This window comes from Nonomuraea sp. GTA35 (genome assembly GCF_041950525.1).
GTDB lineage: Bacteria > Actinomycetota > Actinomycetes > Streptosporangiales > Streptosporangiaceae > Nonomuraea.
The window spans coordinates 230687-288357 of record NZ_JBGNUV010000007.1 but is presented as its reverse complement, the minus strand read 5'-3'; the positions used below and the strand labels follow the sequence as shown (position 1 = coordinate 288357).

49 protein-coding genes (2 of these 49 running past the window's edge) are annotated in these 57671 nt (G+C 73.1%); 21 read left to right on the top strand and 28 right to left on the bottom strand.

Going from position 1 to position 57671, the window contains the following annotated elements:
- The 5 genes from ACBJ32_RS30690 to ACBJ32_RS30670 form a co-directional block, all read right to left on the bottom strand.
- On the bottom strand, nt 1–957 hold the beginning of the coding sequence (locus ACBJ32_RS30690) for a tubulin-like doman-containing protein (RefSeq protein WP_375129655.1). Its footprint begins 2157 nt before the window's first position; 957 of the gene's 3114 nt are visible here — the first part of the coding sequence; its start codon is at nt 955–957; the stop codon falls past the left edge of the window.
- A 7-nt stretch (nt 958–964) separates the two neighbouring features.
- Complete coding sequence (locus ACBJ32_RS30685; RefSeq protein ID WP_375129654.1) at nt 965–3142, bottom strand: vWA domain-containing protein; 2178 nt, start codon at nt 3140–3142, stop codon at nt 965–967.
- A 309-nt stretch (nt 3143–3451) separates the two neighbouring features.
- Nucleotides 3452–6091, bottom strand: coding sequence for a hypothetical protein (locus ACBJ32_RS30680; RefSeq protein WP_375129653.1), 2640 nt, complete (start codon nt 6089–6091; stop codon nt 3452–3454).
- 147 nt (nt 6092–6238) lie between these two features.
- Entirely contained in the window at nt 6239–7054 is an 816-nt protein-coding gene (locus tag ACBJ32_RS30675) for a TetR/AcrR family transcriptional regulator (protein ID WP_375129652.1), read from the bottom strand.
- A gap of 109 nt (nt 7055–7163) precedes the next feature.
- Nucleotides 7164–8111 (bottom strand): polysaccharide lyase family 1 protein, encoded by a 948-nt coding sequence (locus tag ACBJ32_RS30670; RefSeq protein ID WP_375129651.1) that lies wholly within the window; start codon nt 8109–8111, stop codon nt 7164–7166.
- An 83-nt stretch (nt 8112–8194) separates the two neighbouring features.
- On the opposite strand from ACBJ32_RS30670, the gene ACBJ32_RS30665 reads away from it, so the two are divergent.
- A complete protein-coding gene (locus ACBJ32_RS30665) occupies nt 8195–8344 on the top strand; it encodes a hypothetical protein (RefSeq protein WP_375129650.1) in 150 nt (49 codons plus the stop codon).
- A 110-nt stretch (nt 8345–8454) separates the two neighbouring features.
- On the opposite strand, the gene ACBJ32_RS30660 is transcribed toward ACBJ32_RS30665, so the two are convergent.
- The 4 genes from ACBJ32_RS30660 to hutH all read right to left on the bottom strand — a co-directional run bounded on the left by ACBJ32_RS30660 (nt 8455) and on the right by hutH (nt 12985).
- Nucleotides 8455–9606: a ribonuclease inhibitor gene (locus tag ACBJ32_RS30660; RefSeq protein WP_375129649.1), complete on the bottom strand. Its 1152-nt coding sequence runs from the start codon at nt 9604–9606 to the stop codon at nt 8455–8457.
- Nucleotides 9603–10043 carry an SDR family oxidoreductase gene (locus ACBJ32_RS30655; protein ID WP_375129648.1) on the bottom strand — a complete coding sequence of 147 codons (441 nt, stop codon included), beginning with the start codon at nt 10041–10043 and terminating at the stop codon, nt 9603–9605. Before ACBJ32_RS30655 ends, ACBJ32_RS30660 begins: the two co-directional genes overlap by 4 nt.
- Complete coding sequence (locus ACBJ32_RS30650; RefSeq protein WP_375129647.1) at nt 9971–11143, bottom strand: SDR family NAD(P)-dependent oxidoreductase; 1173 nt, start codon at nt 11141–11143, stop codon at nt 9971–9973. The genes ACBJ32_RS30655 and ACBJ32_RS30650 overlap by 73 nt, the downstream gene beginning before the upstream one ends.
- Before the next feature lie 180 nt (nt 11144–11323).
- Complete coding sequence (gene hutH, locus ACBJ32_RS30645; protein ID WP_375129646.1) at nt 11324–12985, bottom strand: histidine ammonia-lyase; 1662 nt, start codon at nt 12983–12985, stop codon at nt 11324–11326.
- 182 nt (nt 12986–13167) lie between these two features.
- On the opposite strand from hutH, the gene ACBJ32_RS30640 reads away from it, so the two are divergent.
- Nucleotides 13168–13521: an arsenate reductase family protein gene (locus ACBJ32_RS30640; RefSeq protein ID WP_357880169.1), complete on the top strand. Its 354-nt coding sequence runs from the start codon at nt 13168–13170 to the stop codon at nt 13519–13521.
- Between the two features lie 78 nt (nt 13522–13599).
- Here ACBJ32_RS30640 and ACBJ32_RS30635 read toward each other — a convergent pair whose 3' ends face one another.
- Nucleotides 13600–15141: an MDR family MFS transporter gene (locus ACBJ32_RS30635; RefSeq protein WP_375129645.1), complete on the bottom strand. Its 1542-nt coding sequence runs from the start codon at nt 15139–15141 to the stop codon at nt 13600–13602.
- Between the two features lie 148 nt (nt 15142–15289).
- Between ACBJ32_RS30635 and ACBJ32_RS30630 the strand changes: the two genes are divergently transcribed.
- Nucleotides 15290–15874 (top strand): TetR/AcrR family transcriptional regulator, encoded by a 585-nt coding sequence (locus ACBJ32_RS30630; protein WP_375129644.1) that lies wholly within the window; start codon nt 15290–15292, stop codon nt 15872–15874.
- Between the two features lie 39 nt (nt 15875–15913).
- Here the strand turns inward: ACBJ32_RS30630 and ACBJ32_RS30625 are convergent, their stop codons facing one another.
- From ACBJ32_RS30625 to ACBJ32_RS30610, 4 genes are all read right to left on the bottom strand, one after another.
- A complete protein-coding gene (locus tag ACBJ32_RS30625) occupies nt 15914–17995 on the bottom strand; it encodes an iron ABC transporter permease (protein WP_375129643.1) in 2082 nt (693 codons plus the stop codon).
- On the bottom strand, nt 17992–18987 hold the full coding sequence (locus ACBJ32_RS30620; RefSeq protein ID WP_375129642.1) for an ABC transporter substrate-binding protein: 996 nt from the start codon (nt 18985–18987) through the stop codon (nt 17992–17994). The genes ACBJ32_RS30625 and ACBJ32_RS30620 overlap by 4 nt, the downstream gene beginning before the upstream one ends.
- Before the next feature lie 11 nt (nt 18988–18998).
- Complete coding sequence (locus ACBJ32_RS30615; RefSeq protein ID WP_375129641.1) at nt 18999–19817, bottom strand: ABC transporter ATP-binding protein; 819 nt, start codon at nt 19815–19817, stop codon at nt 18999–19001.
- Nucleotides 19818–19878: 61 nt separating this feature from the next.
- A complete protein-coding gene (locus ACBJ32_RS30610) occupies nt 19879–20580 on the bottom strand; it encodes a helix-turn-helix domain-containing protein (RefSeq protein ID WP_375129640.1) in 702 nt (233 codons plus the stop codon).
- A gap of 121 nt (nt 20581–20701) precedes the next feature.
- Here ACBJ32_RS30610 and ACBJ32_RS30605 point away from each other — a divergent pair, with 121 nt between their 5' ends.
- From ACBJ32_RS30605 to ACBJ32_RS30575, 7 genes are all read left to right on the top strand, one after another.
- On the top strand, nt 20702–21847 hold the full coding sequence (locus ACBJ32_RS30605) for an MFS transporter (RefSeq protein ID WP_375129639.1): 1146 nt from the start codon (nt 20702–20704) through the stop codon (nt 21845–21847).
- An 83-nt stretch (nt 21848–21930) separates the two neighbouring features.
- Nucleotides 21931–23460, top strand: coding sequence for an alpha-N-arabinofuranosidase (locus ACBJ32_RS30600; RefSeq protein ID WP_375129638.1), 1530 nt, complete (start codon nt 21931–21933; stop codon nt 23458–23460).
- 68 nt (nt 23461–23528) lie between these two features.
- Nucleotides 23529–24524 carry a LacI family DNA-binding transcriptional regulator gene (locus ACBJ32_RS30595; protein WP_375129637.1) on the top strand — a complete coding sequence of 332 codons (996 nt, stop codon included), beginning with the start codon at nt 23529–23531 and terminating at the stop codon, nt 24522–24524.
- Nucleotides 24525–24541: 17 nt separating this feature from the next.
- The gene (locus ACBJ32_RS30590; protein WP_375129636.1) at nt 24542–25411 is read left to right on the top strand and encodes a helix-turn-helix transcriptional regulator; all 870 of its coding nucleotides are present in this window, start codon (nt 24542–24544) and stop codon (nt 25409–25411) included.
- Nucleotides 25412–25494: 83 nt separating this feature from the next.
- Nucleotides 25495–26502: an alcohol dehydrogenase catalytic domain-containing protein gene (locus tag ACBJ32_RS30585; protein WP_375129635.1), complete on the top strand. Its 1008-nt coding sequence runs from the start codon at nt 25495–25497 to the stop codon at nt 26500–26502.
- Between the two features lie 14 nt (nt 26503–26516).
- On the top strand, nt 26517–27413 hold the full coding sequence (locus tag ACBJ32_RS30580; protein WP_375129634.1) for an SDR family NAD(P)-dependent oxidoreductase: 897 nt from the start codon (nt 26517–26519) through the stop codon (nt 27411–27413).
- A gap of 11 nt (nt 27414–27424) precedes the next feature.
- Complete coding sequence (locus ACBJ32_RS30575) at nt 27425–27940, top strand: XdhC family protein (protein ID WP_375129633.1); 516 nt, start codon at nt 27425–27427, stop codon at nt 27938–27940.
- A gap of 70 nt (nt 27941–28010) precedes the next feature.
- On the opposite strand, the gene ACBJ32_RS30570 is transcribed toward ACBJ32_RS30575, so the two are convergent.
- The 4 genes from ACBJ32_RS30570 to ACBJ32_RS30555 form a co-directional block, all read right to left on the bottom strand.
- Nucleotides 28011–29216: a cytochrome P450 gene (locus tag ACBJ32_RS30570; protein WP_375129632.1), complete on the bottom strand. Its 1206-nt coding sequence runs from the start codon at nt 29214–29216 to the stop codon at nt 28011–28013.
- A 39-nt stretch (nt 29217–29255) separates the two neighbouring features.
- A complete protein-coding gene (locus tag ACBJ32_RS30565; protein WP_357880208.1) occupies nt 29256–29744 on the bottom strand; it encodes a hypothetical protein in 489 nt (162 codons plus the stop codon).
- A 64-nt stretch (nt 29745–29808) separates the two neighbouring features.
- Nucleotides 29809–30279 carry a hypothetical protein gene (locus ACBJ32_RS30560; RefSeq protein WP_375129631.1) on the bottom strand — a complete coding sequence of 157 codons (471 nt, stop codon included), beginning with the start codon at nt 30277–30279 and terminating at the stop codon, nt 29809–29811.
- A gap of 91 nt (nt 30280–30370) precedes the next feature.
- Entirely contained in the window at nt 30371–31414 is a 1044-nt protein-coding gene (locus tag ACBJ32_RS30555) for a methyltransferase (protein ID WP_375129630.1), read from the bottom strand.
- A 143-nt stretch (nt 31415–31557) separates the two neighbouring features.
- On the opposite strand from ACBJ32_RS30555, the gene ACBJ32_RS30550 reads away from it, so the two are divergent.
- Nucleotides 31558–32334 (top strand): NPP1 family protein, encoded by a 777-nt coding sequence (locus ACBJ32_RS30550; RefSeq protein ID WP_375129629.1) that lies wholly within the window; start codon nt 31558–31560, stop codon nt 32332–32334.
- A gap of 100 nt (nt 32335–32434) precedes the next feature.
- The gene (locus tag ACBJ32_RS30545; RefSeq protein ID WP_375129628.1) at nt 32435–35989 is read left to right on the top strand and encodes a BTAD domain-containing putative transcriptional regulator; all 3555 of its coding nucleotides are present in this window, start codon (nt 32435–32437) and stop codon (nt 35987–35989) included.
- A 119-nt stretch (nt 35990–36108) separates the two neighbouring features.
- Here the strand turns inward: ACBJ32_RS30545 and ACBJ32_RS30540 are convergent, their stop codons facing one another.
- On the bottom strand, nt 36109–37080 hold the full coding sequence (locus ACBJ32_RS30540; RefSeq protein ID WP_375129627.1) for a hypothetical protein: 972 nt from the start codon (nt 37078–37080) through the stop codon (nt 36109–36111).
- Nucleotides 37080–38480, bottom strand: coding sequence for a phenylacetate--CoA ligase family protein (locus tag ACBJ32_RS30535; protein ID WP_375129626.1), 1401 nt, complete (start codon nt 38478–38480; stop codon nt 37080–37082). Before ACBJ32_RS30535 ends, ACBJ32_RS30540 begins: the two co-directional genes overlap by 1 nt.
- Before the next feature lie 403 nt (nt 38481–38883).
- Between ACBJ32_RS30535 and ACBJ32_RS30530 the strand changes: the two genes are divergently transcribed.
- Nucleotides 38884–39945, top strand: a complete 1062-nt coding sequence (locus ACBJ32_RS30530) for a Glu/Leu/Phe/Val dehydrogenase dimerization domain-containing protein (RefSeq protein ID WP_375129625.1) — start codon at nt 38884–38886, stop codon at nt 39943–39945.
- 28 nt (nt 39946–39973) lie between these two features.
- Here the strand turns inward: ACBJ32_RS30530 and ACBJ32_RS30525 are convergent, their stop codons facing one another.
- Entirely contained in the window at nt 39974–41146 is a 1173-nt protein-coding gene (locus tag ACBJ32_RS30525; RefSeq protein WP_375129624.1) for an MFS transporter, read from the bottom strand.
- 294 nt (nt 41147–41440) lie between these two features.
- Here ACBJ32_RS30525 and ACBJ32_RS30520 point away from each other — a divergent pair, with 294 nt between their 5' ends.
- The 3 genes from ACBJ32_RS30520 (at nt 41441) to ACBJ32_RS30510 (ending at nt 46728) form a co-directional block, all read left to right on the top strand.
- Nucleotides 41441–43252 (top strand): hypothetical protein, encoded by a 1812-nt coding sequence (locus ACBJ32_RS30520; RefSeq protein WP_375129623.1) that lies wholly within the window; start codon nt 41441–41443, stop codon nt 43250–43252.
- An 83-nt stretch (nt 43253–43335) separates the two neighbouring features.
- A complete protein-coding gene (locus ACBJ32_RS30515) occupies nt 43336–46047 on the top strand; it encodes a Tat pathway signal sequence domain protein (protein WP_375129622.1) in 2712 nt (903 codons plus the stop codon).
- A 138-nt stretch (nt 46048–46185) separates the two neighbouring features.
- Complete coding sequence (locus ACBJ32_RS30510) at nt 46186–46728, top strand: dihydrofolate reductase family protein (RefSeq protein ID WP_375129621.1); 543 nt, start codon at nt 46186–46188, stop codon at nt 46726–46728.
- Between the two features lie 5 nt (nt 46729–46733).
- On the opposite strand, the gene ACBJ32_RS30505 is transcribed toward ACBJ32_RS30510, so the two are convergent.
- The 3 genes from ACBJ32_RS30505 to ACBJ32_RS30495 form a co-directional block, all read right to left on the bottom strand.
- The gene (locus tag ACBJ32_RS30505) at nt 46734–47741 is read right to left on the bottom strand and encodes a hydroxyacid dehydrogenase (RefSeq protein WP_375129620.1); all 1008 of its coding nucleotides are present in this window, start codon (nt 47739–47741) and stop codon (nt 46734–46736) included.
- A 254-nt stretch (nt 47742–47995) separates the two neighbouring features.
- Nucleotides 47996–48859 (bottom strand): hypothetical protein, encoded by an 864-nt coding sequence (locus ACBJ32_RS30500; protein WP_375129619.1) that lies wholly within the window; start codon nt 48857–48859, stop codon nt 47996–47998.
- 130 nt (nt 48860–48989) lie between these two features.
- A complete protein-coding gene (locus tag ACBJ32_RS30495) occupies nt 48990–49625 on the bottom strand; it encodes a TetR/AcrR family transcriptional regulator (protein ID WP_375129618.1) in 636 nt (211 codons plus the stop codon).
- A gap of 155 nt (nt 49626–49780) precedes the next feature.
- Here ACBJ32_RS30495 and ACBJ32_RS30490 point away from each other — a divergent pair, with 155 nt between their 5' ends.
- Nucleotides 49781–50569, top strand: a complete 789-nt coding sequence (locus tag ACBJ32_RS30490; RefSeq protein WP_375129617.1) for an SDR family NAD(P)-dependent oxidoreductase — start codon at nt 49781–49783, stop codon at nt 50567–50569.
- Nucleotides 50570–50612: 43 nt separating this feature from the next.
- Here ACBJ32_RS30490 and ACBJ32_RS30485 read toward each other — a convergent pair whose 3' ends face one another.
- Nucleotides 50613–50909, bottom strand: coding sequence for a DUF3817 domain-containing protein (locus ACBJ32_RS30485; RefSeq protein WP_357880250.1), 297 nt, complete (start codon nt 50907–50909; stop codon nt 50613–50615).
- 134 nt (nt 50910–51043) lie between these two features.
- On the opposite strand from ACBJ32_RS30485, the gene ACBJ32_RS30480 reads away from it, so the two are divergent.
- Both ACBJ32_RS30480 and ACBJ32_RS30475 read left to right on the top strand, forming a co-directional pair.
- A complete protein-coding gene (locus ACBJ32_RS30480; protein WP_375129616.1) occupies nt 51044–52117 on the top strand; it encodes a Gfo/Idh/MocA family protein in 1074 nt (357 codons plus the stop codon).
- An 82-nt stretch (nt 52118–52199) separates the two neighbouring features.
- Complete coding sequence (locus ACBJ32_RS30475; RefSeq protein ID WP_375129615.1) at nt 52200–52745, top strand: NUDIX hydrolase; 546 nt, start codon at nt 52200–52202, stop codon at nt 52743–52745.
- Here ACBJ32_RS30475 and ACBJ32_RS30470 read toward each other — a convergent pair.
- Nucleotides 52644–53357, bottom strand: coding sequence for a histidine phosphatase family protein (locus tag ACBJ32_RS30470; RefSeq protein ID WP_375129614.1), 714 nt, complete (start codon nt 53355–53357; stop codon nt 52644–52646). The genes ACBJ32_RS30475 and ACBJ32_RS30470 overlap by 102 nt on opposite strands.
- 48 nt (nt 53358–53405) lie before the next feature.
- Nucleotides 53406–54314 carry an SDR family NAD(P)-dependent oxidoreductase gene (locus ACBJ32_RS30465; RefSeq protein ID WP_375129613.1) on the bottom strand — a complete coding sequence of 303 codons (909 nt, stop codon included), beginning with the start codon at nt 54312–54314 and terminating at the stop codon, nt 53406–53408.
- Nucleotides 54315–54374: 60 nt separating this feature from the next.
- Between ACBJ32_RS30465 and ACBJ32_RS30460 the strand changes: the two genes are divergently transcribed.
- Complete coding sequence (locus tag ACBJ32_RS30460) at nt 54375–55331, top strand: AraC family transcriptional regulator (RefSeq protein ID WP_375129612.1); 957 nt, start codon at nt 54375–54377, stop codon at nt 55329–55331.
- 63 nt (nt 55332–55394) lie between these two features.
- On the top strand, nt 55395–56351 hold the full coding sequence (locus ACBJ32_RS30455; RefSeq protein WP_375129611.1) for a hypothetical protein: 957 nt from the start codon (nt 55395–55397) through the stop codon (nt 56349–56351).
- A gap of 7 nt (nt 56352–56358) precedes the next feature.
- Here ACBJ32_RS30455 and ACBJ32_RS30450 read toward each other — a convergent pair whose 3' ends face one another.
- Nucleotides 56359–57671: the 3' portion of an MDR family MFS transporter gene (locus tag ACBJ32_RS30450; protein ID WP_375129610.1), read on the bottom strand. Its footprint extends 136 nt past the window's final position; 1313 of the gene's 1449 nt are visible here — the last part of the coding sequence; its start codon lies beyond the right edge, outside the window; the stop codon is at nt 56359–56361.

Genomic DNA, 57671 nt, shown 5'->3' with positions numbered 1-57671 from the left:
CGAGCGGTGCAGGTCGTCGCGCGCGACGCCGGGCGGCATGGTGAACAGGAACGCCGTCTGCACCGTGCCGGTGGCCAGGCGCACCTCGCCCTTGGCCGGGTAGCGCACGCCGAGCTCGCCGACGATGCCCTGCTCGTCCACCTGCGTGCCCGCGTGCGGCGCGTTCTGGTCGTCGACCAGCCGGAACAGGTCGAGCAGGCTCGCCCCTGCGTTCAGCCGCGCCCTGCGCCCGCCGCCCTTGCCCTCGACGAACGCCGACGGCATGACGACCAGCGGGTGGATCCGCGCCCTGATGTGGTTGCGGGCGAAGGCGTCGCCGATCAGGTGCAGGTAGTCGTAGAAGATGCCGCTGCCGGTGCCGCCCGCCACCGAGAAGGCCACGAACACGTCGCAGGTGCGCCGCAGCCGGCCGCCCAGCGCGGCCAGCTCGCTGCCGGAGTTGCTGATCGCGCCGATGGCGTCCTCGATGCCCTGCACGACCGGCCCGGTGCCGTGGCGCATGCGCTCGAACAGGGCCGCCCTGGCCACGGTCGGGAGCTGCCCGGCGCCCCGCATCAGCGGCGCGACGAGCGGCTCCTGCTCGCGTGGCGGCAGCCAGTCCTTGACGTGGTCGCCCAGCGTGGCCCGCAGGCTGCGGGCCACCTCCGGGTAGGAGTCGAACTTGGGCACCACGTCGTGGACGAGGTGCGCGGTACGGCCCGCCGCGGGCAGCTCCCGCTCGGTCGGCACCACCCGGCGGCGGGTGCGGTTCAGCTCGTCCTCGTTGAGGTCCACGTAGACGAACTGCAGGCAGGAGGGCAGCTCGTAGGGCTGGTAGTTCTGCCAGCTGAAGTTCCTGATCAAATCCATGCCGTCAGGACCGCACAGCTCGTCACGCAGCCAGCGCTCCAGCTCCACCCCGACCCGGCAGCCGGTGCCGCCGAGCCCCACGAACATCATCGGATCGAAGATCCTCATGCATCCCTCACAACAGGTCGTCGCCTGGCATCGGTCGGTGGGTCCTGCTCTGGTACGGCTCGGCGGAGCCGTAGGCGGGCTGCTCGGCGCCGCCGCCCCTGGCCCGGCCGTCGTCCACGCCGAGGAACATGCCGTTCGGCAGGGCGATCGGCGGGCCGGGGAGAAGCGGGTCCAGCTCCCGCCCCGACGGGTCGCGGACCAGCACGGTACGGCCCTGGCCCCGGCGGACGGAGTAGCCGGTCCCGTACGTGCGGACCAGCCGCCCGTCGCTGACCTCGAACGTGAACTCGGGGCCCTCGCCCAGCGGCGCCTGGAGCCGGCTGATGTACGGCTCGCCCGGCCGGTCGAACAGGTGCAGCGTCAGCTCGCTCGGATCGGCCGCCCGCCGCCGCGCCCGCCGCCGGGCCAGCAGGAACGGCAGCGCCACCGCGAGGATCGCGAGGAGGATCAGCAGCGCCTGCAGCGCCCGCTGCCACAGCGGCGTCGGCGGTTGCACGTTCACGTCCACGAACTCCTCGGCCACGACCTGCCCGGCCGGGTCCAGCACCTGGAGCACGCCGCTCACCGCGCCCTCGCCGGCGTCGGCGCTGACGCGCAGCTCGAAGCCCTGCTCGGAGCTGCCCGTGGGCGCCTGGAGCCGCTGGGCGGGCAGGCTCACGGTGCCGGGGACGTCCACGAGCCGCAGGCCGAGCTGGACGGGCTCGGCCTCGTTGGTCACGCGGACGGTGCCGGCGAGCGTGCCGCCCGGCTCGACGGTGGCCGAGCCGAGCTCCACCTGGGCGCGCAGCCGGTCGGCCGGCCCGGCGATGCGCGTGGCGTACGGCCGCTCGTCGCCGGCCACGCCGGGCCCGCTGACCTTGCCGACGAACGACAGCGCGCCGGTGGCCGTGGCCGGGATGACGATCTGGCCGGAGTACTCGCCGTCGCCCTGGGCCCGGTCGGCCCCCTCGCCCGTGTCGCCCAGCTCGACCGGGGCCTCCTGGAAGCCCTCGCCGGACATCCGCGCGCTGAAGCGCAGGCCCTCCAGCGCCGCCGCGTCGGTGATCGTGCCCGTCCTGGTCTGCAGGCGCAGCCGCACGTTCACCTGCTCGCCGGGGCGCGGCCGGGGGTTGCTCAGCGAGATCGAGGCCCGCAGCGCGCCCTGCCAGACGACGGTGGCGCTGACCTCCTGGCGGCTGACGCCGGGCGGCGACTTGAGCTGGATGCGCCACTGGCCGGGCAGCGGGTTGCGGATGCGCAGCGACTCCACCGGGCCGGCCTCGCCGGCGGCCTGGAAGGTGGACTCCTTCAGCTCGCCCTGCTTGGGCACCTGCGTGCCCTCGGGGTCGAAGTAGGTGACCTGGATGCGCTTGTCGCGCTTGACCACCACGATCGAGCCGTCGGTGGCGATGATCGGGATGTTGACGTTCAGATCGATGGTGGCGCCCGCGTCGAGCGAGTCGGTCACGGACTTCTCGATGCCGGCGCACCTGGCGTAGGCGAACGCCTCCAGCAGCGAGCGCTCCACGTCGGCCGAGGTGGCGACGACGCGGGCCCTCGGGGTGGCGGTCTGCTGCTCGCCGCAGGGCTGGACCCAGCCGCCGGCCGCGAAGGCGTCGAGCGCGGACTTGTCGGCGGCGCCGAAGCCGAGCGGCCAGATCTGCACCTGCCCCTGCTTGGCGTCGTCGAGGCTGCGGGTGATCTGCGCCTGGGCGTTGGCGTTGCGGGCCTGGGCGTCGGCGCCGTACTGGGGGCTGTTGCGCACGTCGAGCACGCCGTCGGTCAGCAGGAACACGATCTTCGCGCGCTGCTGGTCGTCGGGCCGGCCCATGATGTCCAGCGCCTGTTCGAGGGCGGCGGCGTGGTCGGTGTCGTTGCCCTCCTCCGCGGTGCGCAGGCGCAGCTTCTCCACGCACCGGCTCAGCGACTCGCGGTCCTGCGCGGTCTGCACTCCCGTGAGCGGGCAGACGATGTCGACCGCGGACTGCCCGGGACCGTTGGAGCTGCCGAAGCCCACCACGGCCACCTGTGACTGCTCCGACAGCTCGCTGAGCGCGATGAGCTGGGCGGCGGCCCGCTCGCGCGTCACGTCCTGGTCCTTGAGGCTGCCTGACTCGTCGACCAGGATGACGACGCGGACGGGCTTGACGTCGGAAGGTGGGGCGGCCTGCGCGGCCGCCGGGAAGAGCGCCACGGCAGCGGTCACGGTCAGCGCGAAAAGAAACCTGAGGGATGAAGTGACGGGCACATTTCCTCACAGTTGCCGTTTTTCTTATCCGCAGAACGGAGAGAGGCTCCGATAAGTTTCAGCCCTGTTTCTGGTCACGACGTCTGTTGGATTGTGCATGTCCGTAATCGCCGGTGTCTACCCCGCATACAGGGATTCTATGGGGAAGGTCACGAGCGTGGGGCTGGTGAGTCAAGAGTTCAGTAAATACGGTTTTATGCGCATTTATCAGTTTTAAATGGCCTCCGCCCCAGTTTGGGAGGTGGGGCGGAGGGAATCCGAATCGCGCTAGAAGTCGGTGGCCGACAGGCGGCCATAGACGATCATGAGCACCGCCACCAGCGACGTCCACCCCGTCTGGTGCGCCGCGCCCAGCCCCGCGCCGTTGTCGCCGTGGAAGTACTCGTGGAACTGGATCAGGTCCCGCCAGTGCGGGTCCTCCTGGAAGACGCGCTGCCCGCCGTACACCGGCCGCCGCCCGTCCTGGCCGCGCAGGAACGTGCGGACGAGCCGGTCCGAGATCTCCTTGCTCACCTCGAACAGCGTCATCCGGTGGCCCGAGCCCGTCGGGCACTCCACGGTGAAGTCGTCGCCGTAGAAGGCGTACAGGTGCAGCAGCGCCCGGATGAGCAGCACGTTGATCGGGAACCACACCGGCCCCCGCCAGTTGGAGTTGCCGCCGAACACGCGGCTGTCGGACTCGGCCGGCAGGTACGCCACCTTGTACTCGCGGCCCTGCACGTGGAACGTGTACGGGTGCTCGGCGTGGTGCCGCGACAACGACCGGATCCCGTACGGGCCGAGGAACTCGTCCTCGTCGAGCATGCGCGCCAGCAGCCGCCGCAGCTTGCGCTCGTCCAGCAGCGACAACATCCGGCGGCCCGCCACGCCGGGCCGGTCGGCCGCCGACATGCCCTCGGCCAGGTCGGGATGGCGGCTCGCGAACTCCCTGACCCGGTTGAACAGCCGCGCCTCCGATTCGCCGGCGCGCGGGGTGAAGACGGTGGTGGCGCACAGCGGCAGCAGGCCGACCAGGGAGCGCACCCGCAGCCGGGTGGCCTCGCCGTCCGGCAGCCGCAGCACGTCGTAGAAGAACCCGTCAGCCTCGTCCCACATCTCCTCCTTCAGGTCGCCGACCCGGTCGGTCGAGGCGGAGATGCGCAGGAAGGCCTGGGCGAAGCGCACGGCCAGATCCTCGTACGCGGGCGCCCGGTCCGACAGCTCCGCGGCCATCTGCACCATCGTCTGCGTGTAGAACGCCATCCACGCCGTGCCGTCGGCCTGGTCGAGCGTGCCGCCGGTCGGCAGCGTGGCGCTGCGGTCGAAGACGCCGATGTTGTCCAGGCCGAGGAAGCCGCCCTGGAACACGTTGCGCCCGTCGGGGTCCTTGCGGTTGACCCACCAGGTGAAGTTCACCAGCAGCTTCTGGAAGACCCGTTCGAGGAAGTCCAGGTCGCTGTGGCCGTCGAGCCGCCTGTCCAGGCTGTTGACGAAGCGCGCCGCCCACGCCTGCACCGGCGGGTTGACGTCGCCGAACGCCCACTCGTACGCCGGCACCTGGCCGTTGGCGTGCAGGTACCGCTCGCCCAGCAGCACCTCGATCTGGTGCTTGGCCAGGTCGAGGTCCACCACGGACAGCGCGACCGCGTGGAAGGCCAGGTCCCAGGCGGCGAACCAGGGGTACTCCCACTTGTCCGGCATGAGCAGCACGTCGTCGGCGGTCATGTCGAACCAGCCGTGGTTGCGCTGCCCGGTGCGGGTCCACGGGTCGGCGCCGTGCTCGGCCAGCCAGGTCTCGACGTCGAAGGAGTAGTACTGCTTGCTCCACAGCAGGCCCGACAGCGACTGGCGGAGCACCAGCGCCTCGTCCTGGCCCAGGTCCGGCGGGGCCAGCGCGGCGTAGAAGGCGTCCGCCTCGGCCCTGCGCCGCCGCAGCACCTCGTCGAAGCCGGGCCCGAGCGGGTCGGGGCCCACCTCGCCCGCGGCCAGCCGGACGCGCACGGTCACCTCGCCGCCGGCCGGCACGGTCAGCGTGTGGTGCACGGCGGCCTTGGTGCCCGCCCGCTCCGGGTTCACCGCCCCGCTCTCCCCGCGCACGACGTGGCGGCCGATGCCGTCCTTGACGTACGGGGAGGCGTTCGTGCCGCCGGACAGGCGCTCGTGGTTCGTCTCGTTCTCGGTGAACAGCAGCGGCGCGTCCGCCGCGCAGTACAGCCGGTACGTCCCCAGCCCGGGATGGTCGGCCCGGATCACCCCCGGCTCCGCGGCCCGCAGCGCGGGCCTGGCCGTGCCGGCCCCCCACGACCAGGTGTTGCGGAACCACAGCGTCGGCAGCACGTGCAGGGTGGCCGCCTCGGGGCCCCGGTTGGCCACGGTGACGAGCATCAGCAGGTCGTCGGGGGCGGCCTTGGCGTACTCGGCGAACACGTCGAAGTAGCGGCGGCCCTCGAAGACGCCCGTGTCGAGCAGCTCGTACTCGAAGGCGCGGGCGTCCCTGGCCGCGTTCGTGGTGACCAGGTCGGCGTAGGGGAAGGGGGCCTGCGGGTACTTGTACAGGTACCGCATGTAGGAGTGGGTGGGCGTGCTGTCGAGGTAGAAGTAGTACTCCTTGACGTCCTCGCCGTGGTTGCCCTCGCCGTTCGTGAGCCCGAACGGCCGCTCCTTCAGGATCGGGTCCTTGCCGTTCCACAGCGCCATCGACAGGCACAGCCGCTGCTTGTCGTCGCTGACGCCGCCGAGCCCGTCCTCGCCCCATCGGTAGGCGCGGGAGCGGGCGTGGTCGTGCGGGAAGTGGTTCCACGCGTCGCCGGTCGCGCTGTAGTCCTCGCGGACCGTGCCCCACTGCCGTTCGCCCAGGTACGGCCCCCACCGCCGCCACGGGGCGTCAGGGGCGGCCGACTGCGCCAGTCGTTCTCGTTCGGCATCCATGGGCGCAGCATCCTCCGATGCCCGCCCGCTGCCTCCTGCCCCGGAAGTGAGGTTTGCCAGCCGCGAGCCGGCGGGGCCGCCTCGTTCCGCCACTTCGCGACCTGGGCGGGCCGCCGTTCGGCCTCCCCGGCCGCCTCCGCAGCTCCTTCACCCAGGAGCGGGCCACGTGGTGACGGGGGCCTGCCAGAGCCCGGCCAGCGCGTCGATGAGGCCGGCGGCGGTGGCCTCCCAGCCCGTGCCGGCGTCGATGAGGCCGGCGGCGGTGGCGTCCCAGCCCGTGCCCGCCGCCGGCCCGCCTTCGTGCAGCGCCCGCTCGCGCTCGGCCAGCGTGTGCACCACGAGCAGGCGGCTCATGTCGCCGCGCTCCGCACGCACCGCCTCCGGCAGGCCGGGCAGCAGCCGGAACATGCCTTCCAGGGCGCGCCCCATCGACGGCGTCGCCACGGACTCCTCCACGACGATCCGGCGCAGGGCGGGGACGGTGTCGAACTGGGCCAGGCAGCGGGCCCGCCAGCTCGGCACGCCCAGCGCGTCGAGCTGGCCGGTGGCGGGCCGGACCAGGCAGGAGATCCACGCGTGCAGGTCGCCCGGCTCGGCGATCTCCGCCAGCATGCCCAGGCGGCGCTCCTCCGTCACGGCGGTGTGGCGGCGCACGATCGCCCGCACCAGGTCGGCCTTGGTGCCGAAGTGGTAGCCGACGGCGAAGTTGTTCGCCTGCCCGGCCGCCTGGCCGATCTGCCGGTTGGAGACCTCGCCCACGCCGCGCTCGGCGAACAGCCGCTCGGCGGCGTCGAGGATCGCCTCGCGGGTGTCGTGGGCCCGCCCGGCCTTGCCGGCGGCCCTACCGGAGACGCTTCCGGAGGCGCTGTCGGAGGCGCTGCCGGGGACCCTTCCGGAGGCGCTGCCGGACGCTCGCCGCGTGGCCCTGCCGGACCCCGCGCGCACGGTTTCGGTGGAGGACATGCTCACCACCGTACGGCGACCCGCTCCGGCCCGCCTGCGATCAGGGCCTCGCGGCGCCGTGAAGGCCGTGAGCGCGGGAGGCCGGCCGCGCTCACGGCCCGGGGGGCGGTCAGATGGAGATGCGGCCCGCACCGGCGCCCGCCGTCACGATCGACTTGACGCTGGAGGCGCTGTCGAGCGAGTACGAGTACGGGATCGACCGGACGCTGCCGCCGCTCTGGCCGCTGCCGGAGTTGACGAAGTGGTTGTTGCGGGCCACCAGGCTGCCGGCGGGCGAGCTGCCCTCACCCAGGTGGAACGGGTCGTCGGTGTTCTCGAAGTAGTTGCCTTCGACGAGCACGCCGGCCTCCTGGGTGGAGGCGACGCCGTAGCTGCCGACGTTGCCGTAGTAGTTGTTGAAGACGTGCACCGGGTTGCCGAAGCGGACGCGCGGGTGACGCTGGTTGGTGCCGTCGAACCAGTTGTGGTGGTAGGTCACCCGCAGGCGGCCCCGGTCCTCGGCGCCGTTGCTGTCGCTGTGGCCCAGCAGCATGGTCTTGTCGTGGTCGAAGAACCGGTTCCAGGACACCGTGATGTAGTCGCTGGAGCGCTTGATGTCCAGGGCGCCGTCGCCGCCGTTGCTGAAGGAGTTGTGGTCGATGTAGACGCGGGTCGAGTACTGGACGTTGATGCCGTCGTCGCCCCAGTTCCTGAAGTTGAGGTTGCGGATGATGACGTTCGAGGCCTGCGACACGTTGAAGCCGCACCCGGAGATGGTCGCGCCCGAGTTGCCGATGACGGTCTTGTTGGAGGCCACGCGGAGCATGCCGGAGCAGGAGATCGTGCCGGAGACCCTGATCACGGCGGCGGAGCCGGACGACAGGGCGCTCGTCAGCGCCGAGGCGGAGGAGACGGTCGTGGCCGGCGCGCTGCCGCCGCCGGTGGTGCCGCCGCCCTGCGTGGCCCAGCCGACCAGCGGGGTGTCGGCCGCGGCCGGAGCCGAGGTCGCCGCCGTCAGCCCGGCGGCCGCGGCGGCCAGGCTGGTGAGGAGGGTGAGGACACGTCGTGATGTGCGCATGAGTGCTCCTACCTACTGCGGTTGTCTGTAGGTGCTGTCTGTTGCCTGTCGTCCACATATGTGAACGACAGGCATAGGAGTGAATGACAGTGAATCTAGGAAAGCGCTTTCCGGTCGTCAATGAAGCGCCCGGAGATCCTTTGGGTGCGGTCGGCATCGTGGCCGGTCAGGGCATGACAACCCGGATTGACCATGGTGAAACTTTCATGTCCGACCCTGACTGCCGCATCTGACGAAGATCCACCAGGCCCGTCCGATGGACACGACCGTCCACGCGGCGATCAGGAGCAGCCCGCCGGCTCGGCTCGCGCCGCTCTCACCCGCCCGGTCTTCAGGACGGCCGTCAGCGCGGCCTGCGGGTGCGGTGCACGCTGGCGATGGCCGCCACGTCCGGGTGTGGTGACAGGGACGGCACCGCCTCCGCCAGCTCGGCCAGCTCGCGCTTGGCGCGGGAGGCGATGCCCGGGCCGAGCGCGTACCGGGTGGGGGAGGCGGCCCGGCGGGCGCCCGCCACCAGCGCGAGCGCGCCCCTGCTGGTGACGCCCGTGTCGCGGAGGATCAGGTGCGCGAGGCGGTGGGGGGCGGAGGACAGGATGTCCGCGATGGCCGCCGTGGCGGGCTCGTCGAGCCGGTTGCCGGGCGCGCCGAGCGCTCCCGCCGCGCGTACCCGGCCGAGGTCGAGCAGGGTGACACCGGCCGACGCTGCGGCGGCGACCAGCTCCACCAGGGGCTCCGGGCCGATGCCGTTGCTGGCCAGCGACAGGTGGGTGAGCCCGGGCGGCGCCGCGCGCAGCGCCCGCGCGAGGAGGCGGGCCCCCGCGTCGCCCAGGCCGGCCGCCGAGACGTACAGCTCGTCCACCGCTCCGGTACGGACGATGCGCGCCACCTGCACCGCGCCGAGGGGGTTGCCGCCGAGGTACAGCCGGCCGATGCGGTCACCGCGCGCCGCCACCGACTCCACCCCCTCCGCCAGGGCCGCCGTCGCCGCCGCGTCGAGGCCGGTCTGCACCAGGTCGAGCGTGGCCAGACCGCTGCCCCGCGCCATCAGCCGCCCGGCCACCCGGCCGCCCTCCCCGCCGAGCGGGTTGCGCTTGAGCCACAGGCCGCGTACGACTCCGGGGGAGGCGATGAGCTGGCCGGCGATCCGGCAGGCGCCCGCCGCGCCGATGCCGTTGCAGCCCAGGTACACGGTCTCCACCCCGGCGCCGATCGCGCCCTCCGTGGCGTCGGCCGCGCCCGCGTCGCCGAGGCCGTCCGTGCCGAGCAGCAGGTGCCTGACGGGGCCGTGCGGGCGCAGGGCGGACACGACCGCCCGCACGCCGTCCGGGCCCAGCGCCTGCTTGCACAGGTCGAGCCGGCCGTCGGGCATGGCCGTGCCCGCGGGGAAGTCGGTGCGCTCCCCGACCTGGCGGCCGGTGCGCAGCCACTCCAGCAGGGGCGCCAGGTCGTCCATGGGGCGAGGGGCGACGGGGCCGATGCCCGCCCACTCGGTCACCACGGCACCTCCCGGTAGTCCTTGAGCAGTACGCCGTGCACGGGATCGCCCGCCTCCCCTCGTACGATCGGGTCGTACACGCGGGCGGCGCCGTCCACCACGTCGAGGGGCGTGCGCCAGCCCGTGCCCGCGCGCCGCTCGCGGTCCGGCAGCGGTTTCTCGTCGGTGATCCAGCCCGTGTCCACGCTGCACATGTAGACGTGCCGCGCCGCCAGCTCGCCGGCGCTGGTCCTGGTGAGCATGTTGAGCGCCGCCTTGGCCATGTTGGTGTGCGGGTGGCCGCCGGTCTTGTTCGCGGTGGCGAACTGGCCCTCCACGGCGGAGACGTTGACGACGTAGCGGCGGGGGTGCGGGGAGGCGAGCATCAGCGGGAGGAGGCGGTCGGCCAGCAGGAACGGGGCGACCGCGTTGACGAGCTGCGCCTCCAGCAGGTCCACCGGCTCCACCCCGCCCAGCCGGGCCGACCACGAGTTGGTGGCGGAGGGGTCGGGAAGCAGCCCGGCCACGTCCGGGAGCAGTCCGGCCACCTCGGGGAGCAGTCCGGCCGCTGAGGGAGCGGCCCGGCCGTGTCCGGCAGGAGTCCGGTCGCGTCCGGGAGCGGCCCGGCAGGTGCGGGGGTCCTGTGGGATCCTGCGTGCGTCTGCATGCGTGCGTGCCCCCGCGGAGCCTCGTGGACGTCCGCGCCGGGGGCGGCGCGCAGTGCCGGGCGGGGCACGCCGGTGCCGGGCGGCGTGAACCCCGGCGCCGTCCAGACCGGCAGGTCGGCGTCGTGCGGCGCCGCCTCGGCGGCGGCCAGCGCGGCGTAGGAGAAGGCGGGCCGGCGCAGGGTCTGGGCGGCGTTGTTGACGAGGATGTCGATCGGCGCCCCCTCCGCGAGCAGCCGGTCGGTGAGCGCCACCACCTGCCGCGGATCCCGGAGGTCCAGCGCGGCCACGCTGAGCCGCCCCCACCACCGCCCGGCGTCCGGCGCGGCCGCGAACCGCCGCGCGGCGTCGGCCGGGAAGCGGGTGGTCACCATGACCTCGGCGCCGTCCCGCAGCGACATCAGCGCCAGCTCATGCCCGATCTTGACCCGCCCGCCGGTCAGCAGCATCCTGCGCCCCGTCAGGTCCGCGCGGGCCGTGCGCCGGGCGAGGTTGTCCACCGCGCAGTCCGGGCAGAGCCGGTGGTAGAAGTGGTGCACCCGGCTGTAGAGCCGCTTGCACACGTAGCAGTGGCGAGGCCGTCGCAGGCTGCCCGGCAGGAAGGCAGCGGCGGGCGCGGGCGTCGGCGTCGGGGCGTCCGTCTGCCGTTCGGCGGCGGGTGTCGGGAGCGGGGCGTCCATCTGGCGCTCGGCGGCTCCCATGGCGGTCGCCGCCAGCAACTCGCCGTCCAGGCGCGTGGCCTCCGCGCGGGCGGCGGCGCGGCGCTCGTGCCGCCCGTCCCTGATCAGCCCGGTGGCCGCGTGCTCGATCCTGCGCCGGTCGGGATGGCCGGCCGGTAACCGCTTGGCCAGCCCGAGGAGACGCAGGCACGCCTCCACCTGCTCCGCCTCCATCGCCGCTCCTCACCCCCGCCCCGGCAGTGGACCCGACCGGACTCGAACCGGCATCCTCCAGCAATTGAGTTGCGGCGCATCACCACTGTGCTACGGGCCCGTCCGCGCACGGCCAGTGACCTTGCCGCCCGCGTCCAGCAGCATACGGGACGGGAACGGGCAAGATCGCGACATTTTCGGCTACGGCCGGATGGCGACGGACGGCACCAGCCGCCGGTTGCGCACCAGCCAGATGGCGCGCTCCAGGTCGGGCGTCTGGTAGCGGTCGTCGCCGAGCGGCGCGACGTACCGCCTGAGCTCCGCCAGCAGGCTCCCCGTGGCGGCGCCCAGCGGCAGGCCCGCCATCTTCCCGGCGATGAGGTCGATGCCCTGGGCCGCCATCAGGTACTGCACGGCCAGGACGATCTCCAGCCGGTCGAGGTTCTCGTGCAGGTGGCGGGCCGAGGCCATGGCCATCGTGTTGTGGTCCTCCTGCCCGTCCTTGACCGGGCGCGACAGGGTGCCCGCCGGGGTGGCCCTGGCCTGCATCTCGGGGATCAGCGCGGCGGCCACCGTCTGCACCTGCACCAGGCCGGAGTTCAAGCCGACCGGAGGGCCGGCCAGGTTCGCCGGGAGGCCGTAGCTCCACCTGGGGGACAGCAGCCGGCCCGACAGCTCCTGCGACAGCACGCCGACGTCGGCGATCTCCGCGTTCAGGGTGTCGGCGAGGTGTCCCATGACGGAGCCGTCCCAGTTGCCGCCCATCACGAACTCGTACCCCCGGCCCCGGTCACGTCTGAAGACCAGCGGGTTGGAGGTGGAGGAGTTGGCCTCCCGCGTCAGGGCGCGGCGGGCGTCGGCGAGCGCCTGCCGCAGCCCGGCCAGGATGTGCGGCGCCGCCCGCACCGACACCGCGTCCTGGACCCGCGGCTCGGGGCTGAGGCGGCGGCGGCCCTCGTCCGTCATCCAGCGCGAGCCCGCCACCATCGCGCGCAGCCGCGCGGCGACCGCGTTCTGCTCGGGGATGTGCCGCTCGGCGTGGGTACGGGCGTCCAGCGAGCTCCGCTCGGCCCTGGTCGCCTCCATGAACAGGGCGAACGCCCCCTCCGCCTGGTCGGCCAGCGCGGTGGCGCGGTGCACGGCGTGCGCCAGCGTGGCGGCCAGCACGGTGCTGCCGCTGACGATCGGCAGCGCCTCCCCGGCCTGGAGGGTGAAGTCCCTGGCCAGCCCGGCCCGGGACAGGAGCTCGGAGGCGGGGCCCTCCTGGCCGCGGAACCGCACCGGCGCGTCCTCGCCGATCGCCGCCAGGCCGGCCGCGGCCTGGGGCTGCAGGTCTCCGGTGCCCAGCGAGCCGATCTGCGGCATCCGCGGCACGACGCCCGCGTTCACCAGGTCCAGCAGCCGCTGGGGCACCTCGGGGCGGACGCCGGAGCGGCCCCTGGCGAGCTGGTTCGCCTTGAGGATCAGGGCCAGCCTGGCCACGTCGTCGGGCAGCGGGTCGCCGACGCCCGCGGCGTGGGAGCGCAGGATGTTGCGCTGGAACCGCACCTGCTGATCGAGCGAGAGCGGCCGGTCCTTGAGCGGCCCGAGCGCCTGGTTCCAGCCGTACACCCGCTGGTCGTCCAGGGCGGCCAGCGCGCCCGCGCGGGCCCTGGCCATGGTGGCGCGGGCGGACGGCGCGAGCGTGGCGGAGACGGGACGGCCGTCGAGGATCGCGAACGCGTCCCGGAGCGAGAACGAGTCGCCGTCCAGCACCAGGCTCAGCGGGCGCGGCGCGGGCGGAGGAGCAGGTTCCGCGACCGCCTGTCCCGGCACGCACAGGGCGGTGACCAGGCCGAGGCCGGTGGCGATGCGTCGGGTCACGGAACCTCCCTCGGTGAAGATCGATGCCGTTTCGTTCTAGCCAGGAGGCGGCGTGCGCGGATGGCGACCCGGCCTCGGCGGGAAGAGTGCTGACCCGATCTCGACCCTTTCCATGACAACTTCCTGGGAAAGCTCCCGTCGAGGTAGGACGGTGGGCGAAGGGCCCGATACGGTCGTCTGCCATGGAGATCTGGATCAACCCCGCGTGCTCGAAGTGCCACTCCGCGCTGTCCGTCCTGGACGCCGAGTCCGCGAAGTACAAGGTGCGCCACTATCTGGAGGATCCGCCGAGCGAGCCCGAGCTGCGCGAGGTGCTGGCCAGGCTCGGCCTGGAGCCGTGGGACATCACGCGGACCGGTGAGGCGCGGGCGGCCGAGCTGGGGCTGGACGGGTGGCCGCGGGACGCGTTCGCGCGTGACCGGTGGATCAGGGCCCTGGCGCAGAACCCGATCCTGATCCAGCGCCCGATCATCACGGCCGACGACGGGTCGGCGGTCATCGGCCGGTCCGAGGACGCGGTGCGGTCCGTTCTGTGAGTGCCCCGGAACCGGCCGGGCAGGAGGAAGGCCGCGTCCCCGCGGGCGATACGGGAACGCGGCCTTCCTGGTCGGGGGTCACGCGCCGGTGACGGCCTCCTCCTTGGCCGGCGGCGCCGGCAGGTCCAGGCTGTCGCGGAGCCTGGCGGGCTTGAGGAAGGCGGCGGCGACGAGGCCGACGGCGGCGATGGCCGTCGAGACGAGGAAGATGTGGCCGGTGGCGTCGCCGTACGCGGACCTGACGATCTCCTTGATCGGGTCGGGCAGCGCGGCGATGTTCAGGCTGCCACCGGCCGCGGCGGCGTCACCGCCGGTCGGGATCCCGGCCTTGGCCAGCCCCTCCGAGATGCTGGTCGCGACGCGGTTGGCCAGCACCGCGCCGAGCACCGACACGCCGACGGTGCCGCCGAGCGAGCGGAAGAACGTGACCGCGCCGCTGGCGGCGCCGATCTCGCTGAGCGGGACGGTGTTCTGGATGACCAGGACGAGGTTCTGCATGGACATGCCGACGCCGATGCCGACGGCGAGCATGTAGACGGAGAGCAGCACCAGCGAGGTCTCGTGGTCGATGGTGGCCAGGCCGCCGAAGCCCGCCAGCAGGACGACCAGGCCGACGAGGATGTACGGCTTCGTCCGCCCGGTGTTGGAGACCATCCGCCCGCTGATCGTGGACGACAGCAGCACGCCCGCCATCATGGGGATGGTCAGCAGGCCCGCCTCGGTGGGGCTGAACCCGCGGCCGATCTGGAAGTACTGGCCGAGGAAGACGGAGCCGCCGAACATGGCCATGCCGACCGCGAGGCTGGCCAGGATGGCCAGCGCGGGGGTGCGCCGCCGGATGACGTGCAGCGGCACGACCGGCTCCCTGACGACCGACTCGACCCACGTGGCCAGGGCGAGCAGCACCACGCCGCCGCCGGCCAGCGCCGCGGTCTGCCAGGACAGCCAGTCGAAGTCGTTGCCGACGAAGGTGACCCAGATGAGCAGGATGCTGACGCCGGCGGCGATGAGGGTGGCGCCCCAGTAGTCGATGCTCACGTTCGCCCGCCGCACGGTCGGCAGGTGCAGGGTCTTGGCCAGCAGCGCGAAGGCGGCGATGGTGAACGGCACGGCGATGAAGAAGCACCAGCGCCAGCCGAGCCAGGAGGTGTCGGCGATGAGGCCGCCGAGCAGCGGGCCGCCGACCGTCGCCACGGCCATGACGGCGCCGAGGTAGCCGTTGTAGCGGCCGCGCTCCTTGGGCGAGATCATGGCGGCGATGATCACCTGCGCGAGGATCTGCAGCGCGCCCATGCCCAGGCCCTGCACCGCGCGGAAGGCGATGAGCTGGCCGGTGTTCTGCGCGAACCCGCAGGCCAGCGAGCTGACCATGAAGATCACGATGGAGATCTGGAGCAGCAGCTTCTTGTTGAACAGGTCGGCGAGCTTGCCCCAGATGGGGGTGGAGGCGGTCGAGGCCAGCAGGGATGCCGTGACGACCCAGGTGTACTGCGACTGGTTGCCGTCCAGCGCGCCGATGATCTGGGGCAGCGCCACCGAGACGATGGTGCCGCTGATCATGGCGACGAACAGGACCAGCAGCAGGCCGCTGAGGGCTTCGAGGATTTGGCGGTGGGTCATCGGCTCCGCCGCGGACGGCGCTGCCGGCTGTGCACTCACGCGCAATCTCCGTTTCTAGGAAGAAGGGATCAACCCGGACACCTTACATGCACATGGGGCAACTTTGCGCACTGGGCATTTATTCCCGTTGGGTAAGCTGTGGGTCATCATGGGCAGCACAGCAGGTTTGCGGGAGCGCAAGAAGGCCGAGACCCGGCAGGCGGTGCACGAGGCCGCGCTGCGGCTCACCATCGAGCACGGCCTCGACAACGTCACCGTCGAAGCCATCGCCGACGCCGCCAACATCTCGCGGCGCACGTTCTCCAACTACTTCGACGGCAAGGAGGACGCGCTGCTGTACGGCGACGAAGCGCGCCTGGACAGCCTGGTGCTGCTCGTACGCGAGCAACCGGCCGAGCGGACCGCCTGGCAGGCGCTGCGCGGAGCGCTGCAGGGCCTCTACTCCGAGACCGGCGGGCCCGACCGCGAGTGGCACCTGCGCGCCCGCCTGGCCATGCGGCACCCGTCGCTGCTGGCCAGGCAGCTCGCGGGGCGGGTACGGCTGGAGCACGAGCTGAGCCAGGCGGTGGCCGGGCGCGGGCAGCCGGAGGACGTCGGGCCAGAGGTGATCACGGTCGCGTTCCTGGCCGCGATGCGGATCGCCACGCAGTGGTGGTGCGCCGAGTCGGAGACGCGGTCGCTGTACGAGCTGACGGTGCTGGCGCTGGACGAGATCGCCCGGCCCTTCTCCTGAAGGCCGGGGGCGCTGCGCGCGCCTGAACGCCAAGGGCGATCAGGCGCGCGCCCGCCACAGCAGGTAGACGAAGTACGGCGTGCCGATCAGCGCCGTCACCAGCCCCGCCGGCACCTGCGCCGGCGCGATCACGGTCCGCCCCAGCGTGTCGGCGAGGCTGACCAGCAGCGCCCCGAGCAGCGCCGCGACCGGCAGCACCCGGGTGTGGTGGGCGCCGACCAGGGCGCGGGCGGCGTGCGGGGCGACCAGGCCGACGAAGGCGACGACCCCGACCGCCGAGACCGCCGTGGAGGTGAGCAGCACGGCCCCGGCGAGCGCGCCCAGCCGTACCGGCTCCAGGGGGACGCCCAGGATGCGCGGCGTGTCCTCGTCGAGGGCCAGCAGGTCGAGGTCGCGGCGCAGCCAGACCAGCAGCGGGGTGACGATCGCGAGGGCGAGCACGACGGGGACGAGCTGCTCGGGGACCCGCCCGTAGGTGGAGCCGGACAGCCAGGTGAGGGCCTTGGCGGTGTTCCACGGGTCGGACAGCACGATGATCAGCACGGTGATGGCGGTGCAGGCGTTCTGCATGGCGACGCCGATGAGGACCAGCCGGTCGGAGCTCAGCCCACCGCGCCACGCCAGCCCGTACACCACGGCGAACGCGATCAGCGCGCCCGCTCCCGCCGCGGCGGACATCGACCAGATGCCGGCCATCGGCGCCAGCGTGAGCAGCGAGATCGCGCCGACGCCCGCGCCGGTGGTGACGCCGAGCACGCCGGGCTCGGCCAGCGGGTTGCGGCACACGGCCTGCACGGCCGCGCCGGCCACGGCCAGCGCCGCGCCGGCCAGCAGCGCGGCGGCCACCCGCGGCCAGCGCTGGTCGAGCACGAACGTCAGGGCCCGCCCGCTGCGGCCCTGCAGCCAGTTGGCCACGTCGCCGGTGAGCAGCCACCGGTCGCCGCCCAGCATGCCGAGCACGGCCGCGCCCGCCACCAGGACGGCGCAGAGGGCGACCACGGTGAGGAAGGCGGTGCGCGAGCGGGCCCCGCCCGTGCGCACGGCGGGCGGCTTGCGGGTCGGACCGGCGTCGCGGTAGCGGCGGGCCAGCCAGATCATCACCGCCGCACCGATCACGGTGGTCACCACGCCGGGCGGCACCTCCACCCCGGCCTGCGCGCCCAGCACGGCACGCAGCACGATGTCGGAGCCCAGCATGATCAGCACGCCCGCCACCCCGGACAGGGGCAGCAGCATGCGGTGCCGGTGCAGCCCGGGGATGGACTTGGGCAGCAGCCGTACGACGACCGGCGCGCACAGCCCGACGAACCCGATGGGCCCCGCGATCGTCACCGCCGCCGCCGACAGCAGCACGGCCAGCAGGGTCAGCCACAGGCGCAGCCGCCGCACGTTCACGCCGAGGACCGTGGCGGTGTCGTCGCCCAGGCCGAGGATGTCCAGCCGGGGCCCGGCCAGCACCGCGCCGGCCAGCGCGAGCGCGATGAGCGGGCCGAGCTGGGTGACGGCGTCCAGGTCGCTCTGCACGAGCGAGCCGCTGCCCCAGGCGAACAGCCCGGTGGTCTCCTGCTCGAACAGGATCATGACGAGGTTCGTCAGCGAGCTGAGCGCCAGCGACGTGGCCGTACCGGCGAGGATCAGCCGGGTGGTGCCGGTGCGCCCGCCCGCCGACAGCGCCAGCACCAGCGCGGCGGCGGCCAGGCCGCCGATCAGCGCCAGCCCGCCCGACATGGACACGGGCAGCGCCAGCCCGAACGCGGCCGCGGTGGCGACCGCCAGGTACGCGCCCGAGCTGACGGCCAGCGTGTCCGGCGAGGCCATCGCGTTGCGGGCGACGGACTGCAGCAGCGCGCCCGCCACGCCCAGCGCGACGCCCACGCAGACGCCGGCCAGCAGCCGGGGCAGCCGCGAGGCCAGCAGCACGCGCGCGGCCTCGTCGGCGTTGCCGGAGCCGCCGAACGGCAGCGCCAGCAGGTCGAGCGCGCCGATCGACGAGGTGCCCTGGGTGACGTGCACGGCCGCCACCAGGACGGTGGCGGCCAGCGCGAGGAGGAAGACCCCGGCGGTGCCCAGCCGCCGCAGCGGCGTGGTGGGCGGCGCCGGGGTCAGGACGTCCGTGCTCAACCGGTGTACGCCTTCACCAGAGCGTCGGCGAACTGCCGGCAGGACAGGGGCCCGCCGAAGGTCCAGATGCCGTCCTGCAGCTTGGTGACCTGCTGCTTCTCGACGAACGGCAGCGACTTCCAGATGGCGTTGTCCTTGAGCCCGTCGGCGAAGACGTCGTCGCCGTCGGAGGCGTTGTAGAAGAAGCGGATCTCCGGGTCCTTGAGCACGTTCAGGCCCTCGACGTCGGTGGTGCCCAGGCCCCACTGGTCGTCGACCTTGCCCGTCCAGGCGTTCTTGAGGCCGAGCTGGGTGGCCACCTCGGAGACCAGCGAGCCCTTGCCGAACAGGCGGACGGAGATCGTGCTGCCCTGCTTCCACCCGTCGGCCATGACGAACGGCTTGCCGGCGCCGCCCGCGGCGGCGATCTTCGCCTTGCCGTCGGCCAGCGCCGCGTCGAAGTCGGACATCAGCTTGGTGGCGGCCTCGGTCTTGCCGACGGCCTTGGCGATCAAGTCGAGGTCGTCGCGCATGCGCTTGAGGTTGTCGGTGGCGTCGCTGCCCTTGGCCACGATCACCGGCACGAACTTCTCGAGCTGCGCGGCCAGCTCCTCGTCGTCGGACTCCATGACGACCAGGTCGGGCGACAGGGCGCTGATGGAGTCGATGCTCGGCTCCTGCCGCATGCCGACGTCCTTGACCGAGGAGTCGAGCTTGACGGCGGTGTCCCAGGTGGCGTACCCCTTCACGTCGGCCACGCCCACCGGCATGACCCCCAGGCCGGCCAGCATCTCGGTCTCGGCCCACTCCAGGCTCACGACCCTGGTGGCCGGGCGGTCGAGCTTGACTTCCTTGCCGCGGGCGTCGGTCACGGTGATGGGTCCGGCGCCGGCCGAGGCCGTGGTGCCGGCCGCGGGGGACTGCTCGGTCACGGGGGCCTCGGTCGTGCCGCAGGCGGCGACGGCGATGATGGCGGCGATGGCGGTCAGGGGGGCCGTCAGGGCACTGCGCATGGTTGTTCCTGTCATGTGGTTGCTGGGACGGTTCTGCTGTGGCGGCCGATGGGCCGGGTGGTCACGGTGCCCGTCCTCGGGTCGTGGCTGACCTCGATGCGGATGCCGTACGTTTCGGTGAGCAGGTCCTCGGTGAGGACCTCGGCGGGCGGGCCGTCCGCCCGGATGCGCCCCTTGTGCAGCAGCACGACGTGGTCGGCGATCTCGGCGGCCTGGTTGAGGTCGTGCAGGACCACGCCGATCGCCACCCCGTGCTCGTCGGCCAGGTCGCGGACGAGGTCCAGCAGCTCCACCTGGTAGCGCAGGTCGAGGAACGTGGTGGGCTCGTCCAGCAGCAGGACGCCGGTGTCCTGGGCCAGGCAGGTGGCCAGCCAGACGCGCTGCAGCTCGCCGCCGGACAGCTCGTCCACCGGCCGCTCGGCCATCCCGGTCACGCCGGTGAGCAGCATCGCCCGCTCGACGTGGGTGGTGCCGTCGGGGTCCGCGGCCCGCCAGCGCCGCCGGTAGGGGTGGCGGCCGTAGCCGACGACGTCGCGCACGCACACGCCGCCCGGGGTGGGGCGGCTCTGCGCGAGCAGCGTCACCCGGCAGGCGAAGTCGCGCGCGGACAGGGCGAGGGCGTCGGCGCCGTCGCCGAGCGTCACGGCGCCGCTGTCGGGGCGGTGCAGCCTGGACAGCGCGCGCAGCAGCGTCGACTTGCCGCTGCCGTTGGGGCCCACCAGAGCGGTCACGTGGCCCGGCCGCAGGGTGATGCGACCGTCCTCGACCACGGGGGTGCCGTGGTAGCTGAGGCAAAGCTCCGCGCCGCGGAGAGAGATCTCCTCGGTCATGGGCCTAAGGTTAGGCTAACCTTGCTATAGACGCCATGCCGGGGTGCTTTACCGGCTGTGATCAGGTCCTGTACAGCAGCGACAGCGGCTCCGGCGAGGCCCTGCCGGCCAGCTGGGTCGCGGTCCGCCCGACGTAGCGGGACAACGACCGCGCCAGGTGCGGCTGGTCGAAGTAGCCGAGCCGGTGGACCACGTCGTGCGCCGGCACGCCCTCCTGGATCAGCACCGCCGCCTGCCGCGCGCGGCCGATCTGCCGGACCGCGCCCTGGGTGAGCCCGGTCGCCGCCACGAAGCGCCGCTGAACCGTACGCGCCGACACGCCCGCCGGCCTGCCGCCGAGCACCGCGGCCACGACCGGGTCGAGGACCAGGATCTCCTCGCGCACGAGCCGCCGCACGAACCACTCGGCGTCGTCGTAGCCGGGCAACCGCCAGGTGGAGCCCTTGAGCTGGAACGACCTGCGCGTCGTGCCCGGGATCGGCACGTTGCCGTCGACCAGCCGCTCCATCGGGAAGTGCGGCATCGAGGCGCCGGTGGCGAAGCTGATGCCGAAGAACGTGGCGTACTCGGGGACCGGCGCCGGGCTCGCCCTCGTCTCCGGCCCCTGCACGGCCGCGCTGACCTGCCCGCCGTGCTCCCAGAAGACCAGGTCCCAGGTCGCCGACGCGACCGACGTCATGCGGCCGACGTCGTCGCTGCGGCTGCGCCACACCCGCTCGACGTACGGAGAGTCGGACGGCCGGCTCTCGACCTCCAAGCCCATCGGAATCCCTCACCGGAAGCCGGGATCACTGCTGCACGTCCACAGCATCGCATGGTTGACGGGCCGCGCGGTCCCCGCCTACCGTGCCGGCCGGCGGCGACGGACACGGAGGAGCCCAGCCATGCCCGCACCGGTCCAGGCCCGGGTGGCCGTCTCCCTGCTCTACGTGATCATGAGCATGCCCATCGGCGGCTGGGCCGCCAGGGTCCCCGAGATCCGCCGGCAGGTGGGCGCGGACGACGCCCTCTGGGGCCTGGCGAACACCCTGCCGAGCATCGGCAACCTCGCCGGCCTCTGCGTGATCGTGCTGCTGGCGGGCCGGGTCTCCAACCGGCTGCTCGGTGTCGCCGGGGCCGCGCTCGTCCTGCTCACCGTGCCCCTGCTCGCCGCCTCGGGCAGCTTCGCCGCGGTGGTGCTCGGCCTGACGACGTGGGCGCTGGTCTCCCTCGTCATGGCCGTCCCCATGGGCGCGCTGGCGCTGGAGGTCCAGCGCCGCTACGGCAGGCCCCTCATGGGCGGCTTCGACGCCTGCTTCGGCGCGGGCACGCTGGCCGGCGGGCTGACCGGCACACTCGCGGCGGCGCTGGACGTGCGGCCGTGGGCGCAGTTCGCGCTGACGAGCGCGCTGCTCGGGCTCTGCCTGGCGGCGACGGCCCGGTGGCTGCCGCACGAGGCGGGCGGGGGAGCGGGGAGGCCGCGCGGGCGCTTCACCCGCAGGGTGCTCCCGCTGACCGCCATGGCGTTCCTGTCCGGGTACGTCTCGGAGGCGGCGGTCCTCTGGAACGCCGTCTACGTCTCCGACACCATGGGCGCCGGCCCGGTCGCCGGCGGCGTCGCCTACACCGTCGCCACCACGGCCGGCACGGTGACGCTGCTGGCCGTGGACCGGGTCACCGCCCGCCTGGGCATCGTCGGCATGGTGCGGGCGTGCACCCTGTTCGCGGCCGGCGGGTTCGGCCTCTGCCTGCTGCTCGGCACCCCGATGGCGGCGGTGGCCGGGTTCGTCCTGCTCGCGGTCGGCATGGCAGGCGTCAACCCCGCCCTCTACACGCTGGCGGGCCACCAGGAGGGGCTGTCGCCGAGCGAGGGCGTGTCGATGGTCGAGCTGGGCCAGCTGCCGGGAGCGTCGATCGCCGCACCGGCCCTGATCGGCGCGCTTAGCGGGCCGGCCGGCCTCCGCCTCGCCCTGACGTCCGTCGTCGTCGCGGTGCTGCTGCTCGGCGTGCTGGCCGGCCGGCTGCGCCCGGCCGGCGACCGGGTGTGGTGAGTGCCTTGACACGGGCATGTGTATCGATAAAGTTGCCTCGCATTTATCGATACACATCCCGTGCGAGAAATGGTTCTCTCCCCATGAGCGACAACGTCGTGCCCGCTGTCATCAACCTCGACGTGACCGGCCCGGTGATCAGCCGGCACCTGTACGGCCACTTCGCCGAGCACCTGGGCCGGTGCATCTACGGCGGCTTCTACGTGGGCGAGGACAGCGACCTGCCGAACGAGGGCGGCATCCGCCTCGACGTGGTGGAGGCGCTGCGCGCGCTGGACATCCCGAACCTGCGCTGGCCGGGCGGCTGCTTCGCCGACGAGTACCACTGGATGGACGGCATCGGGCCCAAGCAGGAGCGCCCGGCGATGGTCAACACCCACTGGGGCAACGTCGAGGAGAACAACCACTTCGGCACCCACGAGTTCATGGCGCTGTGCGAGCTGCTCGGCGCGGAGCCGTACATCAGCGGCAACGTCGGCTCCGGCACGGTCAAGGAGATGAGCGACTGGGTCGAGTACCTCACCCGCGAGGGCGACTCCCCGATGGTCAGGCTGCGCAAGGCCAACGGCCGCGAGGAGCCGTGGAAGATCCGCTTCTGGGGGCTCGGCAACGAGGCGTGGGGCTGCGGCGGCCACATGAGCGCCCAGCAGTACGCCGCCGAGGCCCGCCGGTTCGGCACCTACTGCCGCGACCACGGCGGCAACAAGCTCTACCGCATCGCCGCCGGCGCCAACTCCGCCGACTACGCCTGGACCGAGACGCTGATGAAGCAGCTCGGCGAGCTGGGCTGCGCCTACCGGCCCGCGCCCTTCATGCAGGCGCTGTCGTTCCACTACTACACGATCCCCGGCACCTGGCAGGACAAGGGCGACGCCACGGCGTTCGACACCGACGACTACTACCGCACGATGGTCCAGGCCGCCCGCGTGGACGAGCTGATCACCGGCCACTCCAACGTCATGGACTGCTACGACCCCGGCAAGAACGTCGGCCTGGTGCTGGACGAGTGGGGCACCTGGTGGAACGTCGAGCCGGGCACCAACCCGGGCTTCCTCTACCAGCAGAACACGCTCAGGGACGCCCTGGTCGCCGGCCTGCACTTCGACATCTTCCACCGCCACGCCGACCGCCTGATCATGGCCAACATCGCCCAGACGGTGAACGTGCTCCAGGCCATGATCCTCACCGACCCCGACACCAAGGCCCTCGTGCTCACCCCCACCTACCACGTGTTCGAGATGAACAAGGGCCACCAGGACGCCGCCTCGCTGCGCGTCGACCTCAAGGCCGCGCTCCCGGCGCGCGAGGTCGGCGGGACGAGCCTGGCGACCGTCTCCGTGTCGGCCAGCCGCAAGGACGGCCGGGTGCTGATCTCGCTGTCCAACCTGGACGCGGCGGACGCGGCCGACGTCGAGCTGGACCTGCGCGGCGGCACGGTGGCCGAGTTCGGCGCCCGCATCCTGACCGCGGGCAGCCTCCAGGCCCACAACACCCCTGACGCGCCGGACACCATCGCCCCGCGCGCCCACGAGCAGGTCACGGCCACGGCGACCGGCCTGCGCGTGCACCTGCCCGCCCACTCCTTCGTCACGGTCGAGGGCCGGCTGGGCTGACCGGGCGCGCAGGTGGGGCGCGATAAGCTCGACGAGGAGGGCGGGGAGAGCGGAGCGTGGGGCACGGCATGGTGACCATGGGAGACGTCGCCCGGCTGGCCGGGGTGTCGAAGATGACCGTCTCCAACGTGGTCAACAACCGTGCCGGGGTCAGCGACCCGGTCCGCAGGCGCGTGCTGGAGGCCATCCGGCAGTCGGGTTACCGCGTCAACGTCTCCGCCCGCACGCTCAAGTCCGGGCGCACCGGCGTGATCGGCCTCGCCGTGCCCGACATCGAGGCCGCCTACTTCGGCCATCTCGCCTCCCACGTGATCGGCGAGGCCCGGCGGCGCGGCTTCCACGTCGCGGTCGAGGAGTCGGGCGCCGACGCCGGCGGTGAGGCCGACGCCATCGCCCGCTCCCGCACCCTGCAGTTCGACGGGCTGATCCTCAGCGCCGTCGAGCTCGACCGGCTGGAGGAGCCCGCCGACGCCCACTATCCCGTCGTCATGCTGGGCGAGCAGGACTTCGGCGGCCGCTTCGACCACGTCGCCATGCCCAACGAGGAGGGCGCCCACGCCGCCACCGCGCACCTCGCCGACCAGGGCTGCCGCCGGATCGCCATCGTCACCGGCGGTAGCCTCGAAGGCGTGAACGTGGTGACGCGCCGCTACCGGGGCTACCGTGCCGCGCTCGCCGAGCGCGGCCTCGACGTGGACCCGCCGCTGCTGTTCGCCCTCGACGACATGAGCATGGAGGCGGGCCGCGCCGCGGCGCACCGCCTGGTCGACTCCGGCCGCGAGGTGGACGGCGTGGTGGCGGTGACCGACACCGTCTGCCTGGGCATCCTGCGCGGCCTGGCCGACCGCGGCCTGCGCGTCCCCGGCGACGTGCGGGTCGCCGGCTTCGACGACATCCCGGCGGCGGCGTACGCGGTGCCGTCGCTGACCACGGTGGCGCCCGACCACCGGTGGATGGCCGCCAAGGCCGTCGAGCTGGTGACCCAGCGCATCGCCGCGCCGCTGCGCCCGACCGGCCAGTACGTCGCCCCGTTCGAGCTCGTCATCAGGGAATCGAGCCGCTGAGCAACCGGGAGGTAACGGTGGATCTCGGAGAGCTGGGCGCGTTCCTCAAGTCGCGCAGGGACCGGCTCGCCCCGCGGGCCGTCGGCCTGCCGCCCGGCGCCCGGCGGCGGGTGCCCGGCCTGCGCAGGGACGAGGTGGCGGAGCTGGCCAGCATGTCCGCCGACTACTACACCGAGCTGGAGCAGGGCCGCGGCCAGTGCCCGTCGGAGCCGGTGCTGCACGCGCTGGCCCGCGCCCTGCGCCTCGATCCGGACGAGACCGCGCACCTGTTCCACCTGGCCGGCCATCCGGCCCCGCTCGGCGCCGAGCCCGTGCGCATGCAGGAGGCGCTGCGCCAGCTCATGGACCGGCTCCAGGACACCCCCGCCATGGTGATCACCGACCTGCACGAGGTGGTGGTGCAGAACCATGCCGCGCAGGTGCTCGTCGGGCCGCAGGCGGGGCTGACCGGCGTCCGGGCCGGCTTCCTGTTCCACTGGTTCACCGTCCCGGCCACCCGCGACCTCTACCCGCCCGAGGACCACGACTACCACTCCCGGCTGCTCGTCAGCGATCTGCGGGCCGCCGTCGCCCGACGCGGCCCCGCCGACGCGGCCTCCCGCGCGCTGGTCGATCACCTGCTGGGCGCGAGCGCCGAGTTCGCCGGGCTGTGGCAGGCGCGCGAGGTCAAGGTGCGCCACGAGGAGTACAAGCGGGTCGTCAACCCGGCGCTCGGCACCCTCAAGGTCACCTGCAACAGCATCGTCACCGCCGACGCCGCCCAGCGCCTGCTCTGGTTCGTCCCCGACGACGCCGACGCCGTGCCGAAGCTGCACACGCTCGACCCCGCCGAGGTCTGGCGCGACACCCCCGGCCCGGCGTTCGGGCTGTTCAGAAGCTGGGGTTGAGCACCCCAGGCTGTTCAGGAGCAGGTGGGGCAGTCTGGTGACAGCGGTACGGGGGCGTCACCCGGGCCGCGGGAGGAACCGTCATGCGAGCAGCACTCGCCACCGGGGTCGACACCCCGCTGTCCCTGATCGAACGCGAGATCCCGGAGCCGGGCCCCGGCGAGGTCCTGGTCAAGGTCACCGCCTGCGGCCTGTGCTTCACGGACCTCAACCTGCTGCGCGGGCACTACCCCTTCGCCCGCTTCCCCGTCGTCCCCGGCCACGAGATCACCGGCACGGTCGCCGCGCTCGGCGGCGGCGTCACCGGCCTGTCCGTGGGTGACGCGGTCGGCGCCCAGTTCCTGTACGACTCGTGCGGCCACTGCGACTACTGCGTGTCCGGCGACCAGATCCTCTGCCCGGCCAAGCGCGTCACCGGCATCGTCGCCGACGGCGGCTACGCCGAGTACGCCCTGCTCAAGGGCGGGTACGTGACCCCGCTCCCGGCCGGGCTCGACCCGGTGGCCGCGGCGCCGCTCATGTGCGCGGGCCTGACCGCGTTCAACGGCCTGCGGCGGGCCGGTGCCGGGCCCGGCTCCCGGGTGGCGGTCATCGGCAGCGGCGGCATCGGCGCGCTGGCCATCAGGTACGCCGCCGCGATGGGCGCCAGGGTCGCCGTGATCGGCCGCTCGGCCACCGGCGAGGCGACCGCCAAGGAGCTCGGCGCGGAGCTGTACGTGGCCACCCGCGACACCGACCCCGCCGCCGCGCTCAAGGCCTGGGACGGCGGCGCGAACGTCATCCTGAACGCCGCCCCCTCCAACGAGGCGGCCTCCGCCGTCCTGACCGGGCTCGCCCCCGACGGCACGCTCGTGCTCTGCGGCTACGACAACACGCCGCTCACCCTCGCCGCCCAGCCGATGGTGCTCAACCGGCTGCACGTCATGGCCTCGCCGTCGGGCTCGCCGCACGACCTGCGCGACGCGCTGGCCTTCTCCGCGCAGCACGGCATCCTGCCCCAGGTCACGCCGATCACCCTCGACGAGGCTCCGGCCGCGCTGGAGGCCATGGGCGGCGGCTCCGCGGGCGGCCGTCGCGTCATCACGTTCTGACGAGGAGATCTCCCATGAGCAAGACCATCCTGATCACGGGCGCCGGTTCCGGCTTCGGCGCGCTGTCGGCCCGCGCGCTGGCACGCGCCGGCCACACCGTGTACGCGGCCATGCGCGCCACCGCCGGCCGCAACGCCGCCCGCGTCGCCGAGGCCGCGCGGTACGCCGGCGAGCACGGCGTGGACCTGCGTACCGTCGAGCTGGACGTGCTCTCGCAGGAGTCCGTGGCCGCGGCGGTCGAGACCGTGCTGGCCGAGGCGGGCGCCATCGACGTGGTCGTGCACAACGCGGGCCACATGGTGCTGGGCCCCGCCGAGGCGTTCAGCCCCGAGGAGCTGGCCGCCGTCTACGACACGAACGTGCTGGGCAGCCAGCGGCTCAACCGGGCGGTCCTGCCGCACCTGCGCGAGCGGGGCCAGGGACTGCTGCTGTGGATCGGCTCCAGCTCCACCAGGGGCGGCACCCCGCCGTACCTCGCGCCGTACTTCGCCGCCAAGGCGGCGGCCGACGCGCTCGCGGTGTCGTACGCGGCCGAGGTGGCCCGCTTCGGCATCGAGACCACGCTCGTCATCCCCGGCGCGTTCACCTCGGGCACCGACCACTTCGCCAACGCCGGCCACCCGGCCGACCAGCGCGTCGTCCCGGCCTACGACGAGCGGTACGGCGGGCTGATGGAGCAGGTGGGGGCGCGGCTGGCCGCGTTGCAGCCGCCCGGCGCCGACGTGTCCCTGGTCGCCGACGCCGTCGTCCAGGTCGTGGACACCCCGCACGGCAAGCGGCCGTTCCGGGTGCACGTCGATCCGATCGACGACGGGTCGGCGGAGGTGAGCGAGGTCGCCGACCGCGTACGGGCGCGCTTCCTGGCCCGCATCGGCCTGGAGGACCTGCTCACGCCGAGCCCCGCCGCGTAACGTACGGGGGTATGACCCACACTCACGATGAGGACCCGGCGTGTGAGGTGGCCCACAGCGACGCTCCCGCCGTGGAGGGCGGGCGGACGCTGGTCGCCGTCTTCGCCTCCGCGGTGGCAGGCTGCCTGCTGAGGTTCGGGGCCGAGCTGGGCTATCGCACGGTCCTGTACGAGCCCGACCCCGAGCGCACCCTGGCGGGATTCGCGCCGGCGCAGCGGCTGGCCGACCACCTCGACGGCACGGCGGACGTGGTGCTCACCGACCACCACCGCGACGAGATCGGCCCGATCCTGCGTGACGTGCTCAAGTTCCCCGTCCGCTGGGTCGGGATCATGGGCAGCGCCCGCCACAGCGCGCCGCACGTGCGGGCGCTGGCCGAGCTCGGGGTGCCGCCGGAGGAGGTCGCCCGGGTGCACCGGCCGATCGGGCTCAACATCGGCTCGCGCACCCCGCCCGAGATCGCCGTCGCCACCCTGGCCGGCCTGATCGCCGACCGCAACGGCCGCCCGGGCGGCTTCGCGTTCTGACGCGTCCAGGCTCGGGCAGGGAAGTTGCGGGGTGCGCCGCACGAGGTCCCGCGGCGCACCCCGCACCGCCTCAGCTCTGGACGAGCGAGAGCCGCCGCACGCCGGTCAGGGTCGGCGTCGGGATGAACTGCACCGGGTCATCAGGATCCGTACGGAGCCGATCGAACCGGTCGAGCAGGATGTTCAGCGCGACCCGCCCCTCCAGCCGGGCCAGGGGAGCGCCCAGGCAGAAGTGGATGCCGCGCCCGAAGGCGAGATGCGGGTTGGGATCGCGGTGCGGGTCGAAGGCGTCGGGGTCGGGGAACTGCCGGGGGTCCCGGTTGGCCGCACCCAGCCAGCACATGACCATCTGATCGGCCGGGATGGTCACGCCGCCGAGCTCGACCTCGCGGGTGGTGGCCCGGCCGAGCGCCGCGAACGGCGTGAACAGCCGCAGCGACTCCTCGATGACGGCCGGGATCGAGGCCCGGTCGGCGCGCGCCCGGTCCTGCTGCTCGGGGTAGGCGTCCAGGCACAACACCGTGTTGCCGAGCAGCATCGTCGTGGTGATGTGCCCCGCCAGCAGGAGCACGATCGCGAAGTTGACCACCTGGTCGTCGGGCAGGCGCTCGCCGTCCACCTCGGCCTCGACGAGCCTGGTGAGCAGGTCGGCGCGCGGCTGCCGGCGGCGTTCCACGGCGTGCCCCCCGAGGTAGTCGGACATCTCCTTCCACGGCTTCATCACCGCCTGGAGCTCCGCCTCCCGCTCGTCCGCCGGCTGGTTGACCGAGACCTTGGCGTCGCGCTGGAACAGCGCGTCGGCCCACCGCTTGAACAGGGCGCGGTCGCTGGCAGGGATCCCCAGCAGCTCGGCGATGACGATCACCGGCAGGGGATAGGCCAGGTCCGCCACGAGCTCGAACCGCTCCCGATCGCGCGCCGCGTCGAGCAGTTCGTGGGTGAGCGCGGCGATCCTGGGCTCGAGATCCGCGACGACCTTGCGGGTGAAGGCGCTGCTGACCAGCTTGCGCAGCTTGCCGTGCTCGGGCGGGTCGATCTGGGTGATGAAGCCGTCCAGCGAGAAGTCGTCCTTGGGCGGCAGCATGGACTCGGGAACCACCCGCATGGTGTCGGAGGAGAACGCCGCCGGGTCACCGAGCACGTCGTGCAGCTCCTGGTAACCGTAGACGTTCCACATTCCGGCGTCGGCCGCGAACTCGACCGCCGGGCCCGATCGGGGCCCGTGCAGCCAGAAGTGTTGTACGGGGATGTCGTACCGTTCGACGATGTCGGCCATCGCCTCTCCTTGTTGTAGATCCCTCGATGGAGACGTACGTCAGGATGACGTGTCGCGGTACTCCTGCCAGCGGTGGAGCATCTCGTCCCCGTCCTGCACGGTGAAGGCGAAGAAGTCCCGGGTCTCCTCCAGCCGGTCGCGCTGACCGGTGCGGTCCTCGTCGAGGATCGACAGCCCGTACTCCAGCGTCTCCAGGCTCTGCTTGACCAGGTCCAGCTGGACCCGCAGGATCTGCGCCCACCCGCCGTTGACCGCGCGGTAGCGGTGCTCGCGGGTGGCCGCGGGGACACGTTCGATGATGCCTCCCGCCTCCAGTTGCCTGGCGACCGTGCTGACGGCGGTCTTGCTCAGGCTGAGCTCCGCCGCCAGGTCGGTGAGCGAGGGGTCGGGAGGGTCGCAGATCATGAGCCACGCCCACAGGCGGCCCATGGTGCGCGTGCCGCCCAGGCGCTCCATGACCAGCCCCATCCGGTCGACGAACTCGCTCTCCGAAGGCTTCACGGGCGTCAACTCCGCAACGATCGTCAAGTACGTACTTTACGAAGTGTACGTCGCGGGACGGAGGACGGGAAGAGCAGGGGTCCGGCCGGGATCAGCCTGCCTGGCCCGCGACCTGGTCGATGCGGACGAACGTGGCGCCCCGGGCGGCGGCACGGGCGCCGAGGACGTGCCCGTCGCACATCCGCGTGACCGTCCCCGCCAGGTCGATCACCTTCCACGTGGCCGGCTCCTCGCACGGCCGGCCGAGCCGGTCGTAGCTCCAGGTACGCCGGCACACCCGGCACTCCGAGACGCCCGCCCGGGAGGAGAGCGTGTTGCCGTGCTCCTGGCACACGCCCCACGGCAGGCCGCACGGCCGCACCTGCAGCCTGGCCAGCTCGGCCGCCGCGCGCTGCAGGTCCTCGGCGGCCCTGGCCAGCCAGCCCGCGGCCTGGCGCGCCTCCACGAGCGGGTCGGGCTCGGGCGAGCCGTCGGCGGAGCCGCCGCACAGTGCCCAGACCTCGGCGGTGAGCGCCTCGGCCCGGGTCGCGAGGGCACGCAACTGCTCGGGAGTGACGGTCATGCGGGCTTCCCTCTCGCGAGGGCCGTCGCCGGTACGGCCGGGGAACTGGTCGCTGGAATGGAACCCTACGTCCTGCCGGCCGCCACCGCGTCTAGGGCATGGCCGCGGCCTGGAGGATGCTGTAGCGTCCCGAGGTCGAGGTGACCTCCTCCGGCTCCCACCCGCCCGCGCGCAGCAGGTCGCCGTACTGCGACCGGGTACGCTCGCGGCCGCCCAGCAGCACCAGCATGGCCAGGTCGGACAGGTGCACGGGCGACGGCGCCCACGGCTCGGGCAGCAGCATCTCGACGAGCAGCAGCCGGGCGCCCGGAGCGGCGGCGCGGCGGCAGGTGGCCAGGATGCGGACCGCGTGCTCGTCGTCCCAGTCGTGCAGGATCCACTTCAGCAGGTACAGGTCGCCCTTCGGGACCTCCTCCAGGAAGTCGCCGCCGACGAGGTCGATCCGGCCCGCGAGAGGGGAGCCCTGGAGCCGCTGCCGGGCCGCCTCGATCACCGGCGGCCGGTCGAGCAGCACGCCGGTCGCGGCCGGGGCCTTCTCCAGCAGCGCGGCGAGCAGCACGCCGTAGGCGCCGCCGACGTCCACGAGGCGTTGGTGCGCCGAGGGGTCCACGGCGGCCGCGACGTCGGCGGCCACCTGCGCCGACTGCTCTCCCATGCCCAGGGCGAAGTGCTCCGCCTCCTCGGGATGGGTGGCCAGGTGCTCCCAGAACGAGTGGCCGAGAACCGCGGGCGCGACCGGCCCGCCGGTGCGGACCGACTGCTCGAAGTCCCCGACGAGCCGCCACACCGTCGGGGAGCCGTAGGCGACGGCCAGCTCGCGGATGGCCGTGGGGGAGTCGGAGCGCAGGCATTCGCCCGCCTCCGTCAGCCGGTAGCGGTCGGGCCCGGTCTCCGCCATCAGGCCGACCGTGGCGGCGGCGCGCAGCAGGCGCAGCAGGGCGCCGGGATGGGCGCCGACGGCCGCCGCCAGGTCCTGCGCCGGGCGCGGCCCGGCGGCCAGCTCGTCGGCGACGCGCAGCCGGGCCAGGACGAAGATGATCTGGGAGTGCCAGAAGCCGCTCAGCAGTCGCTGGACGTGCTCCGCGGGTGTCTCGCGCCCGCCGCGATCCTGGTTCCCGGTGCCGGCGTACGACATGGCCTCACTATGGCACCCGGGGTGATCGGTGTCATCGGGCCGTTTCACGGGAGATCATCCCGGCCCTGGTCAGCGAGGCGATTTCGTGAGACGAACACTGCGGACACCACAGACCATCACCGATCACTGTCAGGAGCCTCGCCATGCCCCTCACGCGCCTCCCGATCACGATCCGGCCCTTATCCTTCGCGTCGCGGGCGCTGGCGGTCGCCGCCGCGATCGTCCTGGCCCTTCCCGGCGTCGCTTACGCGGCCCCGCCGCAGGCGCTCGACGGCGCCGCACCGCCGGCCGACCGCACGTACCAGCCGGCCTTCGACTACGACGGCGACGGCTGCTACCCGACGCCCGCCATCGGCCGTGACGGCACCCTCGCCCCCGGCCTGGCGCTCGGCGGAGCCGTCAACGGCCAGTGCCACGACCTGTCCGACCTCGACAACACCAACTCCTACTCGCGCTCGAAGTGCAACAACGGCTGGTGCGCCTACCTGTACGGGCTCTACTTCGAAAAGGACCAGGCGCTGCCCGGCTGCTGCGGGCACCGGCACGACTGGGAGCACGTCGTGGTCTGGGTCCAGAACGGCACCGCCCAGTACGTGGCGGCGTCCGAGCACGGCGCCTACAACGTCCGCGCGCGCTCGCAGCTGCCCTGGGAGGACACCCACCCGAAGATCATCTATCACAAGGACGGGCTCTCCACCCACGCGTTCCGCTTCGCGAACTCCGGGGAGCAGCCGGAGAACCACAAGGGCACGTGGCAGTACCCGCCGCTCGTCGGCTGGGACCACTACCCCGCGGGGCTCCGCGACCGCCTGGTGGCGCACGACTTCGGCTCGGCGAGTTTCGGGCTCAAGGACGCCTCGTTCGGCACGGAGCTGGCCAAGGCCAAGCCGGCCGGCATCCCCTTCGACCCGTACGCCTGACGCGCCCGGCGCGGAGCTTACACGATTGTCAAAAACCGTAACGAGCGGTGTACTGCCTTCCGGAAAGCTGATCTTCAGGATCGAGCACGAGGGAGGACCGGTGGACTTCGGGATCTTGGGCACCATCCGCCTCAACGGCCCCTCGGGCCGGCTCCGTCTCAGCCGCAAGCAGCGGGCGGTCATCGCGGCTCTCCTGCTCCATCCGAACGCGACCGTCTCCACGGAGCGGCTGATCTCCGCCCTCTGGGACGATCCGCCGCGCTCGGCCGTGGCCAACGTCCAGACGTACGTCCACCAGCTCCGCCGCCTGCTGGAGGGCAGCGGCCTGGAGGTGCGTACCGAGGGGTCGGGGTACGTCTGCGAGGTGCCGCCGGGACGGCTGGACCTGCAGGTGTTCGAGGAGGGGCTGCGGCGGGCGCGCGCGGAGCGGGCGGGCGGCGACCTGGCGGCGGCGGAGCGGGAGTACGCGGCGGCGATCGCGCTGTGGCGGGGCGCGCCCGCCGAGGACGTGCCGCTCAGCGGGGCGATGGCGCCGCGGATCACCGAGCTGGAGGAACGCCTGGCGGTCGCCAGGTCGGAGTGGATCGACGTACGGCTCGCGCTCGGCCGCGAGGACCTCGTCGCCGAGCTGCGCGCCCTCGTCGCCGCGCACCCGCTGCGCGAGCGCCTGTGGGAGCAACTGGTGGTCGCCCTGCACCGCGGCGGCCGGCGCGACGAGGCCCTCGACGCCTTCCGGCAGGCCCGCGCGCTCCTGGTCGCCGAGCTGGGCATCGAACCGGGACCGGAGCTGCGCCGCCTGCACACCGCACTGCTGGCCGGCGACGACGACCTCGGCACCCGGCCGGAACTGCGCCGCCTGCGTGCCGCCTCCTCGGGCGCGAACAACGATCCCGACGCGCGGGTGGAGCTGCGCCGCCTGCGTGCCGCCTTGGCGGGCGCGGACGGTGATCTCGACGGGCGGCCGGAACCGCGCCGCCCGCCTGCCGGGGCACGGGGTGGTGATGCCGGCGCGCGAACGGAACCCGAACCGCGAGGCCGGCGTGCCGTTCCGCCGCCCGATGACGGCGACCCCGGCGCGCCGCCGGAGCCGCACCGGTGGCCGGGCGGCGAGGAGGAGGCCGGGTCCCGGCCCGCGGTGCCCGTGGCGTTCCGGCGGTTGTGCCAGCTACCCGCCGACACCGCGGACTTCGTCGGGCGCGAGGCGGAGATCGCCGAGCTGACGGCGTTGCTGCGGGCGGGGGAGGAGCGGCTCAGCCCGCCCATCGTGATCGTGTCCGGGCTGCCCGGCATCGGCAAGACGACGCTCGCCGTGCACCTGGCCCACCTGCTGCGCTCCGACTACCCCGACGGGCAGCTCTTCGTCCGGCTCGGCCAGGACGAACGCGGCCCCCGCGAGCCCGGCGAGCTGCTCGACGTGCTGCTGCGCTCGCTCGGCCTGGACGGCGCGGCCATCCCCGCCTCGGCCGAGGAACGCGCCCGCCTGCTGCGCCAGCGGCTGGCCGACCGGGCGGTGCTCGTCGTGCTGGACGAGGCGGTCGAGGAGGCGCAGCTGCGCCACCTCCTGCCCGGCACGCCGCGCGGCGCCGTCCTGGTGACCTCCCGCTCCCGGCTGCCCGCCCTGGAGGGCGCCGTACGCCTCACGCTCGACCTGCCCGGCGAGAAGGACGCCCGGATGTTGCTCGAACGCGTGGCGGGGCCCGACCGCATCGGCACGGCGCCCGGCGCGGCCGAGCAGATCCTGCGTTCCTGCGGACGCCTGCCGCTGGCCATCCGGGTCGCGGGCGCCCGCCTGGCCACCCGTCCCGTCTGGCCGGTCAGCGAGTTCGCCACCCGCCTGGCCGGGCGCGGCCTGGACGAGCTGGTCGTCGGCGGGCTGGACGTGCGGGCCACCTTCGAGCCGAGCTACGCGGCGCTGCCGGAATCGGCCCGCCACGCGTTCCGGCTGCTGGGCCTGGCGGGGCTGGACAGCGTGGCCGAGTGGTCGGTCGCGGCCCTGCTCGGACCGCCCGGACCGGAGGCGGGCGCGGCACCGGGAGGACCGGGGCCGGATGCGGCGCCGTACGGGCGCGGGGCGGATGTGGCGCTGTACGGGCAAGGGACGAGCTCGGCGCCGTCCGGGCTGGAGGCGGATGCGGCGCTGGAGACGCTGGTCGCGCGGGGGATGCTCACCTCGACCGAGGTGGACGGCGCCGGGCAGCCCCGCTACCGGCTGCACGACCTGCTCAGGGTGTACGCGCGGGAGCGGGCCGAGGCGGAGGAGTCCCCGGCGCGCCGGCGCGAGGCACTGACCAGGCACGTGCTGGAGTGCCTGCGCCGTACCAGGGCCGCGACGCGCCGGATGCCGATCCCGCTGTCCCCGCCGTACCCGCGCGAGCCGGAGCCGGCACCGGCCGCCGGGGTACGGACCGGAGGGGCGTGGTCGGCGGCCTACACGCAGGCGGGTGAGGCGTGGCCGGTGGCCGGGGCGAGTGCGGGTGAGGTGTGGCCGGTGGCCGGCGCGCGGGCGGGTGAGGTGTGGTCGTCGGCCGACGTGCGGGCGGGTGAAGCGTGGTCAGCCGCCGACGCGCGGACAGGTGAGGTGTGGCCGGTGGCCGGCGTGCGGGCGAGCGCGGCGTGGCTGGCGGCCGAGCGGCGCACGCTGATGCTCGCCCTCACCACGGCGGCCGAGCTGGGCCTGGTCGCCGCCGCCACGGAGCTGGCCCACCACCTCACCGGCTACCTGCTCATGGACCGCTTCCTGGACGACGCCGAGCAGGTGCAGCGGGTCGTGATCGGGATGGGCGACGCGTGCGCCACGCTGCGGGCCCGGCTCCTGCTGGCCGCGGTGCACATCGAGCGAAGCCGCTTCGAGCGGGGCGACGCGGAGTGCACGGCGCTGCTGGCGGACCTCGGCCACGCCGGCGACCTGCACGGCGCCGCGTACGCGCTGATCAACAGGGCCGCCGCCCGCCACGGGATGGGCCGGCTCGACGAGGCCCTGGCCGACGCGTACGCCTCGCTCGACCTGCTGGCCGCCCACGACGACACCGCCGGGCTGGCGTACGCGTGGACCTGGCCCGTCTGGATCCACATCGAACGGGGCGAGCACGCCCGCGCCGTGGAGATCGCCAGGGCGCGGGTGGAGGTGACCCGCGACGAGGACCACACCATCCGCGGCAACCTGCTGCGCGCCCTCGGCACCGCCCTCTACCAGCAGGGCGAGACGGCGGAGGCCGTCGAGTGCTACCGGGAGAGCCTGCTGACCGCGCAGGCGACCGGCGACCGGGGCGAGATGAGCAAGGTGCTGCGCCGCCTCGGCGAGGCGCTGGGCGCGCTGGGCCGCTTCGACGAGGCGGCCGAGACGCTGGCGGCGAGCCTGCGGCTGTTCGTGGAGTGCGGAGACGCGCTCGGCGAGGCGCTGGCCGGGCACGCCCTGGGCGTCGTCCGCCTGCGCCAGGGCGACGCGGGCCAGGCTCTCGCGCACCTGCGTGCCGCGCTGGAACGGCTCGGCGGCGACGGCCCCCAGGTGTGGCGGGCCCGCACGCTCAGGGAGCTCGGCCGCGCCCATGCTCTGCTGGGCCACCCCGAGGAGTCGGCGGCGGCGTGGCGCGGCTCGCTCGCCCTGTTCGGCGACGCGGCGGAGGCCAGGCAGGTGGCGCAGTTCCTGGCGGAGTGACCGCACTGGGGGTGCCTGGCGGAGTGACCGCACTGGGGATGCCTGGCCGAGTGACCGTGCTGGGAGTGCCCAGCGAAGTCCCCGGCGGAGTGCCCGGCGGGGTGACTGTGCTGGCGGGGTCATTCGTGGAGGCGCCAGACGACGGGCGAGCCCTGCGCCCGGGCCAGCCGCGCCTCCCGCCGCGCCAGCCCCGGCGTGGCGCCCTCGGCGACCGGCACGCCCGCCGGTGACAGCGCGACCCACACCCCGGCGGGCGCGTCCGCGAGCTCCAGCGCCCGGTTCACCTCGGGCCGGGTCGGCGCGGGCGTCCTGCGCGCCTGCCGGCGCCGCCAGTACAGCCACTGGACGAAGATCAGCGGCCCGAGCACGGTCAGCAACGGCATCGGCCGCCCGCCGGTGAGGACGAAGGCGATGGACACGGCCAGCAGCACGGCCTCCAGCCCGGCCGCCGACCACGCGGCCACCCTCCCGTACGCCCGCAGCGCCACCACCGGCCAGATCGACAACATCAGGCAGTCGCCGAGCCCGATCAGCGACGGATTGGCGCCGTAGGAGGTGGCCAGCACGGGCGCGAACGGCAGCCCCTGCATGCGCTGGACGAAGTCGACGGTGAGCGAGGTGAGCCCGGTGGCCAGGGTGTCGTACACGGTGAGCGCCGCGGCCAGGGCGGCTATCTGCGCGGGCGTGACGGCCGCCTGCGCCCACAGGTTCACCACGCCGACCACCAGCAGGATCAGCAGCGCGTCGTTGACCACGAGCAGCGCGAGCGGCAGGCCCGCGGCGTACGTGGCGACGTCGGCCGCGCACAACACCAGCGCCGCGATCATCGCCCACCGGCCGCCCAGCACGGGCGCGAGCATGAGCTGCGTCAGCGTCAGGACCACCAGCCCGAAGATGGACACCACGACCCCGACGGGCACGTGCAGGTACGCGAACGGCATCACGACCAGCGCGGTCACCATGACCGCGATGTCCGCCCCGACCATCCGGCCGACCGGCGGGCGGGGTATGACGTAACGGCCCAGGTAGCCGACGGTGAGCGCCACGGTCAGGGCGACGAGCGCGTACAGCGCCAGCACGTTCGGGATCATCACAGTCCTCGCTCGAAGCTGAGCTCCAGCAGGTCGGCGCGGAGCCGGCAGGGCGCGGGCAGGTCCTCGGCGGTCTCGACCAGGACGATGCCGGTCAGCGGCAGCCCGTGCGCGCGCTCCTCCAGCCGCCCGAGCAGGCCGGGGTCGTGCTTGCCGGCCACCACGTAGAGCAGGTCCCCCTCCAGCGCGTACCGGGTGGGCAGCGGCAGCGCGTGCTCGGCCTGCAGCAGGTCGAGCACGTCCCGCGTGGTGACCCCGCCGGGCGACATGCGGCCGAGCACGCGGGAGGCGGCGGGCAGCGCGGCGAGCGCGCAGGAGGGGGTCTCGCCCTCGGGCAGGGTCCTGACCAGGTCGCCGGTGACGTACCTGAGCAGGAGCGTGGTGTCGCGGAAGGTCGAGTACGGCGTCACCACGATCGTGCCGATCTCCCCGGGGGCGGCGGGGGCCAGCGTGACGGGGTCGAGTATCTCGATCAGACCCTGGTCGGGCGGCAGATGCAGGTGACCGTCGGGGCAGACGCGGCCGGAGACGGGCGCGATCTCGGTCATGGAGTAGCCGTCGTGGATCTCCGCGCCGAACACCTGCTCGGCCCGCTCGCGCAGCGCGTCGGTGAGCACCTCGCCGCCCGACCAGATCGTAGTGAGGGCGAAGTCGCCGGCCTTCCAGCCGCCGCGGTCCGCCTCCTGCACGAGCGCCGCCAGGTAGGAGGCGGTCAGGTTGAGGTGGGTGATCTGCGCGCGTTTGCCGGGCACGTGCAGCGGCGTCGCCAGCCGGTCGAGCGTCGCCGCCGGGTCGATGGCGCCCAGGTGGGCGAAGGCCGCCCCGGTACGGGTGACGGCCCGCTCGGTGAGGATCTGCGCGATGGAGCGGGAGCTGATCGCGTTGGCCCACACGTCGTCGGAGCGCAGGTTCCCGGCCATCATGAGCGCGAGCGCCGACAGCGACGACATGAGCTCGATCTCGTAGGCGGAGAACCAGACGAGCGTCGGCGTCCCCGTCGTGCCGGTCGTGTGCGCCAGCACGGCCGGCTTGGCCCGGTCGGAGACGAAGGCCGCCGGCCGGCCGCGCAGGTCGGCCTTGGTGGTGGGGGCGATCGAGGACAGGGTGCCGGGCGTGATCGAGGCGGGGTCCACCCCGTTCGCCGCGAACCAGTGGCGGTAGTAGGGGCTCTCGGCCGCCGCGTGCCGCACCGTGAGCCGCAGCCGCCGCCGGGTGAGGTCCTCCTGGAGCTCGGGGTCGTTGCCCGCGAGCATGTCGTCGGCCCCCTCACCGGGCGAGCCGAACGTCTCCAGGGTCTCGCGCATGTCGTCGACCAGCGCGTTCACGTCCCGCAAGCGGAACCTGCGCCCCGACATCATCGACCAGGCGTAGCCAAGCTGGCGTACCGCGGTCCCGAACACGGCTCGTCCCTCCGGTCGTGGGTGTCCCCCGGGAGACACCCTCCCGGGGGTTCACTCGTCCTCGTCAGCCGTTCAGCACGAAGATGGCGGTGGAGAGGGTGCTGATGGCGTACTTCGCGTAGCGACGGGCCGTCTTGACCATAGGGATCTCCCTGGTTCTTCCGGGGGCGCGCTGGTGGCGCCCGCTGCGATCAAGGATGTGAGCGGCCGCCAGAGACTTCCTACACAACCGCTACAAGGGGCAAGAACTCAGCAGCGATCGGGCCTCGAAGGCGCGGACCGGACACGATTCGGCGGTCACGGGACGGACAGCCTGTCTCCTGCTTCCTGTAGCGCTGTGGACCTTGACCCACGGCCGTGCCTCGCCGATATTCGCGGTATCGAGCCGGGATGAGGGGTGCGCATGAGGATCGTGGAGCTCGTCTCCGTGGACGGTTACGTCGCCTTCGACCTCGACTGCCCGACGAGCGCGGGCGGCACGCGACTGGCCCCGGACGTCACCCCCGGCGAGGCCGGGCTGCTGGCGCGGGCGATGACGTACAAGCTGGCCGTGCTGGGGGAGCGGATCGGCGGGGCCAAGGCGGTGCTGCGGGCCACGGACGAGCAGCGGGAGGCCACGCTGGCCCGCTACTGCCACGAGATCACCCCGCTGATCGAGAAGGGCGAGTTCCTCACCGCCTCGGACCTGGGCACCCGCACGCAGGACTTCGCCTCGCTGCCCGACTACCGCGCCGACTCGCTGATGCACCAGGAGATCGGCGGCGAGCTGGTGGACACGATGGTGACCGGCCTGGGCGTGGTGGTCGCGGCGGAGACCGCGCTCGGCGGGCTGGCGGGGCGGACGCTGGCGGTGGAGGGGTTCGGCAAGGTGGGCGGCGCCGTCGTCCGCGAGGCCGTGCTGCGCGGCGGGCGCGTCGTCGCGCTGTCCACCCTGTACGGCTGCGTCGCCGACCCGGCGGGGCTCGACGTGGCCGCCCTGACACGGCTGCGTGCCCAGCACGGCGACGCCTGCGTGGGCCGGCTCGGGCTGCCCGTGCTCCCGCCGGAGGCGCTGTACGAGGTGGCCGCGGACGTGCTCGTGCCCGGCGCGCGCACCGGGACGCTGACCGCCGGGCGTGCCGCCCGGGTGCGCGCAGGCCTGATCGCCCCGGCGGCGAACGTGCCCTACACGGCGGCGGGGCTGCGTACGCTGCGGGAGCGGGGCGTGGTCACGCTGGCGGACTTCGTCTGCAGCGCCGGCGCCACCATCGGGTATCTCGCCGACCGCACCGGCAGTGTCCGCGACGCCGACTCGGCGCGCGCCGTGGTGGAGGAGCGGATCGCCCGGCTCACCGCAGCGGCGCTGGAGCATCCGGACGGGCCGTTCGCCGGGTCGTGCGCGCTGGCCGAGCGGTTCCTGGCCACCTGGCGCGACCCCGGCGGCCTGCCCGACGGCCCGCCCCTCGCCCCCGACCAGGAGTCATGACCCGCCGCGCCCGCCTGCCGCCAGGAGCTCACGGCCCCCGGGTGCCGAACGCGGCCACGAGCGCGAACGCGCCGACCCCGATGAGCGCCGCGGTCGCGCCCGCGGGCCCCAGGTCGAACAGCTGCCCGACCACGATCTCGCACGCGAAGGAGAACATGCCGGCGCAGAACGCCAGCACCCCGTAGTACGACCCGAACCGCTCGGGCGGCGCGTGCCGGGTGACGCGCTGGAAGATCGACGGCTGGATCAGCCCGTTGGCCACGCCGTTCAGCACGGCCGCGACCATCAGCGGGCCCAGCTCGGTGCCGTCCAGCGGCGCGAGCACGAAGAACGCCCCAGCCGCGCACAGCAGCCCGGCGCGCAGCACCCAGGGCCGCTCGCCCCGCCGCCCGGCGGCGACGAACGGCTGGGCCGCCGCGGCGATCGCGGCCAGGACGCAGAAGCAGAGCGTGGCCGCGCCGGGCGCGAAGCCGAGCAGCGGCACGGCCGTCATGATGTGGTTGGCCAGCAGGGTCGTGGGCGCGGTCATCAGCGCGAAGAGCAGGAACGAGCGGTCGCCGAGCACGGCGCGCACGCCGGGCAGCACCCCGCCGAAGGGCACCGGCCGGCGCTCGGTCCTGGGCAGCAGGAGGAACAGCGCGCCGGAGACCGCCCACATGGCGGCGGCCGCCCCGGTCAGCAGCGCGAACCCGGGCTCCAGGGAGATCAGGACCAGCCCCGCGGGCGGCCCCGCGACGGTCGCGACGTGCTGCGCGGTGACGTAGGCGGCGAAGCCCCCGGCCTGGTGGGGCCCGGCGCCGGCCAGCAGGCTCTGGGCGGCGGGGTTGTAGAGCGCGCCGCCCACGGCGATCACCACGGCCGCGCAGAGCAGCGCGCCGACGCTCTCGGCGGTCCCGAGCAGGGCGAAGCCCGCCGCGCGCAGGACGCAGGCGATCACCCCGGTACGGCGCGCGCCGATCAGGTCGGTGAGCGCCCCCACCGGCAGCAGCAGCGCGAACTGCAGGCCGGTCCGCGCCCCGAGGATCAGCCCCGCCGTGCCCGCCATCAGGCCGAGGTCGTGCCGCAGGTGCGCGACCAGGTGCGCCATCACCGAGAAGAAGCCCAGGCAGCAGGCGAGCTGGATCGCGACCACCGTGACGACGACCCGGCGACCGGTGGGGTCCGCGGAGGGCGGAGGGGAGACGGGAGCGGCGACAGTCACGGGAACCGAGCACACCAGAGCCATGACCGGCGGGTCCAATATCGAGGTGCGGCCGGACCGATATCCGAATCCTTATCCCGCCTCCTTCACGTAAACCGCTTGCAGGCGATGATGGCCCACGCGCCGCAGCCCGTCAAACCCTCCGGGCCAGGCATGACACAAACCTTGACTTCACTCCCCGTTCATGGTCCTATCCCGTCTATGTAAACGCTTCAACCCTCTTGGGTTTCGACCGGGTTACGCGTCCGCACCGGACGCCCGCCCGGCACCCCCCTCGTGACCAAGGAGGTCATCATGAAGTCCACGAACCGGTTAGGGGCCGCCGCCGCCACGGCGCTGCTCCTCCTCGGCGCCGCGCCGCTCGCCACCCCGCCGCCCGCAGCCGCCGCAGCAGCCGCCGCCCGCCCGATGGAGAACCTGGACCGCGGGGTCGTGGCCGTGCGCAGGAGCAGCACCGAGGTCCTGGTGACCTGGCGGCTGCTGGGCCTGGACCCCGACGGGATCAGCTTCAACGTCTACCGGTCGACCGCCGGCGGCGCGGCCGTCAAGCTCAACACCGACCCGCTGACCGGCGGCACCAACTTCGTGGACTCCACGGCCGACCTCACGCGGCGCAACAGCTACTACGTACGGCCGATCATCGACGGCGTCTGGCAGCCCGCGAGCAGGTCCTTCACGCTGACCGCCGGCCACGCCGTCGAGCCGGTGGTACGCGTGCCGCTGCGGCCCGGCGGCCCGATCAAGTTCGCCTGGGTCGGCGACCTCGACGGCGACGGCGCCTACGACTACGTGGTGGACCGGCAGACCAGCCCCCAGACGATCGAGGCCTACCGCGGCGACGGCACCTTCCTGTGGTCGGCGAACATGGGCCCGAACAGCACCGACCAGGACAACATCGAGGGCGGCTCGTCGGTCATCGACGTGGGCCACTGGGACGGCGTGACCGTCTACGACCTCGACAGCGACGGCCGCGCCGAGGTCGCGGTGCGCGTGGCCGACGGCGTCACGTTCGGCGACGGCACCAGGTACACCGCCCCCGACGACACCCGTCAGGCCATCGCCATCCTCGACGGCCGGACCGGCGCGCCCCGCGCCACCGCCCCGGTGCCCACGGACTACCTGGCGGACGGCCCGATGCCGGCCCGCTTCGGCGTCGGACACCTCGACGGGGTCACGCCCAGCCTGGTCGCGTACATGAAGAACCGGGTCGGCGACGGCGGCTTCAACCTCATGTTCACCGCCTGGAGGTTCGACGGGAGCAGGCTGACCAACCAGTGGAAGTGGCTGCGCGGCGGCGCCGACCACGCCGACGGGCACAACACCCGGATCATCGACGTGGACGGCGACGGCAGGGACGAGGTCGCCGAGATCGGGTTCGTGCTCAACGGCGACGGGACCCTGCGGTACTCGCTGGCCGACGAGGGCGTCGTGCACGGCGACCGCTTCCACATCGCGGACCTGGACCCGACCCGGCCGGGCCTGGAGGGGTACGGCGTGCAGCAGGACAACCCCAGCGGCCTGCGCGAGTACTACTACGGCGCGCAGCAAGGCACGATGCTCTGGCGGCACGTCGAGGCCGGCGTCGGCGACGTCGGGCGCGGCATGGCGGGCGACATCGACCCGCGCTTCCCCGGCATGGAGGTCTGGTCCTTCTCCGGCGTCTACAACGCCCGCGGCAACACGCTCACCCAGGCGACGGGGCCGTGGCCGCACCTGGGCGTGTTCTGGGACGGCGATCTGAGCATGGAGCTGTTCAACGACGGCAAGATCGAGAAGTGGGACCCGGCCACCGGCGGCGTGTCGCGGCAGGTGACCACCTGGAACCACGGCGCGGTCAACGTCGGCACCCAGTATCCCGCGCTGATCGGCGACATCCTCGGCGACTGGCGCGAGGAGGTCGTGATGCCCTCCTCCGACCACGACGAGCTGGTCGTCTTCACCACGGACAGGCCGACGGCCACCCGGCTCTACACGCCGGCCCACAATCCGGCCTACCGCAACGACATGACCGTCAAGGGTTACCTTCAGGACCACCACGTGGACTACTACCTCGGCACCGGCATGGCCGGGCCGCCCCGGCCGAACATCACCTACGCCGGTAGCTGACCCTCTCGTTCCAGGAACAGCCGGGCCCGGGCGCGCGATGGGAAAGCGCTTACCGGGCTTGGCCCGCGCAAGGAGAAGACCCTGTGGTTGACATCAGCCGACGCACCATGCTCACCACGACCGCCGCAGGTGCCGCGGCGGCGCTGGCCTTACGCGGCGCGAGCCCGGCCGCCGCGCAGGCCGTCCCGACGCCGGCCGAGGTGAGCGGCCATGACCCGATCTCGCTGACGTGGCTGGAAGGCGGCGCCCCGGCCGAGGTGACCGGCGGCACGACGTGGGGCGTGCCGTGGCCGCGCGGCGCGTTCGCGCCCGGCCAGCAGTTCACGCTGACCACCGAGGCGGGCGCGCAGGTGCCGGTGCAGTCGTGGCCGATCGGCTACTGGCCGGACGGCTCGGTGAAGTGGACCGCCCACGCGATCAGCGGGGCAGCGCCGCGGGCCGAGAGCTACCGGCTCGGCGCCGGCACGGCCGCCCAGCCCGCCGAGCCGGTGGTGGTGAAGACCGACGGCGGGCAGGTCACCGTGGACACCGGCGTGATCACCGTGGCGTTCGCGCGCTCCGGCGAGCACGTCGTCAAGTCGATCACGCGAGGCGGGACGGTCATCGCCAAGGACGGCCGCCTGGTCGCCTCCCGCCAGGACAAGCCCGAGGAGCCGGGCAGGAGCGAGTCGTTCACCAGCCATGTCTCCTCGGTGCACGTCGAGCAGAACGGTCCCGTGCGCGCGGTGGTCAGGGTGGAGGGCAGGCACAAGAAGGGGCGGCGCGAGTGGCTGCCGTTCACGGTGCGCTGCTACCTGTACGCGGGCTCGGACGCCGTCCGCGTCGTGCACACCTTCGTCTACGACGGCAACGAGAACAAGGACTTCATCAACGGCCTCGGCGTGCGCTTCGCCGTGCCGATGCGCGGCGAGCCGCACGACCGGCACATCCGCTTCGCCGGCGAGGGCGACGGCGTGCTCGCCGAGGCCGTACGCGGCATCACCGGCCTGCGCCGCGACCCCGGCCAGGCCGTCCGGCAGGCCCAGTACCAGGGCAAGGCCACCCCCGACCCGGCCACCTGGGACCAGCGCGTCACCACCCGCCTGCGGTGGATCCCGGCCTGGGGCGACTACCGGCTGAGCCAGCTCACCGCGCACGGCTTCGAGATCCACAAGCGCACCGGGCCGGGCCACTCGTGGATCCGCGTGGACGGCGGCCGCCGCGCCTCCGGCCTGGCCTACGTGGGCGGCCCGACCGGCGGGCTGGCGTTCGGCATGCGGAACTTCTGGCAGCTCCACCCGACCGAGCTGGAGATCACCGGGGCCGCCACCGACGAGGCGCAGGCCACCGTCTGGATGTGGTCGCCCCGCGCCGGCGCCATGGACCTGCGCTTCTACCACGACGGCATGGGCCAGGACACCTACCCCGAGCAGCTCGACGCCCTGGAGATCACCTACGAGGACTACGAGCCCGGCTTCGGCACCCCGTACGGGGTGGCCCGCACCACGGAGCTGACGTTCTGGGCGCTGGCGGCCACCCCGCCCGCGGAGCGCTTCGCCCGGCTCGCCGCCGCCAACGCCACCCCGCCCCTGCTGATCAGCCCGCCGCGGCACAACCACGCGGCCGGCGTGTTCGGCTCCTGGTCGCCCGCCGACCGCTCGGTCCCGGCCAAGGCCGCGCTGGAGGACAAGCTCGACCTGATGCACAGGTACCACCGCGAGCAGGTGGACCAGCGCTCCTGGTACGGCTTCTGGGACTACGGCGACATCATGCACAGCTACGACGGCGACCGGCACGTGTGGCGCTACGACGTGGGCGGCTACGCCTGGGACAACTCGGAGCTGTCCACGGACCTGTGGCTGTGGTACCACTACCTGCGCACGGGGGACGCCAAGGCGTTCCGCTTCGCCGAGGCGATGACCCGCCACACCAGCGAGGTGGACATGTACCACCTCGGCAAGTGGCGCGGCCTGGGCACCCGGCACGGCATCCTGCACTGGGCCGACAGCGCCAAGCAGGTGCGCATCAGCAACGCCGGCTACAAGCGCTTCTACTACTTCCTGACCGCCGACGAGCGCATCGGCGACGTCATGCACGACCTGATCGACTCCGACCGCAGCTTCCTCGTCCTCGATCCCGGCCGCAAGATCAACGGCGGCGAGCCGTTCGACCCCGACCCGAAGGCGCTCGGCGTCGGGCAGACCACCGACTGGGGCTCCCTGGCCATGGCCTGGCTGGCCGAGTGGGAACGGGGCGGCGACCCGATCGCCCGCACCAAGCTGATCAACGGCGCCACGACGATCGCCGCGCTGCCCAACGGCTGGGTGCAGGGCGGCGTCACGTACAACCTCGCCGACGGCCGCTTCAACCCGATGACGGAGAAGTCGGTGAGCGTCGGCAGCCTCAGCTCGGTCTTCGGCCTCATCGAGGTCATGACGGAGCTGATCGGCCTGATCGACGACCAGGCCGTGAAGGCCAAGTGGCTGGAGTTCTGCCGGCTCTACAACGCCACCAAGGCCGAGCAGAAGGAGGTCACGGGGGCCGACTGGGGCAACCTCAACCTGCGCCAGGCCTACTCGCGGGCCACCGCCTACGCGGCCAGGCAACTGGGCGACCAGGCCCTGGCCAAGCGGGCCTGGCAGGAGCTGCGCACCGGCCACGCCGGCTACCCGGACAGCCACCCGTTCGGCGCCAGGCGCATCGAGGGGCCCGCCGTGCTGAACCCGGTCGACGAGGCGGACCTGAGCACGAACGCCAGCGCGCAGTTCGGCCTGGCCGCCTTCCAGTGCCTCGCGCTCGTCGGCGAGCACATCTGACGATCGCGCGGCGGGAGTACGGTGATCGCCGGACCCGGCTCCCGCCGCCGCGGAGGCCGGCTGTCGTTTCTGTACAAGACCGCGGCGGCCGCTCCCGCCTAGCCTCCCAGCCAGCGAACTGAAGAGAGCAGGGCGGCAATGGCCAAGATCGTTTCGAGTTTCTTCATCTCCGTGGACGGCGTGGTGGAGTCGCCGGACCAGTGGCACTTCCCGTACTGGAACGACGAGATGGGCGCCATGGTCCAGTCGGGCATGGAGAGCGCGGCGGGCTTCCTCATGGGCCGCAAGCTGTACGACGAGTGGTCGTCGTACTGGACGGCGACGGACGCCGACCCGGAGATCGCCGCGAGGTTCAACGAGGCTCCCAAGTACGTCGTGACGAGCTCGCTGGAGCGCGCCGACTGGGCCAACACCACGATCGTCTCCGGTGACGTCGCGGCCCGGCTGCGCGAGATCAAGGAGCGGGTGGAGGGCGACATCCAGATCTCCGGTTCCGCGACGACCGTGCGGTGGCTGCTGGCCAACGGGCTGCTCGACGAGCTCAACCTGCTGGTCCACCCGATCGTCGTCGGCCGCGGGCAGCGCTTGTTCGAGGACACCCCGTCCCACCCGCTGAAGCTGGTCAGGAACGAGACGTGGAAGACCGGCGTGCTCCACCTGACCTACGCCCCCGAGGGCTGAGGGGGTCAGGCCGTGTAGGGGAGCTGCTCGGGCAGCACCTGCCCGCGCAGGGGGTCGCCGGCCAGGAGCCGTTCGAGCTCGGTGACGGCGAACTCGCCGAGGCGGCGCAGCTCGCGGCCCTGCGCCCCGGCCAGGTGCGGGGTGATGAGCACGTTGGGCAGCTCGAAGAGCGGATGGCCGGGCGGCAGCGGCTCGGGGTCGGTGACGTCGAGCACGGCCGAGACGCGGCCGGACGCGCACGCGTCGGTGAGCGCCTGTGTGTCCACCAGCGAGCCGCGCGCGGTGTTGACCAGCACGGCGCCGTCCGGCAGCAGGGCGAGCCTGCGCCGGTCGAGCAGGTGGTGGGTCTCCGGCAGCGCGGGCGCGTGCACCGTGACCAGGTCGCTGCGCCGGCACAGGTCGTCGAGGTCCACCTTCTCGGCGCCCAGCAGCGCCGCCTCGGCGGGGGTGACCGTGGGGTCCGACAGCAGGACGCGTACGTCGAAGGCACGCAGCCGCTGCAGGACGAGGCGGCCGATGCGGGAGGCGCCGATCACCCCGACCGTGCAGTCGTACAGCCCGGTGCCGTCGCCCGGCTGCCAGAGCGCCCGGTCCCGCCCGCCCGCGTAGTGGCGGGCGCGGCTGAAGGCGAGCTTGGCGCCCAGGACGAGCGCGGCGACGGTGTAGTCGGCGACGGGCACGGCGTTGGCCTGCGCCGCGGAGGACACGGTGATCCCGAGGTCGAAGACGGCGGGGTCCACCAGGGTCTTGACGCTGCCGGCCGCGTGCAGGACGGCCCGCAGCCGGGGCGCGGCGGCGACGGTCCGGGCGTCGATGCGCGGGCAGCCCCAGCCGGTGAGCAGCACCTCCGCCCCGGCCAGCGCCTCGGCCGCGGCGGGGCCGTCGAAGGAGGTGAGCCGCACCGCGTCGGTCACGTCCGCGGAGCGGCGCAGCCGGGCGATGACGTCGGGCGGGAAGACGCCGGGAAAGGCCCAGGGCGCGATTGCGAAGACCGCGACGGGTCGCCGTGGCACGGAGTGGTCTCCTTCTGGTTGGCGCGGGAGGCGATGTAAACGCTTCCGCACATTCTGCCATGCCACGGTCCAAGGCATCAGGGGAGCATGCAGGGTTTATGTAGAGACGCTCTTGGCGGGGTCGCAACTCCTGGTTGCTCGCATGTAACCGTTTTATGTCCCGGGCGCGCGCTCGCCGCTGACCTGCACTATCGTGGGAGCCGAGTCCGGCACACTGATCCTGTGCCGGACTCGGCCCTCCCGCGCGGTGCCGGCTAGCTCCTGCTCCAGACCGACGCGATGACGCCGTCCTCGGCGCTCAGGATCTGCGGCCGGTAACCCAGCGTCTTGAGCTGCGCCGCCTTGACCGTGTACGTCACCTTCGACAGGCTCAGGTACTCCTTGGCGCCGGTCGTGGCGCCCTTGCCCCACACCGTGGAGTACTGCTTGCCGGGCCCGACGGCCATGAGCACCGGGCGCAGGCCCTGCTTCGCCTTCGCCAGCAGCTCCTGGCCGCGCTGCTCCACGGTCTGGCCGAGCGTCACCTGCAGGGTGCCCGTGGCCGCGCCCGCCACCCACACGGCGGCGTAGAGCGGCTTCTCCGCCGTGCCGTACACGTCCAGCGAGGCGAGGCTGTAGCCGGCGGCGCCCAGCTCGGCGTTGACCTTGAGCAGGGTCTCCTTCGTCAGCGCCAGCTCGGACTTGACGAGCTGCGCGGTCTTCTCGAAGACCACCGCGAAGACCGCGCTCGCGCCCGTGCCCGTGCCGGTGACCAGCTTGGGCTGGAAGCCCAGCTTCGCCTGCTCGGCGATGCGCTGCGGCAGCTCCGTGGCGGACAGCCCCTGCAGCACGTTCACCTTGCGGGCGGTGTCCTTGACCCACAGGGACGTGTACTGCGGGTCGGCGGCGTTGGTCACGCTCAGCGCCTGCGGCACGTACCCCTTGCCCAGCAGCTCCTTGACCCGCTGCACCAGCTTCGAGCCGCTGAGCGCGTCGAGGGAGAGCCAGTCGAGCGCCTGGTTCCGGACGGTCTGCGTGGCCGCGCTCTCGGCCGTCGCCGGGGCGGCGACGCCCAGCAGGGGAGCGGCGGCGAGCGCCACGGCCGCGGTCAGGGCGGTCGCTCTGTTCTTGCCCCTCATGTTCCTCCTATGTAGGTAAAGGTCATCCCAATTGCGGACAAGAGGGGACCATAACAGAGCATGAGGGGAAGGCGACCTACCGTTACGGCGATCGTGACAAGGCTGTGTCAAAGCCCCTTACGAATGAGCGTCACTCATGTTCTACGAGGTCACGCAGCAGGGTCTCGTACGCCCAGCGCTCGAACCGCTCGGGCGCCCAGCCGCGCTCGCGGACGAACAGCAGGTAGAGATCGGGACTCAGCACCCCGTAGAGCAGGTCGGCGGCGTCCTCCACCGGCACCTCCCGGCGCGCGCCCGGCTTGGCCATGAGGCTGCGCGCCGCGGCCGTCGCCACGACGTGCCGCGGGTCCTCCGCCTCCGGCCACATCTGCGGCACCTCGGGGTCGGTGGCCGCGGCCACCTCCAGCACCTTGGTCATCGGCGCCACCCGCTCCAGCACGGCCCGCGTGCCCGCCACGTGACGCAGCAGGTGCTCCCGGGCGGTGGCGGCGGCCATGGCCTCGCGGAACCAGGGGCGGTCGAGGGTCGCCACCGGCTCGTCGTCGCCCGCGATCGTGACGTCCACGAGCTCCTTGAGCAGCCGGCGCTTGTTGCCGAACACGAAGTAGACCGTCTGCACGGCCACGCCCGCCCGGTCGGCGACCTCCTGCAACGTGGTCGCGCCGTACCCCTGCGCGACGAACAGGTCTCCGGCGGCGCTCAGCACCCGCCGCCGGGTCTCCGCGGACTTCTGCGCCTTCTTGCCGGGCCTCTTGCCGTCGCTCACGCGGGCAAGGCTAGTGCAACTCTAGAGCCGGACTACAATCCGGGCGCCTCGCGGAACCGGACGAGGCGCCCGCGGGCCGAATATCGACGGGCCTTCCGCGGGAAGGATGCTGCTGCCGTGTTCATGCGCCACGGAACTGCCGAACGAGGAGACTCATGTCACGCATCCTGATCACCGGGTCCGCCGACGGGCTCGGCCTGATGGCCGCGCAACTGCTCATCAGCGAGGGGCACGAGGTCGTGCTGCACGCCAGGAACGCGCAGCGGGCGGCCGACGCCAGGGCCGCCGCGCCCGGCGCCGCCGGTGCGCTCACCGGCGACCTGTCCGGCATCGAGGAGATGCGGTCGGTGGCACGGCAGGCGAACGAGTCGGGGCCGTTCGACGCGGTGATCCACAATGCGGCGGTCGGGTACCGCGAGCACCGCAGGATCACGACGGCCGACGGGCTCAGTCACGTGTTCGCGATCAACGTGCTGGCGCCGTACCTGCTGACCGCGCTGATCACGCCGCCGCGGCGGCTGGTGTACCTCAGCTCGGGCATGCATCGCAGCGGCGACCCCGACCTGTCCGACCTGCAGTGGGAGAAGCGGGCCTGGATCCCGGCGCAGGCGTACGCGGACTCCAAGCTGTACGACGTCCTGCTGGCCTTCGCGGTCGCCCGGCACTGGCCGCAGGTGCTCTCCAACGCGGTGACGCCGGGCTGGGTCGCGACGAAGATGGGCGGGCCCGGCGCGCCCGACGACCTGAGCCAGGCGCACCTGACCCAGGCCTGGCTGGCCGTGAGCGGCGAGCCGGCCGCGGCGGTGAGCGGCGCGTATTTCTACCACAAGGCGCAGGCCGACACGCATCCCGCGGCCCACGACCCGGACCTCCAGGACGGCCTGCTCGCGGCGTGCGCCGAGCTGACCGGGACACCGCTGCCGGGAACGCGCCCGGCCCGTTGACCAGGTCAACGCTGCCGGGAGCGGGCCCGGCCCGTTGACCGGGTCAGGCGAGCTGCCCGGCCGCCGTGCGCGCCGCCATCCGCCGCTCGAACCACAGCGAGGTGAACGGCGGCACCGCGCAGGCCAGCCCGAGCACCACCGCGCCCCGGCTCCAGCCCGCCTCCCGGGCCGAGAGGATCACCCCGGCCGCGTACAGGACGAACAGCGCCCCGTGGATCGGCCCGAAGATCTTCACGCCGAGCTCGCCCGTCTCGGTCACGTACTTGAAGAACATCCCGACGAGCAACCCCGCCCACGAGCACGCCTCGGCCACCGCCAGGACCCGGAACCAACGCAGCACGATCCACCCTTTCACCCGATATCGGGCTTACTCTACAAGCTGTAGAGGGCCGCGGTGACTGCCCCGTGCCCGCGACGACGCGCCCGAGTACGCTGCTGCCGAAGCGTTCCGGCTCCCGAGGAGGTCTGGCACTCATGACCACGACGTTCGGCGCGATCGGCAGCGGGCGGCGGACCCGCTTCTTCCTGCGGCTGGCCGCGGCGATGCCCGACCGGCTGCGCGTCAGCGGCGTCGTGACCCGCGGCGAGGAGCGGGGCAGGCAGATCACCGACGAGTGGGGCGTGCCGGCCTTCCGCTCGGTCGGCGAGCTGCTGCGGCACGAGCGGCCCGACTACGTCACCGCGGCGGTGCCGTGGCCCGCGATGCCGGACGCGATCCGCGCGGCGGTCGAGCACGGGACGCCGGTCCTGGCCGAGACGCCGCCCGCGCCGGACCTGGCCGGGCTGCGCGAGCTGTGGCGCGACGTGGGCGCCACCGGCCTGGTGCAGGTGGCCGAGCAGTACCTGCTGATGCCCGGGCACGCGGCCCGGCTGGCGCTCGTGCGAGAGGGCGTGATCGGCGAGCCGACCTCCGTCCAGGTCTCCTCGACCCACCTCTACCACGCGGTGTCCATGATCCGCGGCCTGCTGGGCATCGGGTTCGAGGCCGCCGAGGTGCGCGCGGGCGCGTTCGAGGCGCCGCTGGCCGATCCGCTGGGGCCCGGCGGGTGGACGGGCGACGGCACGCCGCGACGGCTCACCACCACCATCGCCACCCTCGACTTCGGCGGCCGGATGGGCCTGTACGACTTCACCGACAACCAGTGGTGGAACCCGTTGCGGATGCGCCGCATCGTGGTGCGCGGCTCGATCGGCGAGCTGGTGGACGACCGGGTGGTCCGGCTGCTCGACCCGGTGACGCCGGTGGAGTCGCCCCTGGTGCGGCGCGACACCGGCGTGGACCTCAACCTGGAGTTCCGCGACCTCAAGCACATCAGCTTCGACGGCCGCGTGGTCTACCGCAACCCGTTCGACGGCGCGGGCCTGTCCGACGACGACATCGCGGTGGCCGACATCCTGGAGCGCACCGGCGCCTGGGCCCGGCAGGAGGGCCCGGCCCCGTACCCGCTCGCCGAGGCCTGCCAGGACCACCTGATCAGCCTGGCCATCGGCGAGGCGGCCAGGACCGGCGCCCCGGTCACCACCGGCAAGGAGGCGTGGGCGGCGTGAGCGAGCGGGTCTTCGGAACGGCGGAAGGACAGCCGGAGGGCCCGGTACGCTGCAACGGCTGACCTGATCATGGAGGACACCGGTGAAGAGGCTGCTTGCCCGGCTCTGGCTCGGCATCCGCGGGTCGATGCAATGGCGGCTGCTCTACCTGTCCCAGGCCAAGTTCATGGTCGGCGTCACCGGTGTCGTCCGCGACCGCAGCGGCAACGTGCTGCTGCTGCGGCACCGCTTCTGGCCCGAGCACCGGCAGTGGGGGCTGCCGACGGGCGGGGCGAAGCGGGGGGAGACCTTCGAGCAGACGGTCGTGCGCGAGGTGCGCGAGGAGACCGGCCTGGAGGTGAGCGTGGGGAAGCTGGTGCACCTCAGGAGCGGTTTCCGGCTCAGGGTCGAGATCGCGTACGCGGCCGAGTACGCCGGCGGCGGCACGATGCGGCTGAACCCGATGGAGATCCTGGAGGCCCGCTGGTGCTCCCCCGACGACCTCCCGGAGGGCCTGCTGGAGCCGCACCGCCTGCTGATCGCGTCGTCAGGTGGGCAGCGCGGCTGTGGTGGAGAAGGCCCCGTCGAGGTGCGCGGTGTCGTTGAAGCGGCGCAAAATCCACCGGACCCCGGTCAGCACCAGGTGTGACACCGACGCGTTGTCGGCGCCGAGGAACGCGAACGGCCGCGACCCGGTGGCCGCGGCCAGCGCCTCGGCGATCACCCCGCCGTGGGTGACCACGACGATCCGCCGGTCGGGATGGGCGGCCGCGAGTCTGCCGAGCGCCTTGCGCACCCGCTCGGCGAACGCCTCGGCCGGTTCGGCGCCGGGGATCACGTCCCAGCGCTCCTCGGCGGACATGCGCCTGGCGATCGGGTGCCCCTCCGCGACCATGCGCCGGAACAGCCCGCCCTCCCACTCGCCGAGATGCACCTCGCGCAGCTCGGGGTCGATCACCGGCGTGAGGCCCAGCCGGGCGGCGAGCGGCGCGGCAGTCTGGGACGTGCGCCGCAGCGAGCTCACGTAGATCGCGTCGATGCGCTCCGCGGCGAGCCGCAGGGCCACCCGCTCCGCCTGCTCGTGCCCCTCGGGCGCGAGCCCCGGGTCGCCCTGGCCGTCGACCAGGGGGAACGGCCGGTCGGGGCGCGCGGGCTCCGACTCGCCGTGCCTGACCAGCAGGATCTCGGTGGCCCCTGGCGGCGTACGGAACCGGCTCTGCCGGTACTCGACCGGCCTGCTGTTCTCAGCTCCCACAATCACCGAACATTACTCTACTGCTGCCGGGCCGCCCGTTCCCGGCCCGGCCGGTCAGCCGCCGCTCGCCTCGCGGGCGTGGTCCCAGAGGCGGTCGGCGGCGGCCGGGTCCACCGACCAGGCGGCGACGCCGGTCATCACGTCCGGGCCGCCCGGCACCACCTCGGCCTCCTGGTTGTCGTGCGAGAAGAAGCGGCCGGTCACCCCGTCCATCAGGGGGGAGGCGGCGAGCAGCACCGAGGTGGCCGCGCCCTGCTCCGGGGTGGTGAAGTAGTCGGGGGTCAGCAGGTTCCCCTCGTCGTCCATCATGCCGATCGCCCGCTTGGCGTCGTCGTCGATGTGGCGCTGCAGGTTGGTATGCACGTAGCCGGGTTCGAAGGAGTTGGCGGTGATGCCGTCGGCGGCCCAGCGCCGGGCGATGGCGACCGCGAGCAGCACGTCGGCCGTCTTCGACTGCGCGTAGGCGGCCCACGGGTCGTACGGGCGGCGCTCGAAGTGCGGGTCGTCGAAGTCGAACGGCTCGCGCAACTGGGCGCCCGAGCTGACCGTGACCACCCGCGCGCCGCCGGCCTGCCGGAGGTTGTCGTGCAGCCCGGTGATCAGCGCGAAGTGCCCGAGGAAGTTCGTCGCCAGCTGCAGCTCCCAGCCGTTGGCGGCGACCTGGCGGGTGGGCAGGGCCATGATCCCGGCATTCGCCACGATCGCGTGCACCGGCCCGCTCCACCCGGCCACGAACGAGCGCACCGACGCCAGATCGCCGAGGTCCAGCGCCCGCTCGCCGCCGGCGGGGTTGCGGGTGGCGACCGTGACCTCGGCCCCGGCGCCCCGCAGCGCCCGGACGGTCTCGAGGCCGATCCCGGAGGCGCCGCCGGTGACGATGATCCTGCGTCCGGACAGGTCGATGCCGGCGAGGATCTCGGCAGCGGTGGTCTTGGCGTCGAAAGGGGTGGTGATGCGCGTCATGACCACCACCGTAAGGACGACGATTTGGACTTGGAACACTTGTGAGTCCACCATAGTTGCGTGAACGTCCAGCAGGCCGACCCGCTCGAAGACGTCCTCACGCTCATCGGCACGACCAGCCACCTGTCGGTCGGGCTGGTCGCCGGTGGCCGGTGGGCCCTGTCGTTCGGGCCGCCGGCGGGGGTCAAGTTCAACGCGGTGCGCCGCGGCCACTGCGTGCTCACCGTGGACGGCGTGCCCGAGCCGATCCCGCTGGCCGAGGGCGACTGTTTCCTGCTCGTCCAGCCGCGCGCCTTCACCCTGGCCAGCGAGCAGGGGCTGGGCCCGCTCCCCGCGGGCCCGGTCTTCGCCGCGGCGACCGGCGGCGTGGCCCGCGTGGGGGAGGGCGAGGACGTGGTCTTCGTCGGCGGCCGTTTCGGCTTCGGCGAGCGCGCCCAGGAGCTGCTGCTGGACGTGCTGCCACCGGTGATCCACGTGCCCGGCGCCACCGCCGAGGCGGCGACCGTGCGCTGGGCGCTCGAACTGATCGAAGCCGAGCTGCGCGAGCGCCCGCTGGCCGCCACCCTGGTCACCGAGCACCTCGCCCTGGTCATGCTGATCCACCTGCTGCGCCTGCACCTGATCACCGCCGGGCCGGGGGAGACGTCCGGCTGGCTGGCGGGGCTCGCCGACCCGGTCGTGGCTCCGGCGCTGCGCGCCATGCACGCCCGGCCCGCCCACGCCTGGACGGTCTCCGAGCTGGCCGGGGTGGCGGCGGTGTCCCGCTCGACGCTGGCCGCCCGGTTCAAGCAGGTCGTCGGGCAGGGGCCGCTGGAGTACCTGACCGGCTGGCGGATCGAGCTGGCCGCTGACCGCCTGCGCCGCGGCGACGAGACGGTGGCGGCGATCGCCCATCAGGTGGGTTACGGCTCGGTGAGCGCGCTGAGCAACGCGTTCAAGCGGGTCGCCGGCGTGTCGCCGCGCGATTACCGCCTCTGGAAGCGCGAGAACGCAGCGGTGTCCCCGGGACGGCCGTGACCTTCGGGTGTCCGATATGTTCTTTTTGGTGTTGTCTTTACTCGGTCTTGGGGGTCGGTGCCGGTGCGCGGCTCGTTGCTGATCGCGGCCTGTGTCGTGGGCCTGTCCGGCTGCGGCACGGTCCCGGGGCCCCCTGGCTGGCCCGTCCGCGTGGCCGCCCCCTCACCCAGCCCCTCGCCCAGCCCCTCGCTCAGCCCCTCGCCCAGCCCCTCGCCGGCGGCCACGTCGCCGTCCCCCGCGCCGTCCGCCACGGCCACCACTCCGGCCAGGGCGGCACTCACCATCCCCCAGGCCAGGCAAGCCATGCGGGAGTGGGTGGGCAGGTACAACGCGACGATCAAGCAGCGCAAGTGGTGGCGCAAGAACGCGACGCTCGACGCGCTGTTCGTGGAGGGCGCGCTGCACGAGGGCGTGCTCGAACGCAACCACGAGGACTTCGGCTGGAAGCCGGAGCACAAGCCGATCAACCCGGCCGGCACCCCGGTGGTCTACCTGCCCAGGCCGGAGCGGCAGCCGCGGATCGGCGACTGGTTCATCGCGCAGGCGACCTACAAGGACACCAAGGGCCATGCCCGCCCGCACGTGCTCGCGTTCCTCCGCACCCCCGGCCAGCCCTTCAGGCTGGCCGTCGCGACCCCGATCCACTGGGGCCAGCGCATGCCCGAGCCCCGGCTCGACGCCGACGGCTACATCACCGACACGGACGACACCATGGCGCGCGCCGTGACCAAGGAGTACCAGAACTTCTGGAACAACGAGAAGAAGGAGGGCGCCTCCGGCTACCGCCTGGCCAAGGACAGCTACAGCCGCAAGGCGCTCCCCGAGGTCTACAAGGGGCTGTACGTCTCGTTCGCCGGCCACGGCTCGGTCTTCGGCTTCCGCACGGCGGACGGCGGCTCCTTCTTCCTGTTCGCCATGGTCAACGCCCCCAAGAGCGTCAACCAGGTGCTGAGCGAGGCGCTGCTGGTGCCCAAGGGGAGCAGGACCATCCACGAGCTGGGCGCCAACTGGTTCTCCTAGCCCGCTCCTAGCCCTCCAGCTCGGCGGCGTGGTCGGCGCGGGCCGGCAGGAGCAGGGCGGTGATCACCACGGCCACGGACAGCACCGCGCCGATGATGAAGGCCAGCCGCATGCCGCCGAGGCTGGCGAGCGCCTCGGTGACGCCCGAGGACCTCAGGGCGTCGGCCCGCGCGCTCATCACGGTGACCACGAGCGCGGTGCCGAAGGCCGCCGACACCTGCTGCAACGTGCTCAGGATCGAGCTGCCGTGGGAGTAGAGGCGCGGCGGCACCGCCCCGAGCCCGAGGGTGAACACCGGGGTGAAGGTCGCCGCCAGGCTCACCATCAGCAGCGCGTGCATGCCGAGGAGCTGCCAGAACGGCGTCGTCATCGAGACCTGGGTGAAGCCGGCCAGGGCCAGCATGATCCCGACCGCGCCGGGGATGACCAGCACCCGCCCGCCGAACTTGTCGAACAGCCGCCCGACGGTCGGGCCGAGCAGCCCCATCGCCAGGCCGCCCGGCATCACCAGCAGCCCGGTCTCCAGGGCGCTGAGCTCGCGCACGTTCTGCAGGTACAGCGGCAGCAGGATCATCGAGCCGAGCATCGCCATGAAGGCCACCGACATCAGGATCAGCGCGACCGTGTAGGTGCGGTGGAGCAGGGTGCGCAGGTCCAGCAGCGGCACGCCGCGCTTCTGCAACGACAGCTGCCGCACCACGAAGACCGCGATGGTGACCAGGCCGGCCGCCACGATCGCCGCGGCCACCCGTACGTCGCCGCCCTCGAACCGGCTCAGACCGTAGATCAGGCCGCCGAACCCGGTCGCCGCGGTCACCACGCTGAACCAGTCGATGGTGCCGGTGCGCGGCTCCCCGACGTTCCTGAGCCGCCGCAGGCCGCCCCAGGTGATCAGGGCGGCGATGGGCAGCACCACGGCGAACAGCAGGCGCCACGACCCGAAGTGGAGGATCACCCCCGAGACCGTCGGCCCCATCGCGGGCGCGACCGAGATGGCCAGGGTGACGTTGCCCATCACCCGGCCCCGGTCCGACTCGGGCACCACCTGCATCAGCGTGGTCATCAGCAGCGGCATCATCACGGCCGTCCCCGACGCCTGGATGATGCGGGCGCCGAGCAGCACCTCGAACGTGGGCGCCACGATGGCCAGGGCCGTGCCGAGCAGGAACAGGCCCATGGCGGTGACGTACGCGCCGCGGGTGGAGACCCGCTGCAGGAACCAGCCGGTGATCGGGATGACCGCGGCCATCGTCAGCATGAAGGCGGTCGACAGCCACTGCGCGGTCTGCTCGCCGATGTGCAGCGCGCTCATCAGCCGCG

Bases quoted from the DNA above. Each gene is read 5' to 3' on its own strand.
- ACBJ32_RS30680 (WP_375129653.1), bottom strand. From the start codon at position 6,091: ATGGATGCCGAACGAGAACGACTGGCGCAGTCGGCCGCCCCTGACGCC.
- ACBJ32_RS30675 (WP_375129652.1), bottom strand. From the start codon at position 7,054: ATGTCCTCCACCGAAACCGTGCGCGCGGGGTCCGGCAGGGCCACGCGG.
- ACBJ32_RS30670 (WP_375129651.1), bottom strand. From the start codon at position 8,111: ATGCGCACATCACGACGTGTCCTCACCCTCCTCACCAGCCTGGCCGCC.
- ACBJ32_RS30665 (WP_375129650.1), top strand. From the start codon at position 8,195: ATGACAGTGAATCTAGGAAAGCGCTTTCCGGTCGTCAATGAAGCGCCC.
- ACBJ32_RS30650 (WP_375129647.1), bottom strand. From the start codon at position 11,143: ATGGAGGCGGAGCAGGTGGAGGCGTGCCTGCGTCTCCTCGGGCTGGCC.
- ACBJ32_RS30640 (WP_357880169.1), top strand. From the start codon at position 13,168: ATGGAGATCTGGATCAACCCCGCGTGCTCGAAGTGCCACTCCGCGCTG.
- ACBJ32_RS30635 (WP_375129645.1), bottom strand. From the start codon at position 15,141: ATGACCCACCGCCAAATCCTCGAAGCCCTCAGCGGCCTGCTGCTGGTC.
- ACBJ32_RS30630 (WP_375129644.1), top strand. From the start codon at position 15,290: ATGGGCAGCACAGCAGGTTTGCGGGAGCGCAAGAAGGCCGAGACCCGG.
- ACBJ32_RS30620 (WP_375129642.1), bottom strand. From the start codon at position 18,987: ATGCGCAGTGCCCTGACGGCCCCCCTGACCGCCATCGCCGCCATCATC.
- ACBJ32_RS30615 (WP_375129641.1), bottom strand. From the start codon at position 19,817: ATGACCGAGGAGATCTCTCTCCGCGGCGCGGAGCTTTGCCTCAGCTAC.
- ACBJ32_RS30610 (WP_375129640.1), bottom strand. From the start codon at position 20,580: ATGGGCTTGGAGGTCGAGAGCCGGCCGTCCGACTCTCCGTACGTCGAG.
- ACBJ32_RS30605 (WP_375129639.1), top strand. From the start codon at position 20,702: ATGCCCGCACCGGTCCAGGCCCGGGTGGCCGTCTCCCTGCTCTACGTG.
- ACBJ32_RS30600 (WP_375129638.1), top strand. From the start codon at position 21,931: ATGAGCGACAACGTCGTGCCCGCTGTCATCAACCTCGACGTGACCGGC.
- ACBJ32_RS30595 (WP_375129637.1), top strand. From the start codon at position 23,529: ATGGTGACCATGGGAGACGTCGCCCGGCTGGCCGGGGTGTCGAAGATG.
- ACBJ32_RS30585 (WP_375129635.1), top strand. From the start codon at position 25,495: ATGCGAGCAGCACTCGCCACCGGGGTCGACACCCCGCTGTCCCTGATC.
- ACBJ32_RS30580 (WP_375129634.1), top strand. From the start codon at position 26,517: ATGAGCAAGACCATCCTGATCACGGGCGCCGGTTCCGGCTTCGGCGCG.
- ACBJ32_RS30575 (WP_375129633.1), top strand. From the start codon at position 27,425: ATGACCCACACTCACGATGAGGACCCGGCGTGTGAGGTGGCCCACAGC.
- ACBJ32_RS30570 (WP_375129632.1), bottom strand. From the start codon at position 29,216: ATGGCCGACATCGTCGAACGGTACGACATCCCCGTACAACACTTCTGG.
- ACBJ32_RS30560 (WP_375129631.1), bottom strand. From the start codon at position 30,279: ATGACCGTCACTCCCGAGCAGTTGCGTGCCCTCGCGACCCGGGCCGAG.
- ACBJ32_RS30555 (WP_375129630.1), bottom strand. From the start codon at position 31,414: ATGTCGTACGCCGGCACCGGGAACCAGGATCGCGGCGGGCGCGAGACA.
- ACBJ32_RS30550 (WP_375129629.1), top strand. From the start codon at position 31,558: ATGCCCCTCACGCGCCTCCCGATCACGATCCGGCCCTTATCCTTCGCG.
- ACBJ32_RS30540 (WP_375129627.1), bottom strand. From the start codon at position 37,080: ATGATCCCGAACGTGCTGGCGCTGTACGCGCTCGTCGCCCTGACCGTG.
- ACBJ32_RS30530 (WP_375129625.1), top strand. From the start codon at position 38,884: ATGAGGATCGTGGAGCTCGTCTCCGTGGACGGTTACGTCGCCTTCGAC.
- ACBJ32_RS30520 (WP_375129623.1), top strand. From the start codon at position 41,441: ATGAAGTCCACGAACCGGTTAGGGGCCGCCGCCGCCACGGCGCTGCTC.
- ACBJ32_RS30510 (WP_375129621.1), top strand. From the start codon at position 46,186: ATGGCCAAGATCGTTTCGAGTTTCTTCATCTCCGTGGACGGCGTGGTG.
- ACBJ32_RS30500 (WP_375129619.1), bottom strand. From the start codon at position 48,859: ATGAGGGGCAAGAACAGAGCGACCGCCCTGACCGCGGCCGTGGCGCTC.
- ACBJ32_RS30490 (WP_375129617.1), top strand. From the start codon at position 49,781: ATGTCACGCATCCTGATCACCGGGTCCGCCGACGGGCTCGGCCTGATG.
- ACBJ32_RS30480 (WP_375129616.1), top strand. From the start codon at position 51,044: ATGACCACGACGTTCGGCGCGATCGGCAGCGGGCGGCGGACCCGCTTC.
- ACBJ32_RS30465 (WP_375129613.1), bottom strand. From the start codon at position 54,314: ATGACGCGCATCACCACCCCTTTCGACGCCAAGACCACCGCTGCCGAG.